This is a genomic window from Micromonospora sp. DT227 (assembly GCF_049841835.1).
In the GTDB taxonomy this organism is placed as follows: domain Bacteria; phylum Actinomycetota; class Actinomycetes; order Mycobacteriales; family Micromonosporaceae; genus Micromonospora.
The window spans coordinates 56,501-110,300 of the sequence record NZ_JBNCLA010000005.1; the positions used below are offsets into that span (position 1 = coordinate 56,501).

Consider the following 53,800-nt stretch of genomic DNA (forward strand, 5'->3'; position numbering starts at 1 on the left):
CCGGGCGCAGACGTTCCGCAAGGTGCTGTTCCCGCTGGTCGCGCCCGGCCTGGTGGCGACCAGCATCTTCTCCTTCATCACCGCCTGGAACGAGCTGATCTTCGCGTTGACGTTCATCAACGACCAGCAGCGGTACACGCTGCCGGTGGCGATGACGTTCTTCTTCGGCCGGGACGACACCGCGTGGGGCTCGGTGATGGCCGCGTCCACGCTGTTCACGCTACCGGTGATCATCTTCTTCCTGCTGGTCCAGCGCCGGATGGTCTCCGGGCTGGTCGCCGGCGCGGTGAAGGGCTGATCCCCGGTCGACCTCGATGACGGGCCGTCGGCGGGAAGCCGGCGGCCCGTCGACGGCTCAGGTGCCGGCTCAGGTGCCGGCTCAGGTGCCGGCTCAGGTCTCGGCGAAGACCTCGGCCAGCACCTGCGTCGCCGGGTCGCCCTTCACCCGGCCCCAGGTGCCCTGCTCGGCGGTCCACTCCAGGCTGCCGAAGCGGACCCGCTTCACGCCGTTGTCGTCGGCGTGCGAGACCAGCCAGTGCGCGTAGCGCCAGCCGTCCCGGTCGTCACCGGCCGGCACGGTCAGCCCGGTCAGCGTCGTCGCCGCGGTCAGGCGGGGCAGGCCCCAGTCCAGCGTCAGCCCCTCCAGCACCGCGCTGGCGGCGGCCGGGCCCCGCAGCGTCGGAGTCGAACCGACCGTGCAGGCCACCGCGCCGGTCGCCTGGCCGAGCAGCGCGCGGGTGAGGACCTCCGACTCGTCCGCCCACTTCTGGTACGCCTCGGGGTAGGCCGACCGCTGCACCCGTTGGGCGGCCTCGGTGACCCGCATCCGCTCCCAGCCCTTGACCTTCTTCAGCGCGGCGTAGAACTTCCGGGCCGCGTAGCGCGGGTCCTGGATCTCCTCCGGCGTGCCCCAGCCCTGGCTCGGGCGCTGCTGGAACAGGCCGAGCGAGTCCCGGTCGCCGTGCGCGATGTTGCGCAGGTGCGACTCCTGGTAGGCGGTCGCCAGCGCCACCACCACCGCGCGCTCGGGCATCCGGCGCTGCACGCCGATGGCGGCGATGGTGGCCGCGTTGGCCATCTGGTCGGCGCCCAGCACCACCTCGCCGTCGGCCTGCACGGTGCAGGTCCGGCTGGCCAGCGGCAGCCGCAGGTGGTGACCGAACTGCTTGGTCACGAACCAGATCGCGAGCAGGGCCAGCACGCACACCACCACACCAGATGCCACGATCGCCGGTCGCGTCCGCACCCGCACCCCCTGTCCTGACAGTCCGCCCAGCGTACGTCGCCCGTCCCACTTTCCGGCTCGGCCGACCGGCCTGCTCGCCGCCGCGTCACCGCCCCGTGACGGGTCGCTGTTAGGCGGGGGCCCCGCCTATACCGGAGGCGTTAACCGGGGGCCCCGCCTTCTATTCGCCGGCGGGCACCCACGCCGCCGGACGCTTCTCGCGGAACGCGAGCACCCCCTCCCGCCCCTCGTCGGAGAGGAAGTACCCGGTGGAGAGCGTCGCCAACGCGGCGATCTCCGCCCGCAGGTCGGCGGCGGCCGGCCGGCGCAGCAGCTCCTTCGCCCCGGCGAGGGCCTTCGGCGCGCCCTTCACCAGCGCCGCGCGGTAGCGCTCCACGGCGGCGTCCAGCCCGTCCGCCGGCACGGCGGCGGTGACCAGGCCGATCTCGGCGGCCCGCCGGCCGTCGAACGTCTCCCCGGTCAGGTACAGCTCGGCGGCGGCCCGCGGGCTCAGCCGGGGCAGCACGGTCGCCGAGATCACCGCCGGGATCACGCCGATCCGCACCTCGGTGAACGCGAACGTCGCCTCCTCGGCGCAGACCACCAGGTCGGCGGCGGCGATCAGGCCCAGCCCGCCGGCCCGGGCCGGCCCGGCCACCTTCGCCAGCACCGGCTTCGGGCACTCCCGCACGGCGACCAGCACGTCGCCGAGCATGCCGGCCGGCACGGTCCCGCTGGCGTACGCGGCGGCGGTCTCCTTCAGGTCGGCGCCGGAGCAGAAGACCGGGCCGGTGTGGTCCAGCACGATCGCCCGGACCGTGTCGTCGGCGACCGCCGCGGCCAGCCCGGCCAGCAGCTCGGTCATCAGCGGCGTGGAGAGCGCGTTGCGGTTGTGCGGGCTGTCCAGGGTGAGGGTGGTCACCCCACGGGCCGTGGCGACCCGTACGAGAGCGTCCGGAGAGGTCATGCCGGGCACACTAGTGGCCATGCCCGGCGTCCTTCCAGAAGGCGAACCCGTCCCTCGCGACGGGTCGCTGCCCGCCACCGCCCGCCGCGCCGTCGGCGCCCGCGGCTTCGGCGTGTACGTGCACGTCCCGTTCTGCGCCAGCCGGTGCGGTTACTGCGACTTCAACACGTACACCGCCGCGGAGCTGGGCGGCGGGGTGAGCCGGGAGACGTACGCCGACAGCGTGCTGGCCGAGCTGGCGCTCGCCGGCCGGGTGCTCGGCGACGCCCCGCCGCCCCGGGTGGACACCGTCTTCGTCGGCGGCGGCACACCCACCCTGCTGCCCGCCGACGACCTGGCCCGGATCCTGGACGCCATCGACCGCACCTGGGGGCTGGCCGCCGACGCCGAGGTGACCACCGAGGCCAACCCCGAGTCGGTCACCCCGGAGTCGCTGAAGACGCTGCGGGCGGCCGGCTACACCCGGATCTCGCTGGGCATGCAGTCCGCCGCGCCGGGCGTGCTCGCCGTGCTCGACCGGCGGCACAGCGCGGGCCGGGCCACCGCCGCCGCCGCCGAGGCCCGCGACGCCGGGTTCGACCACGTCAACCTGGACCTGATCTACGGTACGCCGGGGGAGACCGCGGACGACTTCGCCGCCTCGCTGGCCCAGGTGGTCGACGCCGGCGTGGACCACGTCAGCGCGTACGCCCTGATCGTGGAGGACGGCACCCGGCTGGCCGCGCGGATGCGCCGGGGCGAGCTGCCGTACCCCTCCGACGACGTGGCGGCGGACCGCTACCTGGCCGCGGAGGCGGCCCTGCACGCGGCCGGTTTCTCCTGGTACGAGGTGTCCAACTGGGCCCGCTCCGAGGCGGCCCGGTGCCGGCACAACCTGCTCTACTGGACCGGCGCCGACTGGTGGGGCCTGGGCCCGGGGGCGCACAGCCACGTCGGCGGCGTGCGCTGGTGGAACGTCAAGCACCCGGCCGGGTACGCGGAGCGGCTGGCCGACGGCGCCTCGCCGGCGCTGGCCCGGGAACGGCTCACCGCTGACGAACAGCACATGGAGGACGTGATGCTGCGGTTGCGGCTGGCGTCCGGGCTGCCGCTGGACGTGCTGGACGAAGCCGGCCGGGCCGGTGCCGAGCGGGCCCGGACCGGCGGGCTGCTGGACGCCGACGCGTACGCGGACGGTCGTGCCGTGCTCACGCTACGCGGGCGCCTGCTGGCCGACGGCGTGGTCCGCGACCTGCTGCCCTGACCGGTCCGGCCGGCCCCGCCGCGCGGGACCGGCCGGCGGCTGTCACTTGATCAGGCTGGCCGACATCGGGTAGCGGTAGAGCTGCCCCTCGTTGGCCTTCACGCCGGCCAGGATGCCGAAGATGATGCCGACGATCATGGCGCCGAAGCCGACCACCAGGCCGATCAGGATGCAGGTGAGGATCCAGCCGACCAGCGCGATGATCGACCAGATGAGCTGGAAGTTCAGCGCGGCGACCGCGTGCGCCCGTACGGTCGGGGACTGGTTGCCCCGGGCCAGCAGCGCCACCAGCGGCGCGACCCAGCCCAGCACGCCGCCGCCGATCAGCATCCCGGCCGCGCCGCCGAAGTGCGCGACCAGGGCCCAGGTCTTGTCGTCGTTGTTGGCGTAGCCGGCCGGCGGGCCGTAGGAGCCGCCGGCGGGGTAGCCGCCGCCCGGCGCGCCGTAGCCCGGGGCGCCACCGCCGGGCGCGCCGTAGCCCGGCGTGTCACCACCGGGTGGGGGATAGCCGCCCGGCGGGGGATAGCCACCCGGCGGAGGCTGGCCGCCCGGGGGCGGATAACCGCCGGGCGGGGGATAGCCGCCCCCGCCCGGTGCCCCGGACAGTGGTGCGGTGGGGGGCTCGTCGGCAGGCGAGGAGCCGTACGGCGCCGACGGCGGGAACGGGTCGGGCTGGGGGCCGGGGTCCCCCGCTCCGGGAGGGCGAGGAGGTTCAGTCATGGACGTCACGGTAGGTCCCGGGGGCAAGCGGCACCAGGGCTGTTCGGCCCGACGCGCCGCCCGGACCCGACGGACCGCACCCGGGGTGCGGCGCTGATCATCGCGCCGGCGGGGGTGCCGACGTAGACTGGCACTCGCTACAGTCGAGTGCCAGTCGCCCGGCGGATGCCGCGCGTCGCCCGGCCGAGGTGCGTCAGGAGGTGGGGAGATGGGTCTCGACGACCGCAAGCTCGCCGTGCTGCGCGCCATCGTCGAGGACTACGTGGCCACGCAGGAGCCGGTGGGCAGCAAGGCCCTGGTCGAGCGGCACCAGCTCGGCGTCTCACCGGCGACCGTGCGCAACGACATGGCGGTGCTGGAGGAGGAGGGCTACATCCGGCAGCCGCACACCAGCGCCGGCCGGGTGCCCACCGACCGTGGCTACCGCCTCTTCGTCGACCGGCTCTCCCGGGTCAAGCCGCTCAGCCCGGCCGAGCGTCGGGCGATCGAGCGCTTCCTGGTCGGCGCCGTCGACCTCGACGACGTGGTGCACCGCACGGTCCGGCTGCTGGCCCAGCTCACCCGGCAGGTGGCCGTGGTGCAGTACCCGAGCCTGGCCCGGTCCAAGGTGCGCCACCTGGAGCTGGTGCCGATCTCCACCACCCGGCTGATGGTCGTCATGATCGCCGACACCGGGCGGGTCGAGCAGCGGCTGGTCGAGCTGCCCGCCCCGGTCCCCGCCGAACACGTGACCGACCTGCGCCGGCTGGTCAACGAGAAACTGGTCGGCAGCCAGCTCGCCGAGACGCCCCCGCTGGTGCAGGCGCTGGTCGAGGAGTCCGCGCCGCACCTGCGCCCGGCCATGACCACGCTCTCCACCGTGCTGCTGGAGACGCTCGTCGAGCGGCACGAGGAACGGATCGCGTTGGCCGGCACCGCCAACCTCACCCGGGGCGGCCTGCTCGACTTCCAGGGCTCGCTGCGCCCCATCCTCGAGGCGCTCGAAGAGGAGGTCGTGCTGCTCAAGCTGATCGGCGAGACCGAGCCGAGCAACACCACCCGGGTGCTCATCGGCGACGAGAACGAGATCGACAATCTCCGGGCCGCGTCGGTGGTCAGCACCGGTTACGGCCCGGGTGCCACGATCGTCGGTGGGCTCGGCGTGCTCGGGCCCACCCGGATGGACTACCCCGGCAATATCGCCATGGTGAGGGCCGTGGCACGCTACGTGGGCGAACTGCTGGCCCAGAACTGACCAGTCAGGGCCGACGGCCGGGAACGGCCGGCGACCGGCGACGCGAGACGAACATGAGGACACCGAACGCAGTGGCCAGGGACTACTACGGCATTCTCGGCGTGAGCCGGGACGCCTCCGACGATGACATCAAGCGTGCCTACCGGAAGTTGGCGCGGCAGTACCACCCGGACGTCAATCCGGACCCGGAGGCACAGGAGAAGTTCAAGGACATCAACGCCGCGTACGAGGTCCTCTCGGACGACCGGAAACGGCAGATCGTCGACCTGGGCGGCGACCCGCTCGCCCCGGGCGGCGGGGGCGCGGGCGCGGGTGGCCCGGGCGGCGCCGGCCCGTTCGTCGGCTTCCAGGACATCATGGACGCGTTCTTCGGCGGCGCGGCGGGCGGCAGCCGGGGTCCCCGGCCGCGTACCCGGCCGGGCGCGGACGCGATCCTGCGGCTGGAGCTGGACCTCAACGAGACCGCGTTCGGCGTCGAGGCGCCGATCACTGTCGACACCGCGGTGCTCTGCACCACCTGCTCCGGCGCCGGCACCGCCGCCGGCACCCACCTGGCCACCTGCGAGGCGTGCGGTGGCCGCGGTGAGGTGCAGTCGGTGCAGCGGACGTTCCTCGGCCAGGTGGTCTCCGCCCGGCCGTGCACCGTCTGTCAGGGCTACGGCACCACGATCCCGCACCCCTGCCCGACCTGCGCCGGTGACGGGCGGGTGCGGACCCGCCGCTCGCTGACCGTCAAGATCCCGGCCGGCGTCGAGGACGGCATGCGGATCCGGCTGGCCCAGCAGGGCGAGGTCGGCCCGGGTGGCGGCACCGCCGGCGACCTCTACGTCGAGATCCACGAGCGGACCCACGACGTCTACTCCCGCAAGGGCGACGACCTGCACTGCCGGGTCACGGTGCCGATGACCGCCGCCGCGCTCGGCACCCGGCTGACCATCAAGACGCTGGACAGCGAGGAGACCGTCGACGTGAAGGCCGGCACCCAGCCGGGCAGCACGCTGCGGCTGCGTGCCCGCGGCGTGCCGCACCTGCGCGGCACCGGCCGGGGTGACCTCTACGTCCACCTGGACGTGCGGACCCCGACCAAGCTCGACGCCGACCAGGAGCGGATGCTGCGCGACTTCGCCAAGACCCGCGGCGAGGAGGTCGCCGAGCTGACCAAGCAGGGCGGCTTCTTCTCCCGGATGCGCGACGCCTTCAACGGGCACCCCTGACGTGTCGGCGCCGCTGTTCCTGGTCGAGGCGCTGCCCACCGGCGACACGGTGACGCTGGACGGCCCGGAGGGCCACCACGCGGCCACCGTGCAGCGGCTGCGCGTCGGCGAGGAGCTGCTGCTCGCCGACGGCCGGGGCGGCACCGCCGCCGCCGTCGTCACCGCCGTCGGCCGGGGCACGCTCGACGCGCGGATCACCTCCCGGGGGTACGCCGACGCGTGCGTCCCCCGGCTGGTGGTGGTGCAGGGGATCGCCAAGGGCGAGCGGGGTGAGCTGGCCGTGCAGGCGATGACCGAGGTCGGGGTGGACGAGATCGTGCCCTGGGCGGCGTCCCGCTCGGTCGCCCAGTGGCGCGGCGACCGGGGCGTCCGGGCCCGGGAGAAGTGGGTGGCCACCGCCCGGGAGGCCGCCAAGCAGGCCCGCCGCCCGTGGCTGCCGGTGGTGGCCGGCGCCCCGGACGAGTCCACCGCCACGGTGGCCCGCCGGATCGGCGGCGCCGACGCCGCCTTCGTGCTGCACGAGGAGGCCGACGAGCGGCTGACCACCGTCGCGCTGCCGTCGACCGGCGAGATCGTCCTGGTGGTCGGCCCCGAGGGCGGCATCGCCGAGCCGGAGCTGGCCGCGTTCCGCGAGGCCGGTGCCCGCCCGGTCCGCCTGGGCCCCTCCGTCCTGCGCACCTCCACCGCCGGCGTGGCCGCCCTGGCCGTCCTCTCCACCCGCCTCCCCCGCTGGTAACCCCCCACTCTCCCCCCACCCCACCCCCACCCCACCCCTCTTGCCGCGCAGTTTCACGGAAAGAGGGGCTGTTCGCGGCGGGACAGGCACTCTTTCCGTGAAACTGCGCCCCGGTGAGGGTGGGGGGTGGGGGGTGGGGGGCGTCAGGTGCGGAGGTAGGAGGCGCCGTTCAGGTCGACGATGGTGCCGGACGCCCACTCCGCCTCCGGGCTGGCCAACCAGTGGACGGCGGCGGCGATCTCCTCGGGGCGGGCCACCCGGTGGAACGGGGACTGCGCCCGCACGGCCTCGCCGCGCTCGCTCTTGAGGTGCTCGTTGGTCATGTCGGTCTCGACGAAGCCCGGGGCCACGCAGGCCACCCCGATGCCGTACGGCGCCAGCGCCACCGCGAGCGACTGGGCCATCGCGTTCATCCCCGCCTTGCTGGCCCCGTACGCCGGATTGGCCGGTTCGCCCCGGAACGCGCCCCGGGAGGAGACGTTCACGATCCGACCGCCCCGCTCCCGCATGTGCTGGGCGGCGCACCAGGCGGCGTTGGCGGCGCCGACCAGGTTGGTGTCCAGCACCTCGCGCCAGCGCGCCCGCCACTGCTCGTAGCTGGTGTCGAAGACCGGGTGCGGCGGATCGGCCGGCCCGAACACGCCGGCGTTGTTGACCAGCACGTCGAGACCGCGGAGCAGCCGGGCCGCCTCGTCCACCATGGCCCGTACGGCATCCGGGTCCGCCAGGTCGGCGCGGACCACCACGTGGCCGTCGCCGGGCAGTTCGGCGCGCAACGCCTCGGCCAGCCCGGCCGAGTCCCGGTGGTGGACCGCCACCCGGTCGCCGCCGGCCGCGAACGCCCGCGCCACCGCCCGTCCGATCCCCCGCGAGGCCCCCGTCACCAGCACCGCCCGTCCCGCCATGTCGGCCATCCTGCCGTACGTTCCCTACACTGCTGCGATGGACTGTCTGTTCTGCCGGATCGTCGCCGGGGAGATCCCCGCCACCATCGTCCGCGAGACCGCCACCACCCTCGCCTTCCGGGACATCGACCCGAAGGCCCCCACCCACGTGCTGGTGATCCCCAAGGAGCACTACGCGGACGTGGCCACCCTCGCCCAGGGCGACCCCACGTTGGCCGGTGAGCTGCTCCACACCGCCGCCCTGGTGGCCGAGGAGGAGGGCCTGACCGTGGACGGGTTCCGCCTCATGTTCAACACCGGCCCGTACGGCGGCCAGGAGGTCTTCCACGTGCACGCCCACCTGCTGGGTGGCGCGCCACTCGGCCCGATGCTCTGCCGCTGAGGCATGACCTCGATCTCCGACCGGCTCGACCGGATGGCCCGGCAGGCCCAGGCGAACGGGCGGGTCCCGGCGCTGTCGGCGGCGCTGCACCGGGCCGACCGGCCGCTCTGGGCCTGCGCGGTCGGCGGCACCGGCAACGACACCGCGCTCGATCCGGAGAGCGTCTTCCGGATCGGCTCGGTCACCAAGACGTTCACCGCGGTGCTGGTCATGCAGTGCCGCGACGACGGGCTGCTCGACCTGGACGACCCGATCGGGCGGCACCTGGACCTGCCCGCGTACGGCGAGCTGACCGTCCGTCGGCTGCTGTCGCACACCGCCGGCCTGCAACGCGAGCCGTACGGCGACGTGTGGGACACGCTGCGTGCCCCGGCCGTCGACGAACTGCTGGCCGACCTGGCCCGGGTCGAGCGGGTGCTGCCCACCGGCCGTCGCTTCCACTACTCCAACCTCGGCCTGGCGCTGCTGGGCGAGGCGGTCGCCCGGCGGCGCGGCGGCACCTGGGCCGAGGTGCTCGCCGAGCGGGTGCTCGCCCCGCTGGGGCTGACCGCCACCGGCGTCACGCCGGGGGAGCGGGCCGTCACCGGTTTCCTGGTGGACGCGTACTCCGACGAGGCGCACCCGGAGCCGCCCGTCGACTTCGGCGCGGTGGCGCCGGCCGCCCAGCTCTGGAGCACCGCGCCGGACATGGCCCGCTGGGCGGCGTTCCTGGCCGACCCGGCCGCGCTGGACCCGGCCGGCGCGGTGCTCGCCCCGACCACCGTCGAGGAGATGCGCTGGCCGCTCACCACCACGGACGAGTCGCTCTGGACGGCCGGCTTCGGGCTCGGGGTGATCCTGGTGCCCCGACCGGGCCGGGTGACCCACGTCGGGCACGACGGCGCGATGCCGGGCTTCCTGGCCGCCGTCTACGGTCGTCGTGGTGGCGAGGGCACGGCCGGGGCGATGGGCTGCGCGGTGCTCGGCTCGTCCGGCACCGGCGTCGAGGTGCTCGACCTGACGCACGAGCTGCTCGCCGCCGCCGCCGAGCACGACCCGGCGGAGATCGAGCCGTGGCGTCCCGGCCCACCCGCCCCGGAACACCTGCGCGGCATGCTGGGCCGCTGGTGGGGCGAGGGGTTCGAGTCCGTCTTCTCCTGGCACGACGGCGCGCTGCGGGCCCGGGGCGCGGACGACCCGGCCGGCAAGCCGCCGTCGGTGTTCGCGCCGCAGCCGGACCGGCCGGACGTGTTCCGCACGGTCTCCGGCCGGGAGGCGGGTGAGCTGCTCCGGCTCACCCGGGACGAGCGGGGCGCGGTGGTCCGGATGCACTGGGCGACCTACCGTTTCACCCGGCGGCAGGAGGCGTTCGACGGGTACGACTTCCGCGCCGGCGGCTGACCGCCGGGCACCGGAAATGGGCGCGGTGCGTACGGTGCCGACCCGATACGATGGAGGCCACCGTACGCCGCGCCAGCAGGGCCCGGCGCCGAGATCGGAGAGCAGGTGGCGCAGGGCCCGACGGGCCCGACCTATGACCGGCACCCCACCTCCCGACCCGCCCCGGGTGCAGACCAGGATCACGGTCGGAGACCAGAAGATCATGGTGAACCTGCTCGGCGCGGGCGACGAGATCCTGCGTCTCGTCGAACGCTCGGTCAGCAGCGACGTCCACGTGCGCGGCAACGAGATCACCATCACCGGTGCGCCCGCCGACAACGCCCTCGCCGAGCGTCTCTTCAGTGAGCTCCTCGAACTGATCGAGAAAGGCGAGACCCTGACCACAGACGCCGTCCGGCGTACCGTCGGCATGCTCGAGCAGGGCGGCGCCGAGCGGCCCGCCGAGGTCCTGACGCTCAACATCCTCTCCCGGCGCGGTCGCACCATCCGTCCCAAGACGCTCGGGCAGAAGCGCTACGTCGACGCGATCGACGCGCACACCATCGTCTTCGGCATCGGCCCGGCCGGCACCGGCAAGACCTACCTGGCCATGGCGAAGGCGGTTCAGGCGCTCCAGGCCAAGCAGGTCGACCGGATCATCCTGACCCGGCCGGCGGTCGAGGCCGGCGAGCGGCTGGGCTTCCTGCCGGGCACGCTGAACGAGAAGATCGACCCCTACCTGCGCCCGCTCTACGACGCGCTGCACGACATGCTCGACCCGGAGTCCATCCCGAAGCTGATGGCCGCCGGCACGATCGAGGTCGCGCCGCTGGCATACATGAGGGGCAGGACGCTGAACAGCGCGTTCATCATCCTCGACGAGGCGCAGAACACCACGCCCGAGCAGATGAAGATGTTCCTCACCCGACTCGGCTTCAATTCCAAGATCGTGGTCACCGGCGACATCACCCAGGTGGACCTTCCCGGCGGGACGAGCAGCGGCCTGCGGGTGGTCCGGGAGATCCTGAACAACGTCGAGGACGTGCACTTCGCCCAGCTCTCCAGCTCCGACGTGGTCCGCCACAAGCTGGTCGGTGAGATCGTCGACGCGTACGCCCGCTGGGACGCCGAGCGGGAGAACCAGCAGGCGCAGAGCGTGCACGCCGTGCCGGGGCGGACCGCCCAGGGCGGCCGGGCCGGTCGGCGCCGCTAACCACCAGAGGAAGACAGTTGTCCATCGAGATCGCCAACGAGTCCGGTGTCGTCGTCGACACCGACGCTGTGCTCGCCGTCGCCCGGCACGCCCTCGACGAGATGGGGGTCAACCCGCTCGCCGAGCTGTCCGTGCTGCTTGTCGACATCGAATACATGTCGGAGCTGAACCACCGCTGGATGGGTGGTGACGGCCCGACCGACGTGCTCGCGTTCCCGATGGACGAGGGGAGCGTCGACCACGGCCCGGGCGAGAGCAGCCCGGCCGGCGGCGAGCCGGCCCTGCTCGGCGACATCGTGCTCTGCCCGGAGGTGGCCGCCAAGCAGGCGGCCACCGCCGGGCACTCCGCCGCCGACGAGCTGCACCTGCTCACCGTGCACGGCGTGCTGCACCTGCTCGGCTACGACCACGCCGAGCCCGAGGAGGAGCGGGAGATGTTCGGTCTCCAGGCCCGGCTGCTGGCCAGCTGGCGGTCGACCCGGTCCCGGTGATGGTCACTCTCGCGGCGGCGGCCCCGGCCGGCCTGCCCGATCTTCAGCTCCTGTTCTTCGGGGCCGGGCTGGTGGTGCTCGCCGGCCTGATCGCGATGACCGAGGCGGCGCTGGCGGCGGTCTCCCCGGCGCGCGCCGCCGAGCTGGCCCGCGACGGCGCGCGCGGCGCGCGTGCCCTCCAGGCGGTCGCCGGCGACGTGGTCCGCCACCTCAACCTGCTGCTCCTGCTCCGCCTGCTGGCCGAGTTGACCGCCACCACGCTCGTCGCGCTGGTGGCGGTGGACACGTTCGGCGCCGGCTGGCGGGCGGCCCTGGTCACCGCCGGGGCGATGACGGTGGTCAGCTTCGTGGTGGTCGGTGTCGCGCCGCGCACGCTGGGCCGGCAGCACGCCTACGCGGTCGGCCGGGCGGTCGCGCCGTTGGTGCGCTGGTTGGGGCGGGCGCTCAACCCGCTGGCGTCGCTGCTGATCCTGATCGGCAACGCGGTGACCCCGGGCAAGGGCTTCCGCGAGGGGCCGTTCGCCACCCAGGTGGAGCTGCGTGAGCTGGTCGACCTGGCCGAGCAGCGCGGCGTGGTGGAGCACGGCGAGCGTCAGATGATCCACTCGGTCTTCGCGCTCGGCGACACGATCGCCCGTGAGGTGATGGTGCCGCGTACCGAGATGGTGTGGATAGAGGAGCGTAAGACGCTCGCGCAGGCGTTGGCGCTCTTCCTGCGGTCCGGGTTCTCCCGCATCCCGGTGATCGGCGAGAACGTCGACGACGTGCTCGGCGTGCTCTACCTCAAGGATCTGATCCGGCGGACCCAGGGCGACCGGGGAGCGCGGCAGATGCCGGTGGCCGAGCTGATGCGACCGGCGACGTTCGTGCCGGAGTCCAAGCCGGTGGACGACCTGCTCTCCGAGATGCAGGCGGCCCGGAACCACCTGGTCATCGTGGTCGACGAGTACGGCGGCACCGGCGGGCTGGTCACCATCGAGGACATCCTGGAGGAGATCGTCGGTGAGATCACCGACGAGTACGATGTCGAGCGCCCACCGGTGGAGCATCTGCCGGACGGGGCCGTGCGGGTGACCGCCCGGCTGCCGGTGGAGAATCTGGGCGAGCTGTTCGACACCGACCTGCCCACCGACGAGGTGGAGACGGTCGGTGGGCTGCTCGCCCAGGCGCTCGGCCGGGTGCCCATCCCGGGCGCCGAGGCCGAGGTGGCCGGCCTGCGGCTGATCGCCGAGGGCACCACCGGCCGACGCAACCGGATCGACACCGTGCTGGTGAGCCGGTCCGAGCCGGGTTCCGCGCCGGACGGCGCGGGGCGGCCCGATCCGACCGAGTCCCGTGGCAACCACAACCGTTCCGAGGAGAGGCAACCCGCCGATGCCTGAGTCACCCGCCGTGCCGGCCGCCCGGCCCACCCCCGCCGATCCGGCCGAGCTGAGCGCCGAGGACGGCAAGCTGGTCGTGCTGGCCCGGGGCGCCCGGGGCCGGGTGGGGGCCGTGGAGGGCGCGGCGGTCCGCGACCAGGACGGCCGGACGTACGCGGCGGCCAGCGTGGCGCTGCCGTCGCTGACCCTGACCGCGCTCCAGTTGGCGGTCGCCTCGGCGGTGGCCGCGGGCGCGAGCCGGCTGGAGGCCGCGGTGGTGGTGACCGAGGCGTCGACGCTGGACGGCGCCGGGCACGCCGCGGTGCGTGACCTCTCCGCCGACGCGCCGATCCACGTGGCCGCGCCGGACGGCTCGGTACTCGGCACGGTGGTCGAGTGACGGCCCCCGTGGACCGCCCGTACCGGGCCGGTTTCGCCTGTTTCGTCGGCCGGCCGAACGCCGGCAAGTCGACGCTGACCAACGCGATCGTCGGCACCAAGATCGCCATCACGTCGAGCAAGCCGCAGACCACGCGGCACGTCATCCGGGCGGTGCTGCACCGGCCGGAGTCGCAGCTCGTGCTGGTCGACACGCCCGGCCTGCACCGTCCCCGCACGCTGCTCGGCGAGCGCCTCAACGACCTGGTCCGGGAGACCTGGAGCGAGGTCGACGTGATCGGGCTCTGCGTGCCGGCGAACGAGCCGGTCGGCCGGGGCGACCGGTTCATCACCGGCGAGCTGGCCAGCCTCAAGGCGACCGTGCTGGCCGTGGTCACCAAGACCGACCTGGTGGACAAGAAGCGCCTGGCCGAGCAACTGCTCGCGGTGAGCGAGCTGGGCGAGTTCGCGGCCGTGGTGCCGGTGAGCGCGGTCTCCGGCCACCAGGTCGGCACGCTCGTCGACGTGATGACCGGCTACCTGCCGGAGTCGCCCCAGCTCTACCCGGACGACATGCTCACCGAGGACCCGGAGCAGGTGCTCGTCGCCGAGCTGGTCCGGGAGGCGGCGCTGGAGGGGGTCCGGGACGAGCTGCCGCACTCCATCGCCGTGGTGGTGGAGGAGATGATCCCGGAGGGCAACCTCACGAAGATCTACGCGGATCTCTACGTGGAGCGGTCCAGCCAGAAGGCGATCGTGATCGGTCACCGGGGCAGCCGGCTCAAGCACGTCGGCACCACCGCGCGCCGGCAGATCGAGGAGCTGCTGGGCACCCGGGTCTACCTGGACCTGCACGTGCGGGTGGCGAAGGACTGGCAGCGCGACCCGAAGCAGTTGCGCAAGCTCGGCTTCTGAGGGCCGGATCAGTCAGTCTTATGGGGCATCTCACGTTCTGTGGGCGTTCTTACACGTTTCACAGGCTCCGGGAGCAGGGTAGGGACTTCTGTCCCTGTCCCCGGACCCCGCTGCGAGCTGATGCGAAACCGCTACCTCGACCTGCTCCGCTTCCTGGCCATCCTGCGCGTCGTCACCTACCACGTCACCGGCTACGCCACGCTCACGCTGGTGTTCCCGGCGATGGCGGTGATGTTCGCCCTGGCCGGGTCGTTGATGGCCGCGTCCCTGGGCCGCAGCGGCGTGTCCGCCGTGGGGCGTCGGCTGCGTCGGCTGCTGCCCTCGCTCTGGGTGCTCGCCGCGGTCTTCGTGCCGGCGATGCTGCTCACCGGGCTGACGTTCGAGCCGAAGGTGCTGCTCTGGCTCTTCCCGATCGCTGACCCGCCGGCCAACTACTGGGGTGGGCTGGCGCTCAGCCCGATCTGGTACCTGCGGGACTACCTCTGGTTCGTGCTCGCCTCGCCGGTGGCGCTGTGGCTGTTCCGCCGCGCGCCGCTGCCCACGCTGGTCGCCCCGTACGCGCTGCTCGCCGCCATCGAGTTCGGCATCCTGCTGAACCCGCCGACGGTGCTGCGCGAGTTCGGCCTCTACTTCGGCGCGTGGCTGCTCGGCTTCGCCCACCACGACGGCCTGCTGCGCCGGATGCGCAACCGGGTGCTGCTGCCGGTCGCCGGTGTGCTCGGCGCGGCCGGTCTGGCGTGGATCGTCACCCATCCCGGGCCGCGCGGCTACGACATCAACGACATCCCGCTGGGCAACGCGCTCTGGGCGACCGCGTTCATCCTGGTGGCGATCGGCCGGGCGCCCACCGGCGCGGCGTGGGTCGACAGGTTCCCGGTGTTCGGCCGGGCGGTGACCGTGGTGAACCGGCGGGCGCTCACCGTCTACCTCTGGCACATGCCGTTCGTGGTGGCGCTCACCCCGCTGGTCGGCCTGGTCGGCTGGTCGCCGCGGGACCCGGTCGGCCTGTGGCTGCGGGTGGGGCTGGTCTTCGTGCTCGTCGGCGTGGTGACGTTGCTGGTCGGCTGGGTCGAGGACGTGGCGGCCCGGCGTACCCCGGAACTGGTGCCCGGCCGGCCACGGCGGACCGTGCCGGCGGGGGCGGCGGACGCCCCGGCCAGCCCGGCCCCGGCCGGCGCGGCCGGCCGGCTGGTCGGCGCCGGGGCCCGGGTGCCGGCGCCCCGCCGTGCCCCCGGGCCGACGACCGGCCGATCCGACGGGCCGCCCGCCGACGCCGACGCGCCCCGGGACCGGGCCGCCGGGTCGTCCGCGGGCCGCGCCGCCGGACCGTCCAGCGTCCGCGCCGCCGACTGAGCGGCGGCCGGCTCAGGGGGGCCGGCTCAGCGGCGGCCGGTTCAGCGGCTGCTGACGGTGACGTTGCCGCTGGTGGCTGTCACGTCGAGCAGCAGGGACGCACCGGGGTCGTTCGACACCCGCACGTCGGTGTCGCCGGACTTCGCGTCGGCCCGCACCCGGTACCGGCCGGCCGGCACGGCGAGGTCGATGTCCCCGCTGGTGGTGTGCAGTCGGACCGGGGCCGGCTGGTCCAGCTCGACGGTCAGGTTGCCCGGGGCCGCCTCCGCGTCGACCGCGGAGGCGAGCCGGCGGGCCTCGATGTCGCCGGAGCCGGTCCGAAGCCGGACCGGACCGGCCACCTCGGTCAGCCGGATGTTGCCCGACGCGGTGGAGGCGCGGACCTCGCCGCTGGCGCCGCTGACGGTCAGGTCGCCGGAGCTGAGCGTGAACTCCACCGCCCCGACCTCGTTGAGGTCGACGTTGCCCGAGCCGGTGCCGCCCCGGACCGCCACGCCGGGCGGCGCGGTCACCTCCCAGGAGATGCTGCACCGCTGCCCGCAGTCGGTCGGCAGCACCAGCTCGTCGCCCCTGATCTCGTACCGGCTGTCCGGCTCGCCGCCCTGGTAGCGGACCACGCGCTTGATCTGCACCTGGTCGACCGGGCCGGTGGCGCGCACCACCACGTCCCCGGAGCCGTCGCCGTCGCCGTCCACGGTGATCCGGGTGATCTTCGCGCGTTCGGTCTGGTCGTAGTCGAGCCGGCGGAACGAGAGGGTGTCACACCCGGCGAGCACGATGAGCGCGGCGGCCGCGGTCGCCGCCACCACCGCGCGCGGGCGGGAAGCGGTGCCGCGCGGCCGGGAAGCGGTGCCGCGCGGCCGGAACGCCGTTCGGAGCGAAGCCATGGCCAGCACCCTAGGGTCGGCCGGGTGACCGCCACATCCGGGATCGCCCGCCGGTCCACCCCGAGCCGACCCTGAGATCGCACCCCGAGGGAGAATGGACCGATGGCCGGGTACCGCCGACAGCTCTACCGCGACGACGCGGTGGTGCTGCGCGTGCAGAAACTGGGCGAGTCCGACCGGATCATCACGCTGTTCACCCGCCGACACGGCCGGTTGCGCGCGGTGGCCCGGGGCGTCCGGCGCACCACCAGCAGGTTCGGTGCCCGGCTGGAGCCGTTCGGCCACGTCGACCTCCAACTCGCCGGCGACCCCAAGGGCAACCAGGGCAGCTCGCTGCACACCGTGAGCCAGGTCGAGGCGATCGAGCTGTACGGCAAGCGGTTCCTCGGCGACTACCCCCGCTACACGGCGGCCAGCGCGATCGCCGAGACCGCCGAACGGCTGACCCCGGTCGAGCGGGAGCCGTCGCTGCGGCTGTTCCAGCTCACCCTCGGCGCGATGAAGTCCCTGGCCCGCGGCGATCACGCCACCACGCTGGTGCTCGACGCGTACCTGCTGCGCGGCATGGCGTTCGCCGGCTGGGCGCCGGCGCTGGCCGCCTGCGCGGTCTGCGGCGAGCCGGGTCCGCACCGCGCGTTCTCGGTGCCGGCCGGCGGCGCCGTCTGCCCGGACTGCCGGCCGCCCGGCGCCGCCCATCCCGCGCCGGCCACGTTCGTGCTGATGTCCGCGCTGACCACCGGCGACTGGGCGTACGCCGACGCCGCCGAGAACGGCGTACGCCGGGAGTGCAGTGGGCTGGTCGCGGCGCACCTCCAGTGGCATCTGGAGCGCGCGCTACGCTCGCTGCCGCTGGTCGACCGGGGTGCCCCGGCGCCCGGCGCGGTCCCGCCGCCCGGCGGCGCGGGGCCGGGTGTGGTCCCGCCGCGCACCGGCGCCGGGCCCGCCGTCGCTGGTGTGAACAGGGAGATGACCGAGTGATCCGATCGACGAGGGCGCACCGCCGTGAGCCGGTGCCGCCGACCCCGCACCCGTCCGGTGCCCGGCCGCCGGCGTTGCCGCCCGCCGCGGTACCCCGGCACGTCGCCATCGTGATGGACGGCAACGGCCGCTGGGCCAAGGAGCGGGGGTTGCCCCGCACCAAGGGGCACGAGCAGGGCGAGCACAGCCTGTTCGACACCGTCGAGGGCGCGATCGAGATGGGCATCCCCTACCTGTCCGCGTACGCGTTCTCCACCGAGAACTGGCGTCGCTCGCCGGACGAGGTCCGCTTCCTGATGGGCTTCAACCGCGACGTCATCCGCCGCCGCCGGGACCAGCTCGTCGACCTGGGCGTCCGGGTGGTGTGGTCGGGCCGGGCCGGGCGGCTCTGGAAGAGCGTCATCTCCGAGTTGCAGACCGCCGAGGAGATGTCCCGGGACAACTCGACGCTGACGCTCCAGTTCTGCGTCAACTACGGCGGCCAGGCGGAGATCGCCGACGCCGCCGCCGCGATCGCCCGGGACGTCGCCGCCGGCAAGCTTCATCCGGACAAGGTCACCGAGAAGACGGTGGCGCGTTACCTCTACCACCCCGAGGTGCCCGAGGTGGACATGTTCCTGCGTCCCTCCGGCGAGCAGCGCATCTCGAACTTCCTGCTCTGGCAGACGGCGTACGCGGAGCTGGTCTACCTGGACACGCTCTGGCCCGACTTCGACCGCCGTCATCTCTGGTACGCCTGCGAGCTGTACGCCCAGCGGGACCGCCGCTTCGGCGGCGCGCTGCCCAACCCGGTGGCCCCGGGAGTCTGAGCTCACGCTTACCGACGCGACGCGCTGGGTACCGGTAGGGACAACAGCAAACGCGGAGGTGAACCACATGATTCAGAAGCGGATCGGGCAGTGGGCGGTCATGGCGGTCGCCGTGCCGCTGGCGGCGGCCGGCGCCCGCCGGCTCAGCCACACGCTGGAGGCCCGTCGCGGGCCGACCGGGGTGAGCCGCCTGCTGACCAAGGGCGCGGACCTGCTCCGGCCGCAGAAGGCCAAGCGGCGTCGGTTCTTCTGACCTGTCGGCCGGCGTCGGCCGGCCATCGGCGGAACGCCCCGCATCCGTGGGGCGTTCCGCTTTACCATCGGCGCAGGGCGCGCCGCCGGGACGCGCCGCCACGGGGGTGGAAGATGCGCGATCTCCGGTACGAGATGACGGCCGCCCTGGCCGCCGCCGACCTGGTGGAGCCGAGCCGCCGGGAGGCGGTCGCCGAGCTGTGCGCCGGCGTCGCCGAGCGGTGGTGCGTCGACCTCGGACACACCCCCACCGTCCGTTCCGGCGAGATCGGCGAGCTGGCCGCCGGTGAGCCGGCGGCGGACTGGGCCCGGTGACCCGGCGACGGCCCCGGCCCGACGCGTCCGATGACGCGCCGTGGACCCGGGCCGCCGGCCGGGTGAGCGTGGTGGGGCTCAGCCCTCCACTTCGGAGCGGTCGCCGGCCCAGCGGGTGTGGAACGCGCCGTCCCGGTCCACCCGGTGGTAGGTGTGCGCGCCGAAGTTGTCCCGCAGCCCCTGGATCAGCGCGGCCGGCAGCCGCTGCGCCCGCAGCGCGTCGAAGTAGGCCAGCGACGACGCGAAGGCCGGGGTCGGCACACCCGCCCGGGCCGCGTCGGCCACCACCCGCCGCCAGGCCGGGACACCGGCGCTGACCCGGTCGGCGAACCACGGCGCGACGAGCAGCGTCGCCAGCTCCGGCTCGCCGTCGTACGCCTCCCGGATGCGGTCCAGGAAGCGGGCCCGGATGATGCAGCCGCCCCGCCAGATGGTGGCCGTGCCGCCCAGGTCGATGTTCCAGTCGTACTCCCGGCTGCCGGCCCGGATGTGGTCGAAGCCCTGCGCGTACGCGACGATCTTGCTGGCCAGCAGCGCGCGGCGCACGTCCTCGACGAACGTGTCCCGGTCCTCCACCTGCCACTTCTCGCCGGCGTCGGCGAACACGCGACGGGCCGCCTCGCGCTGGTCCGCGTGGCCGGACAGCGAGCGGGCGAACGTGGCCTCGGCGATGCCGGTGATCGGGATGCCCAGGTCCAGCGCGCTCTGCACGGTCCAGCGGCCGGTGCCCTTCTGCTCGGCCTGGTCGAGCACCACGTCCACGAACGCGTGGCCGGTCGCCGCGTCGGTGTGCCCGAGCACGTCCGCGGTGATCTCGATCAGGAACGACTCCAGCTCGCCGCCGTTCCACTCCCGGAAGATGTCCGCGATCTCCGCCGGGCTCGCCGACAGGCCGGCCCGCAACAGGTCGTACGCCTCGGCGATGAGCTGCATGTCGGCGTACTCGATGCCGTTGTGCACCATCTTCACGAAGTGGCCGGCGCCGTCCGGGCCGACGTGCCGGCAGCAGGGCGCGCCCTCGACCTGCGCGGCGATCTTCTCGAAGATCGGCCCGAGCTTCTGGTAGGACTCCGCCGAGCCGCCCGGCATGATGCTCGGGCCGCGCAGCGCGCCCTCCTCGCCGCCGGAGACGCCGGTGCCGACGAAGTGCAGCCCGTGCGTGCGCAGCGCCTCCTCGCGGCGGCGGGTGTCGGCGAAGTGCGCGTTGCCGCAGTCGACGACGATGTCCCCCTCCTCCAGCAGCGGGATCAGCTCGTCGATCACGGCGTCGGTCGGCGCGCCGGCCTTCACCATCACGATCACCGCGCGTGGCCGCTCCAGCGAGGCGACGAAGTCGGCGAGCGACTCGGACGGCACGAACGTGCCCTCGTCACCGTGCTCGGCGACCAGGCTGCGGGTGCGTTCCGGCGACCGGTTGTGCACCGCCACGGCGAAGCCGTTGCGGGCCAGGTTCCGGGCCAGGTTGCGACCCATCACGGCCAGACCGGTGACCCCGATCTGCGCCGTCGCCTGCTCTGCCATGCGTACCGCCACCTCTCGTCCGCGCCGCTGACCGCGGCCGTCCTCGTTACCGTCCTGCGACCGTATCGCGGTCGTGGCGTGAGGGGATCACACCGCGACGGCGGGTGAGGAGGCGGTGGCGGCACGTCTCATCCCTCGGCGAGACGCGCCTCGATGTGCGCCACCTTCGCGGTCATCGCGTCGGTCACGCCGGGGCGCAGATCGGCCTTGAGCACCAGGCTGACCCGGGGCGCCTGGGCCGCGACGGTGTCGACGGCCCGCTTCACCACCGCCATCACCTCGTCCCACTCACCCTCGACGGTGGTGAACATGGCATCGGTCCGGTTCGGCAGGCCGGACTCGCGGACCACCCGGACGGCGTCGGCGACCGGGTCGCCCACGGACTCACCCACGCCGAGCGGGGTGATGGAGAACGCGACAAGCATGCCGACGATGGTGTCAGTAATTCGGGTGCGGGTGTCGGTGGCGTCGGGTTAGCGTGTCGGCATGCGCAACTGACGCCCTTCCTCCGAGCCGGTCCGCCGCCGCAGATGCCGCGGACCCGTCCTGCTCCGGGCGTCCGCATCCCGTCCCGCCGCCGTCGTGCGCGGTGTCTGTCGCGGTCGGATCGCACCGGATCGCACCCGCTCGGCGCGTCCCCCGTAGGGCGCGCCCCCGGCGCGACCGTGGTCGGCGCGCCCGACAGACAGGAGGCCCGCGGATGCCCGCGAAGCGCAACCCGAAGAAGTCCCGCAAGCCGTCGCCGTCCCCGCTGGGGTTGACGCCGACGGATCTCGACGCGCTCAGCGTGTCCCCGCCGACCCCGGTGACCCTGTCCGTTTCGACGCCCGGTTCGGCGTTGGCCGGTCCGGTGTCGGCTGGTTCAGCGCCGGTCGAGCCGGAGCCGGCTGGTTCGCCGACGGTTGGTTCGACGACGGCTGGTTCGACGTCGGCTCGCTCGGCACCGAAGGCCGGCCCGTCCGCCGCCCGCGACGCCCGGTTGGCCGGCCGTAGCCAGCGAGCCGGCCAGAACCGGTTCTACGCCTTCCGGCGCAGCTGATCCTCACCCGTCCCCGATCTCTGCGTGCCCCGTCACGGGGTGCGCGGAGATCGCAATAGATCTTGGAAGCTCCCGGCCCCGCCAAGGGCCGTTTCCTTCCAAGATCGCCCCGCGGCGCGTCGATCATGAGGTTGGCAGCGACAAAACGGACAGGGAGTGCCGTCAACTTCATGATCGCCGGGCCGGGCCGGGCCGGGCCGAGCCGGGCCGGGCCGGGCCGAGCCGGGCCGAGCCGGGAGGGGGCGGGGGAGGGAGGGGGTCAGCCGATCAGGGGGCGGAAGGTGCCCAGGAGGATGCTCGTGGTCAGGGCGGCACCGGCCAGCAGGGCGGCGGCGAGCACGAGCAGGGCGTCCGCGCGGGTGAAGCGCTGTCGGCGGGCGACCGTACGCGGGGTCCCCGCGTCGAAGCCCCGGGCGTCCATCGCCACGGCCAGCCGGGTGCCGCGCCGGATCGCGCCGACCAGCAGCGTGAACGCGGTGGACGCGAAGAGCCGCAGCTTGGCCACCGGGTTGCGGCCGGCGTCCACGCCCCGGGCCCGGCGGGCCATGCTGATCATCCGCCACTCCTGTTCGAGGAGCGGCACCAGCCGGAACGCGGCCAGCGCGCCGATGGCGAACCGGGCCGGCGCCTTCGCGTTCTGGATCAGCGCGTCGGCCAGTTCGGTCGGGTCCGTGGTGGCGAACACGATGATGCCGGGCAGCGCTACCGCGAGCATGCGCAGCACCAGCCCGAGCGCGGTGACCAGGACGCCCTGGGTGACCAGCACCGGCCCGGCCTCGACCAGCACCGGACCGGACCGGTCGGCGGCGAAGAGCACCAGCGTGACCAGGATGCCGACGGCGGCGGCCAGCAGCGGCCACGCCCGGCGGGCCAGCACCCGGTAGCGGACCCCGAACAGCGGCAGCACGGCCAGCTCGACCGCGATGGCGATGGCCGGCGCGACCGGGTCCAGCGTCGCCACCAGCACGATGGTGAACACCATCGCGGCGGCCAGCTTCGCCACCGGGTTGCGCCGGGCCAGCGGGGCGCCCGGCGTCGCCACCGGCTCCAGGTCGATCACGTCGCACCCGCCCCTCGGTCGGGTGGTGACGGGTGCCGCGCCGAACCGGGATGGCCCGGCGGTGACGGGTGCCGCGCCAAACCGGAACGGCCCGGCGGTGACGGGTGCCGCGCCGAACCGGGAGGGCCCGGCTCGTCAGACCCGGCCGGGCGGTTCAGGGTGAGCGTCCGGTCGGCCAGCGCGGCGACGAAGTCCGCGTCGTGGGTCACCGTGACCACGCCGTGGCCGGCGTCGCGCAGCTCGGCGAGCAGGTCGACCAGTTCCCGCCAGGTGCGCCGGTCCTGGCCGAACGTGGGCTCGTCACAGATCAGCAGGCGGGGCGCGGTGGCCAGGGCGGTCGCCACGCTCAGCCGCCGCGCCTCGCCACCGGAGAGGGTGTACGGGTTGGCGCCGGCCAGCCGGTCCAGCCGCAGCCGGTGCAGCAGCGCGTCCACGGTGGTGGTGACCGCCGCCTCGGACTGCCCGGTCCGGCGCGGGCCGAGCGCCAGCTCGTCGCGGACCGTACCGGTGACGAACTGGTGCTCCGGGTCCTGGAAGACCGACCCGATCCGGCGGGCCAGCGCCGGCGCCCGCCAGCGGTGCGGGGGAGTACGCGCGTCCCGCCCGGCCAGTTCCGTGGCCGCGGTGACCGTGCCGGTGCCGGGGCGCAGCAGGCCGCCGAGGAGCAGCGCCAGCGTGGACTTGCCGGCGCCGTTCGGGCCGAGGACGGCGAGCGCCTCGCCGGCGCGTACCCGGAGGTCGGTGGGGGCCAACCGGGGCGGCAGGCCGAGCCGGTCGGCGGTGAGCAGCACGTCGCCGGCCGGCGCGGTGGCGGGTCGCGGCGGCACGGTGTGCCCGGGCACCCAGACCCCGGCGGCGGCCAGCGCCTCGCCGTGCGCGGCGAAGACCTCGTCGGGCGGCCCGTCGGCGCGCACGCCGCCACCCGGTTCCAGCACCACCACCCGGTCGACGAGCGGCAGCGCCTCGGCGACCCGGTGCTCCACCAGGATGAGCGTGGTGTCCGGGTCGAGCGCGTCCGCGACCGCCCGGCGGATCAGCGTGGCGCCGGCCGGGTCGAGGTTGGCGGTCGGCTCGTCGAGCAGCAGCAGCCCCGGCCGCAGCGCGAGCGCCCCGGCGAGGGCCAGCCGCTGTTGCTCGCCGCCGCTGAGCGCGGCGGTCGGCCGGTCCCGGTGGTAGGGGAAGCCGACCCGGCACAGCGCCTCGTCGACCCGGGGCCAGATCTCCTCGGCCGGCACGCCGCGGTTCTCCAGCCCGAACGCGACGTCGTCGCCGGAGCGGGCCATCACGAGCTGGGTCTCCGGGTCCTGGAACACCACGCCGACGCGTTCGCGCGCCTTGCGCGGGTCCAGCCCGTCGATCTCGACGGTGCCCTCCTGCTCGCCGGAGTCCTCCGGCAGCAGCCCGGCCAGCGCCGCCAGCAGCGTGCTCTTCCCGGCACCGGAGGCCCCGAGCAGCAGCACCCGCTCCCCGCTCTCGACCCGCAGGTCAACCCCGCGCACCGCCCAGCGTCTCCGTCCCCCGTGCCGCCACCCGAACCCCCGCAGAACCACCCCGCTCACCGCGCCACCCCCTCCCCAGCCTCGTTGATCAAGGAGTTCGCGTCAGGGAAAGCGCCCGCCGCCGACGCGAACTCCTTGATCAACGGCGGGACCCCTCAGACCAGGGCTCGGTCGCGGCCGGCGGGGAAGCGGTCCAGGACGCCGGTGTTGGCCAGCGCGCGGGTGAGCACCCACGCGCCGAAGCCGGCGACGATCGTGGCGCTGACGATCGTGATGAGCGCGTACGGGATGCGGTAGGAGGTCAGCTCGTACGCCTTGTTCCAGTAGACGAAGTCGAAGATCGCCGCGCCCAGGCCGGTCAGCGCGCCGGCCAGCACCGCCACCGGCAGCTTGAACGAGCGGTAGCGGAACGCGGCGAACGCCAACTCCGCGCCGATGCCCTGCATCAGGCCCTGGAGGATCACGATGCCCGCCCACTGGCTGCCCAGCAGCGCGGAGACGATCGCGGCCACCGTCTCGCAGTAGAGCGCGGCGCCCGGCTTGCGGATGATCAGGCCGGCGAGCACCGCCGGGATCAGCCACACGCCGTAGAGCACCGCCTGCGCCGGCGGAAAGAACGCGAACGCCGCGTCGGTGGCGCTCCAGAGCAGGCCCCAGGCCCAGAAGACGACGCCGAAGGCGACGGCGATGACCGAGGCGACGACGATGTCGACGGTACGCCAGCGGTTGCTGTCGGTGTGGTTCATGGTGGCTCCCAGTTCGTGGTGAGGAACCAGGAGAAGACGCACGCCGCGCCCGGAATGCCGGACGTCGACGCGGCTGGAGGTCGACCGAACTCCCTGCGCTGGCATTACCCAGATCAGGTTCGAGGGTCTGCGGGCACCGGCCCGCACTCTCAGCGCTGTGCGCTCCCCTGTCGGATGTGAAGTTGTCTCGTCGCAGACGCTAGCACCGACGTCGGGGCCGGGCCCAGCAGGGCGACTGTCGGTAGGCTGGCGATCATGCAGGTCGAGGCGCGAAATCTGACGTTCGAGGTACGCACCGGCGGCCCCGAGGGCGGCGACCCCGTCCTGCTGCTGCACGGCTTTCCGCAGCACTCCGGCGAGTGGGACGCGGTGACGCCCGCGCTGCACGCCGCCGGGCTGCGCACGTACGCGCTCGACCAGCGCGGCTACTCGCCCGGCGCGCGGCCGGCGGCGGTCGAGGCGTACCGGATTCCGGAGCTGGTGGCCGACGCGGCGGCCGTGCTGGACGCGCTCGGGGTGACCACCGCGCACCTGGTCGGCCACGACTGGGGCGCGATCGTGGCCTGGGGCCTGGCGGCGGCGCACCCGGAGCGGGTGCGGACGCTGACCGCGGTGTCGGTGCCGCACCCGGCCGCGATGGGCCACGCGCTCGCCAACGACCCCCGGCAGAAGGCCAAGTCCGCCTACATGGCGCTGTTCCGGATGCCGGGCAAGGCGGAGAAGGTGCTGCTGGCGCTGCACGGCGCCGCGCTGCGCCGGCTGCTGCGCGGCGTCGGCGACGCGGCCACCATCGCCCGGTACGCCGACCCGATGCGGGAGCCGGGGGCGCTCACCGCGGCGTTGAACTGGTACCGCGCGATGAGCGGGTCGGACATGAAGGCGGTCGGCCCGGTGGCGGTGCCGACCACGTACGTCTGGAGCGACAAGGACGTGGCGGTCGGCCGGACCGCCGCCGAGGCGTGCGCGGGACACGTCACCGGCGACTACCGGTTCGTGACCCTGTCCGGCGTCAGCCACTGGATCCCCGACGAGGCCCCGGGCCCGCTGGCCGAGGCGGTCCTGGCCCGGGTCCGAGGGACGGAGGAGGCATGACGGTGAGCGCCGAGGCGTACCTGGCGACGGTGACGTCGACGATGCAGCGGGTGGCCACCGAGCAGCGGGCGAACGTGGCCGAGGCGGCCGATCTGATCGTGGCGGCGCTCCGTGCCGACGGGGTGGTGCACGCGTTCGGCACCGGGCACTCCGAGGCGCTCGCCATGGAGATCGCCGGCCGCGCCGGCGGGCTGGTGCCCACCAACCGGATCGCGCTGCGCGATCTGGTCCTGCACGGCGGTGAGTCGGCCGACGTGCTCGGCCCGAAGCTGGAACGCGAGCCGGCGGTGGCGCACCGGCTCTACGAGATGGCCCCGGTCCGGCCGCCGGACGTGTTCGTGCTCGCCTCCAACTCGGGCGTGAACGGGGCGATGGTCGAGTTCGCGTCGATCGTGAAGCAGCGCGGGCACGGGCTGGTGGCGATCACCTCGGCGCGGCACTCGGCACGGATGACCTCGCGGCACCCGTCCGGGCGGAAGCTGGCCGACTTCGCCGACGTGGTGCTGGACAACGGCGCCCCGTACGGCGACGCCACGCTGCCGTTGCCCGGCGGCGGCGCGGTCGGCGCGGTCTCGTCGATCACCGCCGCGCTGCTGGCCCAGCAGATCACCGTCGAGGTGGTGGCCCGGCTGGTGGCGGCGGGGGAGCGACCGCCGGTCTACCTGTCCGCCAACATCACCGGCGGCGACGAGCACAACGCCGAGCTGGAAGCCCGGTACGCAGGACGGATCCGCCGGGGATCGTGAGCCGGTTTCGCGAGCGCCCGAATCGGGCACAGGCGCTGCTGCCGGCGGGTGTTCACCCGCCGGCCGTGCCGTCTTCACCGGAGGTTCGCGAGTGTCCAAGGAATCCGAGAAGCAGCGCTGGCAGCGCAACTTCGCCGATCTGTTGCAGGAGCTGCGCGTCGCGCAGACCGGCGTGCAGATCCTCTTCGCCTTCTTGCTGACGCTGCCGTTCAGCAACGGGTTCACCCGGACCACCGAGTTCCAGCGCGACGTCTACATCGTGGCCTTGCTGGCCGCCGCCGCGTCCGCCGCGATGATCATCTCGCCGGTGGCGTTCCACCGGGCGCTGTTCCGGCAGGGCCGCAAGCCGGAGCTGGTCCGCTTCGCCCACCGGATGGCCACCGGCGGCCTGTTCTTCATGCTGATCGCGATGGTCAGCTCGGTGCTGCTGGTCAGCGACTTCGTGCTGGACCGGCCGATCGCGTTCCTGCTCAGCGCGCTCACCGGCATCTGGTTCCTGACGTTCTGGGCGATCCTGCCGTTCGCCCGGCGCAACTGGGGTGAGGACGACGTCGACGACGATGACGACGACCCGCAGACGCTGACCGGCGACTGACGGTCCGAAAAATCGGACGTGCACGCGACGCTACCCCTGGGTAACACCCGGGGGTAGCGTCGTTTTCGTCGAGCGCGTCGATCGCAGCCGGACCGACCATCCAGGAGGCAGCCGTGACCACGACACAGAACAACGCCGACGGGGTGGGACCGCTGCCCACCGAGGCCGGCCAGGTCTCCGAGAAGGAGGCCCGCCAGGTCGCCGAGGCGGCCCGCGAGGCGGCCTGGGACCGGCCCAGTTTCGGCAAGGAACTCTTCCTCGGCCGGTTCCGGCTCGACCTGATCAACCCGTGGCCCCGGTCCGACCCGGCCGACATCGCCCGCGCGGCGGAGTTCCTCGACGCGTTCGGGGCGTACCTGGGCGCCGAGGTGGACGGCGCGGCGATCGAGCGCGACGCGCGGATCCCGGACGACGTGTTCCACGGCATGGCCCGGCTCGGCGCGTTCGGCATGAAGATCGACCGGAAGTACGGCGGGCTCGGGCTCAGCAACCTGCACTACTGCCGGGCGTTGATGCTCGCCGGTTCGGTGAGTCCGGCGATCGGCGCGCTGCTCTCCGCGCACCAGTCGATCGGCGTGCCGCAGCCGCTGAAGATGTTCGGCACGCCCGAGCAGAAGGACCGTTTCCTGCCCCGGCTGGCCGCCGGCGAGGTCTCCGCGTTCCTGCTCACCGAGCCGGACGTCGGCTCCGACCCGGCGCGGCTGGCCACCACCGCCGAGCCGACCTCCGACGGCACCGGCTACCGGCTCAACGGGGTGAAGCTCTGGGCCACCAACGGCACGGTCGCCACCCTGCTGGTGGTGATGGCCCGGGTGCCGGCCACCGAGGGGCGGCGCGGCGGGATCACCGCGTTCGTGGTGGAGGGCGACAGCGAGGGCATCACGGTGGAACGGCGCAACTCCTTCGTCGGGCTGCGCGGCCTGGAGAACAGCCTCACCCGGTTCCACGACGTGTTCGTGCCGGCCGAGAACGTGATCGGCGGCGAGGGCAAGGGCCTGAAGATCGCGCTGACCACGCTGAACACCGGCCGGCTGTCGCTGCCGGCGATGTGCGTGGGCGCCGGCAAGTGGGCGCTGAACGTGGCCCGGGAGTGGGCCGCCGACCGGGTCCAGTGGGGCCGGCCGGTCGGCGAGCACGAGGCGGTGGCGAAGAAGCTGTCGTTCATCGCCGCCACCACGTACGGCATGGAGTCCATGCTGGACCTGTCCTGCCTGCTCGCCGACGACGACCGCAACGACATCCGGATCGAGGCGGCGCTGGTCAAGCTGTACGCCAGCGAGATGGCGTGGCGGATCGCCGACGAGCTGATCCAGATCCGGGGCGGGCGCGGCTACGAGACGGCCGACTCGCTCGAAGCCCGGGGCGAACGACCGGCCGCGGTCGAGCAGCTCCTGCGGGACCTGCGGATCAACCGGATCTTCGAGGGGTCCACCGAGATCATGCACCTGCTGATCGCCCGCGAGGCGGTCGACGCGCACCTCTCGGTGGCCGGCGACATCATCGACCCGGACGCCGGGCTGGGCCGCAAGGCCGCCGCCGGCGCGCGGGCCGGCGCCTTCTACGCGAAGTGGCTGCCCACGCTCGCGGTCGGCAAGGGGCAGGCGCCCGGGGCGTACCAGGAGTTCGGGCCGCTGGCCGGGCACCTGCGGCACGTCGAGCGGACCTCCCGCAAGCTGGCCCGGTCGACGTTCTACGCGATGTCCCGGTGGCAGGGGAAGATGGAGCGCAAGCAGGCGTTCCTCGGCCGGGTGGTGGACATCGGCGCGGAGCTGTTCGCGATGTCCGCGGTCTGCGTCCGGGCGTACGCCGAGCGGCTCGAACACCCGGAGAACATCGAGCTGGCCGACCTGTTCTGCCGCCAGGCGCGGCTGCGCGTCGACGAGCTGTTCACCGGCCTCTGGTCGAACACCGACTCGGTCGACGTGGCCGCCGCGAAGCGGATCGTCGCCGGCCGGTACGCCTCCGTCGAAGCCGGCGTGATCACCCCACCGACCGACCTCCCCTGGGTGGCCCCCTGGACCCCAGGCCCCTCCACCGCCGACGACGTCCGCCGCCGCCTGTGATGAAAGGAGGGGCCCCCGCTTAACGCCTCCGGTAGAGGAGGGGGCCCCTTTTAACACCCGCTCAGCGGCGGGCGATGGTCCAGGCGATCACCGCGGCGAGGATCAGGCCGTTGAGCGCGGCCAGCACCAGGTAGGCCGCCGGCGGGATCTTGCGGCCCTTGCGGACGAAACTCACCAGCACGCCCGCGTAGGCCAGCAGCAGCACGGCCACGACGATCAGGAAGTACAGCACCGGGACACCCTACCGGCCGGTGCGCAACCCCAGTCCGCGCAGCTCCAGCGCGGCGAGCGCGTCGACGGTGGCGTCGTCGCCGCGCCGCCACGCCTCGGCCACGTCCGGCGCGATCCGCTGGAGCTTCGACAGCGGCTGACCGGCGAGCGCGCGCAATGCCAGCAGGTCCCGGCCGGCGGGCGCGGCGGACATGGCCTTCGCCGCGCCGGCCCGGCGCATCCAGCGCACCCGCAGCGGCAGCCAGCCGAGCAGCACCAGGCCGAGCGGGAACACCAGCACCGCGACGGTCAACGCGAGCGCCAACTGGCCGACCAGCTCCTGCTGGTCCCGGCCGGCCTCGGCCATCGCGCGCGCGGCGTCGGCGGCCCGGGTGAAGGGCGCGGTCAGCTCGTCGCCGACCAGCGGCACCCGGCCCACCTTGCCGCCGGCGTCGGCCAGGTTGTCGGCGAGGCCGGCACCGGCGCCCTCCAGCTTCTGCCCGGGTACGGCGAGCTTCTCGACCAGGTCGTGCAGCCAGAGCGCGAAGCGGATCGCCGCATACACCCAGACGACCACGAGCAGGTCGGTCAGGAGTTGGCGGAGGGCGGTCGGAAAACGGTCGGCGTAGATCTTCACGCCGGACAGCCTGCCACGGCGCGGCCCCGGCGGCACCGGTCGGATTTACCGGCCGGCGCAGGCCGGGCAGGTCCCGAAGATCTCCAGGGTGTGGCTGACCTCGGTGAAGCCGTGCTCGGCGGAGATGCGGTCCGCCCACTTCTCCACCGCCGGCCCGGCCACCTCGACGGTACGACCGCAGCCCCGGCAGACCAGGTGGTGGTGGTGCCCGTCGTCGCTGCACCGCCGGTAGAGGTGCTCGCCGCCGGGCGGGCGCATCACGTCGATCTCGCCGGCGTCGGCGAGCACCTGCAACGTCCGGTAGACCGTGGTCAGCCCGATCCGGTCGCCCCGTCTGCGCAGCATGGCGTGCAGGTCCTGGGCGCTGTGGAAGCCCTCGACCTCGTCCAGCAGCGCGCTCACCGCGCTGCGTTGCCGGGTGGTACGCGGCGTGCCGGTGGTCATGCCGGTCCCTCCCCGGCGTGGCTGACCGCGTCCGCCACGATGTGCGCGACGTGCTCGTCGACGAGCGCGTACGCGATCTCCCGGCCGCGTCGCGAGCCGCGCACCACCCCGGCGCCGCGCAACACCCGCAGGTGCTGGGAGACCAGCGGCTGCGGGGCGCCGAGCGTCTCGACCAGCTCGTGCACGCAGCGCTCGCCCTCGGCCAGCTCGCTGACGATGGCGAGCCGGATCGGGGCCGAGAGGGCACGGAGCAGCTCGCCCGCGCCCTCGAAGGCGTCGTACCCGTTGGTCCCGGTCACCCCGTAACGATAACCACTGCCGGTTGGGGCGCTCTCATCCGAGCAGCACCTCGTGCTCGGCCGGCTCGACCGGCGCGGGAGTCGGCGTCGCCCGGCCGCGGCGCCGCCGCAGCGCCCGCCCGCCGGCCGCCAGCAGCGCCACCACCAGGAACGAGCCGATCGCCACCAGCACCACCGAGGCGCCCGGCGCGGTGTCGGCCGTGGCGGCCACCCACACCCCGGCCCCGGCCGCGAACAGGCCCAACGCCATGGCCGCCGTCATGGTGGACCGGAAACCGCGGGTCACCTGCTGGGCGGTGGCCACCGGCACCACCATCAACGCGCTGATCAGCAGCACCCCGACCGCCCGCATGGCGATGGTCACGGTCACCGCGGTGCCCACCGCGACGAGCAGGTTCAGCGCCCGCACCGGCAGGCCGGAGACGCGCGCGTACTCCTCGTCGTGGCAGACCGCGAACAGCGCCGGGCGCAGCACCAGCATGGCCACCAGCAGCACCGCGCCGAGCACGCCGATGGTGACCAGGTCGCCCTGCGACGTGGTGGTCAGCGACCCGAAGAGGTACGCGTTGAGCGACCCGCTGCTGGCGTCGGAGAGACCGACGAGCATCACGCCGCCGGCGATGCCGCCGTAGAACAGCAACGCCAGCGCGAGGTCGCCGGAGGTGCGCCCGTACGCGCGGACCAGCTCGATGACGACCGCGCCGAGCGTGGCGGCGAGCACCGCCACCAGCACCGGGGAGCGGTTGAGCAGCAGCCCGGCGCCGACGCCGGTGAGCGCCACGTGCCCGATGCCGTCGCCGATCAGCGCCAGCCGGCGCTGCACCAGGTAGATGCCGAGCGCCGGCGCGGCCAGTCCGATGACCAGCGCGCCGACCAGGGCACGGAGCATGAAGTCGTACTGGAAGAGGTCCATCTCAGATGCTCCTCCAGAGCCCGGCGGGCTCCTCGTCGCAGTGCGGGTGCACGTGCTCGTGGTCCGGGTCGGCGTGGTGGCCGGCCGGCTCGGGCACCGCGCCGTCGTGGGCGATCCCGCCCTGGTGCACCACCACGGCCCGGCTGATCAGCGGGCGCAGCGGCCCCAGCTCGTGGGCGACCAGCAGCACCGTGCCGCCGCCGTCGCGGAAGCCGCGCAGCGCCCCGGCGAACGCCTCCTGGCTGGCCGCGTCCACGCCGGCGGTCGGCTCGTCCAGCACCAGCAGCTCCGGGCCGCCGGCCAGCGCGCGGGCGATCAGGGCGCGCTGCTGCTGCCCGCCGGAGAGCGTGGCGACCGGGTCACCGGCCCGGTCGGCGAGCCCGACCGCGCGCAGCGCCGCCGTCACCGCCTCCCGGTCCGCCCGCCCCGCCGGCCGGAGCACGCCCCGGCGGGCCAGCCGCCCGGACGCCACCACCTCGGCCACCGTGGCGGGCACCCCGCCGCCGGCGCCGAGCCGCTGTGGGACGTACCCGATGCGGTGCCACTGCCGGAAGCGGCGCTGCGGCGTGCCGAACAGGGTGACCGACCCGGCCCCGAGCGGCACCAGGCCGAGCGCGGCGCGGACCAGCGTCGACTTGCCGGAGCCGTTGGCGCCGAGCACGGCGACCACCTCGCCGGCGGTCAGCGTCAGCGAGACGTCCCGCAGCACCGGCCGGCCGTCGTAGCCGACGGTGGCGTGCGCGATGTCGAGCACGGGTGATGAGGTCATGAGCAGTCCAGGGCGGTTCGCAGGGTCTGGAGGTTGGCGCGCATGGCCGACAGGTAGTCGCCCTCGGCGGGCGGGCCCTCGATCGGGTCCAGGACCGCGGTCTTCGCCCCGACCTCCCGGGCGATCGTCTCGGCGACCTTCGGGCTGACCAGCGTCTCGAAGAAGATCGTACCGGCCTGGTGCGCCCGGGCCTCCCGCGCGACCTCGGCGAGCCGCTGCGGGGAGGGTTCGGCCTCCGGGGTGAGGCCGGTGAGCCCGATCTGCTCCAGCTCGTAGTGCTCGGCCAGGTAACCGAAGGCGGTGTGGCTGGTCACGATCTCGCGGCGCTGGCAGGTACGCAGGCCCTCGGCGTACTCGCTGTCGAGCGTCGTCAGCTCGGCGCGCAGCGCGCCGGCCCGGGCGGTGTAGTCGGCGGCGTGGTCCGGGTCGACCGCGCCGAGGCGTTCGGCGAGCTTGTCGCCGACGGTGGCCAGCCGGGTCGGGTCGAGCCAGAGGTGCGGGTCCTTGCCGCCCCCCTCCTCCTCGTGGCCGGCCGCGCCCTCGTGGTCGTGCTCGTGGCCACCGGCGGCGGCGTCGAGCAGCGGGGCGACACCGGCCACGTCGAACGCGCGGTCGCCGCCGTTCTGCTCGACCGCCTCGTCCACCGCCGGCTGGAAGCCGGTCAGGTAGACGATCAGCTCGGCGTCGACCACCTGGCCGACCTGGCGGGGGTTCAGCTCCAGGTCGTGCGGCTCCGCGCCGGGCTTGGTCAGGTTGCCGACCACGACCCGGTCGCCGCCGATGCGCTCGGTCAGGAACTGGAGCGGGTAGAACGCGGCCACCACGTCGACCCGGTCCGGGTCCTTACCGCCGCCGTCGCCGTCCGAGCAGGCGCTGAGCCCGCCCAGGGCGAGCAGGGCGGCGGTGGCGGCGGTCAGGACGCGGGGGGTGGCACGGGCGGTCATGGAGCAACTGTCCGCGATAACGAAAATTATTGTCAAAAACGCATGCTTGCATGTCAGCGCGGGTCGGCCCGGCCCGGAGCGGCTCAGCCGACCGTCAGCTTCGCCAGCGCCACCGCGATCAACAGGGTGAGCATCAGCAGCCGCAGCACCCGGGTCGCCGGCCGCTGCACCGGCCAGGTGACCGACATCAACCCGACCAGCCCGGCCGCCAGCACCAACAGCAGGACGCCGCCGGCCGGGCCGGGCGCGAAGAGGCCGACCAGCACCAGCACCAGCGCGGCGAGGAACACCGTCGTCGGGTTGAGCCGGGCCAACCGGGACAGCACGGGACTCTGCGTACGCTGCATGCCACAAACTCTACGAGGAGGAACGCCGTGCTGGTCACCAACCGGTTCGTGGTGGACGCCGAAACGGCTGACGAGTTCACCCGGGAGGCGCACGCCGCGCTGGCCGCGCTCGCCGCCCGCCCCGGCTACCTGCGCGGCGAACTGCTCCGGGCGCTCGACGACCCGGCCCACTGGTGCCTGCTCACCGAATGGGAGTCGGTCGGGGCGTACCGGCGGGCGCTGGGCGGCTTCGACGTCAAGGTCACCGCCGTGCCGCTGCTCGCCCGATCGGTGGACGAGCCGTCGGCGTACGAGACGCTCGCCAACGCCGCCCCGCAGGGCGAGATCGTCGTCGTCGCCAGTGATCGTGCCGCAGGCCCGTACCGCTGAGTCCCGGGGCACTACCCTGGCGCGTATGACCGCTCCCGGACCGGCCGCGCCGCCCCCGCCACCCGTGCCGCCCGGCACGCCGCCGGCCGCCCCGGCGGAGCCGGGTGTGCCCGCGCCGCCGCCCGGTCCCGGCGTCGCGCCGCCGTTCGCCGCCCCGCCCACCGAGGGCGGGCGCGCCCGCCTCTGGCTCGGCCTCGGCGTCGGCGCGCTGGCCCTGGTGCTCTGCTGCGGTGGGGGCGGCGCGGCCGTGGTCGGGCTGGCGGTGAGCAACGTGCAGGCGGTCGGCGAGCAGGGCCGGGCCGTCACCGACGACTACTACCAGGCGCTTGTCGCCCGGGAGTGGTCCAAGGCGTACGACCGGCTCTGCGACGACGCCCGGCGACGCGAGTCCCGGCCGGAGTTCGAGCAGCGGGCCGCCACCGAGCCGCAGATCTCCGGCTACCGGGTGGGCAAGGTCGACACCGCCACGCTGACCGTGCCGGTGGACGTCACGCTGGCCGGTGGGCGGCGGGAGGCGCAGACCGTCACGCTGGCGCCCGACCGGCAGACCGGCGGCATGGAGGTCTGCGGGGTGAGCTGACCGGCCCCCGGTATTCTGCTGGGCTCGGGGCAGCGGCGGTCGTACCGTGGTCCCGAACAGCCCGGTTCCATCCATCTCGACCGCGCCGACCGCCAGCCGGCGTAGGAGGAAACATGCCAGCCGACCGTATCGATGCCGTCGTCAGCCTCGCCAAGCGCCGGGGCTTCGTCTTCCCCTCCAGTGAGATCTACGGGGGCACCCGGTCGGCGTGGGACTACGGTCCGCTCGGCGTCGAGCTGAAGGAGAACGTCCGCCGGCAGTGGTGGCGGAGCATGGTCCAGCAGCGCGACGACGTGGTCGGCCTCGACTCGGCGGTCATCCTGGCCCGCAAGGTCTGGGAGGCCAGCGGCCACATCGCCGAGTTCGTCGACCCGCTCACCGAGTGCCAGTCCTGCCACAAGCGGTTCCGGGCCGACCACCTGGAAGAGGCGTACGAGGCCAAGCACGGCAAGCCGCTGACCTCACTGACGGAGCTGAACTGCCCCAACTGCGGCAACAAGGGCACCTTCACCGAGCCGAAGATGTTCAACGGCCTGATGAAGACCTACCTGGGCCCGGTGGAGAGCGACGAGGGCATGCACTACCTGCGCCCGGAGACCGCCCAGGGCATCTTCGTCAACTACAAGAACGTGGAGACGGTCGCCCGCAAGAAGCCGCCGTTCGGCATCGCGCAGACCGGCAAGTCGTTCCGCAACGAGATCACCCCGGGCAACTTCATCTTCCGCACCCGCGAGTTCGAGCAGATGGAGATGGAGTTCTTCGTCGAGCCGGGCACCGACGAGCAGTGGCACGAATACTGGCTTCAGGAGCGCTGGAACTGGTACCTCGACCTCGGCCTGTCCGAGGAGAACCTGCGCTTCTACGAGCACCCCAAGGACAAGCTCTCCCACTACTCGAAGCGCACCGTCGACATCGAGTACAAGTTCCGCTTCGGCGGCACCGAGTTCGCCGAGCTGGAGGGCATCGCCAACCGCACCGACTTCGACCTCTCCACGCACAGCAAGCACTCCGGCGTCGACCTGTCGTACTTCGACCAGACGAAGCAGGAACGCTGGATGCCGTACGTGATCGAGCCGGCCGCCGGCCTCACCCGCGCGGTGCTGGCGTTCCTGCTGGAGGCGTACGACGAGGACGAGGCCCCGAACACCAAGGGCGGCGTGGACAAGCGCACCGTGATGCGCTTCGACCCGCGACTGGCCCCGGTGAAGGTGGCGGTGCTGCCGCTGTCCCGCAACGAGGCGCTCTCGCCGAAGGCCAAGCAGCTCGCCGCGGACCTGCGTAAGCGCTGGGTGGTCGAGTTCGACGACTCGCAGGCGATCGGCCGCCGCTACCGCCGCCAGGACGAGATCGGCACGCCGTTCTGCGTCACCGTCGACTTCGACACGCTCGACGACAACGCGGTGACGGTCCGGAACCGGGACACCATGGCCCAGGAGCGGATCTCCCTGGACCAGGTCGAGCGCTACCTGATCGAGCGCCTCCCCGGCTGCTGACGGTGTAAGGCGGGGGCCCCTCTTAACGCTTTCGGTAGAGGAAGGGCCCCCGCTTAACACCCCGCCGCCGGAGCGGCATGGACCGCGATCATCGCGACGAGGCCCTGGCGGGAAGCGTGCGCCTGCTCCACCGTCCGGCGTACCCGCTGGGGCTCGCGCCGGATCTGCGCCGGGGTGAAGTGCAGGATCATCACTCCGAGCCGGCTCAGCTCGTTGTGGCGGTCGAGCGTGCGTGCCCAGCCTTCCGGGCTGAAGTGGTACTCCCGCGAGTCGACCTCCAGCGCCAGCGCCGACTCGGCGAGATAACCGTCGGGTGTCGGGAGCGTGTTCCCATCACCGGTCGTCAACCGTGGGTTCCAGACGATCGCCGGGAGCAGCCGGCTCCCGGCGAGGCAGTCCCGCAGTTCGGCCTCCGGCGCGGAGCGGGTGCCGGCGGTCACCTCGTGGAAGGCCTTCCGGACCAGCGCCGTACGGCTGCGCCTCGCCCGGATGATCTCCTCGTCCAAGGCGGCCAGGTCGGTGAAACTCCGCTGGACGGCCTCGGCCACGATCGCCCGTACCGTCCGCAGGTCGCGCAGGTCACGGGCGGCGTCGACGACGGCCCTCGCGGGCGAGCAGACCGGGTAATGGTCGGTCGGCCGCGCCTTCGGATCGAGCGACAGAGCCCGGGACACCCGCACGTGACCGGTCGACTTACGGCTCGTCTCGTGTGGGACGAGCAGGTGTACGTCGGTGGTCCGCGGACTGTATCGGAAGCCGTACCAGGAGAGCGCGGACAGCCCGGTCAGCTGGGCGCCCCGGCCGGCGTACAGGGCGGCGGAGATCCGTCGCTGTTCGTCGGTCAGCACGCCGGTGACCAGGGCGTACGTCGCCGGCAGCACGCGTTGCCAGCGGCCCCGGCGGGTCTGCCGGTAGATGAACATGTCGTCGTAGCCGGCTTCCAGCAGTTGGACGCGCGTGACCAGGTCCTGCTGGCGGTGCGCGACTTCTGCCAGCCGGGGCGGGTGATCGATCATGCGGCAAGCGTGGGGTACGCGCGGGCCGTCGTCCTGCCCGTCGCCCCGTCCTGTGGACAACCACCCTGCTTGTGGAAGCCTCGCAGCTCCCGCCGGTGCTGTGATATGCGCCGTGTTAAGCGGGGCCCCCGCCTATGCAGAAGGCGTTAAGCGGGGGCCCCTCCTTACACTTGGGCGGTGAGTGAGCTGAAGATCGGGCCGTATCCGGTGTGGCCGCCGGTGGTGCTCGCGCCGATGGCCGGGATCACCAACGTCGGCTTCCGGCGGCTCTGCCGCGAGCAGGGCGGTGGCATCTACGTCTGCGAGATGATCACCACCCGCGCGCTGGTCGAGCGGAATCCGAAGACGCTGCGCATGATCGCCTTCGGCGCGGACGAGCACCCGCGCAGCCTCCAGCTCTACGGCACCGACCCGGAGATCACCGCCGCCGCCGTGCGGATCGTGGTCGAGCGGGACCTCGCCGACCACATCGACCTCAACTTCGGCTGCCCGGTCCCGAAGGTCACCCGCCGGGGCGGCGGCTCGGCCCTGCCCTGGCGGCGCCGGCTCTTCGCCCGGCTGGTCAAGGCCGCGGTGGACGCCGCGTCACCCGCCGGGGTGCCGGTCACGGTCAAGATGCGCAAGGGCATCGACGACGACCACCTGACGTACGTCGAGGCCGGGCTCGCCGCCCAGGACGCGGGCGTCGCGGCGGTCGCCCTGCACGGGCGTACGGCGGCGCAGCGCTACTCGGGCACCGCTGACTGGGACGCGATCGCCACGCTCAAGGCGGCGCTGGACGTGCCGGTGCTCGGCAACGGCGACATCTGGGAGGGCGACGACGCGTTGCGGATGGTCGCCCACACCGGCGTGGACGGCGTGGTGGTGGGGCGTGGCTGTCTGGGCCGGCCGTGGCTCTTCGCCGACCTGGAAGCCGCGTTCGAGGGGCGCACCGACCGGCGGCTGCCCACGCTCGGCGAGGTGGCGGTGACCATGCGGCGGCACGCCGAGCTGCTGGTGGAGCAGTTCGTCGCCGGGGCCCGCAATCCGGCCCGGGGTGAACGGGACGGCTGCACCGACTTCCGCAAGCACGTGGCCTGGTATCTGAAGGGCTTCCCGATCGGCGGCGAGCTGCGCCGCTCGCTCGCCATGATCGAGAGCTTGGCCCAGCTCGACGACCTGCTCGGCAAGCTCGACCCGGAGGTGCCCTTCCCGGTCGAGACGCTCGGCCAGCCACGCGGCCGGACCAACTCCCCGGGCAAGGTCTTCCTGCCCGACGGCTGGCTGGCCAGCCGTGACGACGACACCCCGCCGGAGGGCGCCGAGCTGGACGACTCCGGCGGCTGATCCCGGTACGCCGAAGGGCCCGACCCCCACGGGTCGGGCCCTTCGTCATCGTCGTGCGGTCAGGAGCTGTAGCCGCGGCTGGCGATCCAGTGCGCCAGGGCGTCCACGTCCATCCGGTAGGAGGCCTGGTCCGGGTTCGCCGAGTCGGCGATCGTCACGACCTTCCCGCCGTCGCGGTAGCCCACCACGCTGATGTAGTGGCCACCCTCGAAGGAGTGCACGGTGCCGTCGGTGTCGGTGGCGGTCCCGGCGATGTTGGCCACCACGGCCCGGCCGTCGTCCACCGCGCGCACGACGTCGGCGCGCAGCTTGTCGACCTTGTCACCGGCCTTGTCGGCCGGGATCTCGGTGGACCGGTAGACGTCCTTGCCGGTCTCCTTGTTCAGCACCGGGGTGATGTCGTTGATGGAGTTGGTGCCGGCCTCGGTGGTGCCCATCTCCTTGGCCATGGCGGCCACGTCGATGTTCTTGCCCTGCACGCTGAGCGCGTTGCGGGCCGCGGCCGGGCCGCAGAAGTAGAAGTTGGGCTGGGCCTCGTAGCGCACGCCCAGCTCACGCTCACCGCTCTTGCGGTCGGCGACCACAGCAGCGGTGCGCTCGGCGGGGGTGGCCTGGGCGGCGATGGCGGGTCCGGCGATGCCACCGGCGGTGGCGGCGATACCGGCGACGGTCAGCGCGGTCTTGCGGATCAGATCGGTACGCATGATGCGACTCCTCTGGGGTTCGGGGGGTGTGCGGCGCGGGGTGCCGCGGGGGAGGTCTGTGCCGTACGGCGGTCAGCGGTGGGCGACCTGCTCGGGCGGCTCGGGGGTGTAACCACCGGGCGGGGCCCGGCATTCCGGGGCCGGCGCTCCGCGGCGGGCTCCCGGGGGTGAGCCATGTTCAACGCCCGGGGGCGGGGAGGAATTCCGGTCGGCCACACCGGCCTGGCCCACCGACCCGGACCCCGCGGACATACCTCACACCCGCGCACCGCGCCCCGACCCCAACCCCAACCCCAACCCCGACCCCGGTGATCATGAAGTTGACGGCGATTGCAGTCCGATTTGTCGCCGCCAACTTCATGATCAACGAGGTCGAGGGCGATCTGCTCGTGGCCGCGAACGTCGGCCAGCGGATCGACGTAGGTGGCGTCGGGGTGAAGAGGGTGCCGACGGCCGCCGCGCGGGCGTCGGCATCCGTTTCGTTTCACACGGCGAGGTAGCGGTCGACCAGGTCGGGAGTACGCGTTCATCGGTGTCGTCCCTTCGTTCGGTGACGCCGGGAACTCTGGCACCGGCTGTGCGGGGTGGTCGATTACCCGGCAGGTAGGGCGCGGACGGCGATCCGTGACCGCCGGCGTTACCCGGGGGTAATCGACACGGCGGCGCCGTGCCGGGCAGGGTGGCACCGACGACCTACCACGGACGACCCGGCACGGGAGACGGGGAACCGATGCCCACGTACCGCGCGCCCGGAGGGCCTGGCCCGCACATCGTCAACCTCGCCGAGTGGCGGGGGCACCTGCTGCACCGGCTGGCCCGGCAGGTGGAGCTGACCGACGACGTGGAACGGGCGGAGCTGGAGGAGGAGCTGCGCGGCTATCCGGGCGACGGCCGGCACCGGTCCGCGGAGCCGGCCGGCCCGGACGAGATCGTGGTGCCGCTCCGGCTGCGGCACGACGGCGGGGAGCTGTGCTTCCTCAGCACCGCCGCGGCCTTCGGCACGCCGTTGGACGTCACGGTGGCTGAGCTGTCCATCGAGTCGTTCCGCCCGGCCGACGAGCGGACCGTCGCCGTGCTCCGGGAACGCGCCCCGGGCTGACGGCGCCGGGGCGGCTCAGGCCAGCACGGCGGCGGCGACGGTGTCGACGTACCAGCGTTCGTACCGCTCGACCGGCCAGCCGCGTTGTCGTACCAGCCAGTCGTAGTTGCGGAAGTCCATCGCCAGCCACAGCACGTCGGCGACGCTTTCGACGTCATGGTCGGGGCGTACGGAGCCGGTGGCGACGAGTTCGGCGGCGAACATCGCCATGCCCCGCCGACGTTCCTCGACGTTCTTGCGCCAGATGGCGGCCGCGTCGGGGTCCGCGCTGGCGGCGCCGGTGAGGGCGATCATCATGTCGACCTGCCGGGCCTGGGTCGCGCTGAGGTGCCGGGCGTAGCGGCCCAGCTTCGCCCGGGCGTCGGGCAGCGCCCGGATCTCCGCGACGAACGGGCGGTCGGGCAGCGCGGTCGGTTCCTCGTCACCGGCGATGGTCACGTCGACGAGCGCGGAGAGCAGGTGACGCTTGCTGCCGAAGATCGCGTACACGGTCTGGACGGCCACGCCGGCCTCGGCGGCGACGGCGGTCAGTGGGGTGGCCGCGTAGCCGGGATCGACGAACAGCTTGCCGGCCGCGGCGAGGATCACCCGTCGGGTCTGTCGGGCCTGCTCCTGGCGTCTTGCCGACTCGTACCTCCTCTTGACACCCACGGCAGGAGTGTAGTCCTCTATTGGATAGAGACTTACTCTATCGGAAAGAGTTGATGATCATGCCATTCGGTGTCGTCCAGGAGATGCCCGGCGTCAGTGAGCACGAGTACCGGCTGGTCGAGCGCCACCTCGGCCCGGACCGTCCGCCGGGCCTGCTCGCCCACGTCGCCGGACCGGTCGAGGGTGGCTGGCGCATCATCAACATCTGGCAGGACGAGGCCGCGTTCCGGCGCTTCCAGTCCGAGCGACTCGTCCGCGCGGCCGGCCTGGCGGCCCAGGACGACGGGTTCGACGCGAGCAAGGCCGCCGGCTTCCGGTCCGTGACGGTCGACGGCGCCGAGATGCCGTTCTGATGGCCGACCTGGTCGGCCTGCGGGCCCGCAACGTCACGTTCTGGACGGGGGCGGCACCGGGCTGGGTACGCCACGCCGACCGCCAGGACCAGCTCGGGCGACCGCTCGGCGCGGTGGCGCTGGACTGGCTGCGCCCGCGACCCGGCGAACGGATCCTCGACGTCGGCTGCGGCTGTGGCGGCACCACGGCCGACCTGGCGGCGGCGGTCGGGCCGGCCGGGGAGGCCGTCGGCCTCGACCTGTCCGCCGAGATGCTGACCGCCGCCGGTGCGCGCTTCCCCGGCGACCGCCATCCCCACCTGCGGTTCGTGGTGGCCGACCTGGACACCCTGGACGTCGTCCCGGGCGCGCCGTTCGACGCGGTCCACTCCCGGATGGCCCTGATGCTGCTCGCCGACCCGGTCACCGCGTGCCGCACCCTGCGGCGGGCCCTGCGTCCCGGCGGACGGCTGGCGGCGACCGTCTTCCGGGACGGTCGCACGACGCCGTGGCTGACCGCGGCGGTGCTCGGCGCCGCCCCGCACGTCGGGGCGCTGCCGCCGCTGCCGGTCGGCGACGAGCCGGGGCCGTTCGCGCTCGCCGACCCGGCGCGGGCCCGCCGGGTCCTGGTCGAGGCCGGGTTCGACGACGTCACCGTCGACGCCCACGACGTCACCCTGTCCGCGCCCGACGACCCGGACGCCGTCGCCGACTGGCTGATCGAGGTCGGCCCGGCCGGGGCCGCGTACCGGGCCGCCGGACCGTCACGACAGGCGGCGGCGCGGGCCGGGGTGGCCGCACTGCTCGCCCGGTTCCGCGAGCCCGGGACCGGCTACCGGCTGCCCGCCGGGCTCCTGCTGCTCACCGGACGGGCCCCGGCATGACGCCCGATCCGCCATCCCACCCACCACGTCAGGACGGTCCGCACATGACATCGCTCAGGCACGCCGCGCTCGTCACCTCGGTGGTCGCGCTCGGGTTCGCGTCGTTGGTCGGCTGCTCCGACGCCGACGACCCGTCCGTCCCGCCCGGCGGCGCCGCGCCGAGCCGGACGGCAACCCCGCCGGTGGCCACCGCGCCGAGCCCGACGGCCACCGAGGTCCCGTGCGACGCGGTCGCCGACACGGTCAGCCGGCACCTCCGGTCTGACCAGGTCCGAGCGGTGACGGTGGAGGGGCAGTGCACCACCGTCGTGGTCGCCACCACACTGGCCGACGGGGACGCCGACCCGGCCCGCCGGCTCTGCGACCGGGCGGGCGAGGTGGCCTACTCCGGCGACGTCAACTCGGTCCGGGTGCTCAGTGGTTCGGGCAGCGAGTTGGCCAACGGCATCACCGGGATGAGGTGCCTGACCTGACGCGGGAGGATCACCCCAGCGGCGCGCGGTCGCGGTCGGGTCGGTCGGCCGGGCGACGCTGCGGTGCCACCGTCGCCGGCCAGGGGATCTCGGGGGCGCGGTGGAAGGCGATCCCGGCGGTCGCCCAGCGCACGCCGTGGCCGGCCAGGCGATCCCGGAACGCCGGCCAGTCGTGCGTCGCACGGGGTGACCAGCCCAGTTCGGCCAGGGCGGGAAGCCGGGGCAGCAGCATGAACTCGATCTCCGCCCGGTTGGTGACCGACTCGGTCCACAGCGGGGCCTCCACGCCCAGCACCGCGTCGGCCGGCACCCCGTGGACGTGGGTGCCGGGGTCCCAGTCGTACGCGCGACGCACGTCGACGAGGCCGGCCCAGTCGTGCCCGATCGGGGTGTCCGCGGCGTACTTCATGTCCAGGTAGGCGTGGTTGCCGGGGGAGAGGATCAACCGGGCGCCCCGGCGTACCGCGTCGGCCGTCGCGGGGTCGTCGCCGTTCGTGCCCCACCACTGCAGGACGCGTCCGTCGACGTGCCCGGCCGGGGCGATCTGGTGCCAGCCGACGACGGTCTTCCCGGTGGCCGCGACCAGCGCCTGGGCCCGCTCGACGAAGGCGCGGTAGCGCTCCGCCGGCACCTTGAACGCCTCGTCGCCGCCGAGGTGCAGCCACGGGCCGGGGGTCAGCGCGGCCAGCTCGCCGAACACGTCGGCGACGAAGGCGTACGTCCGCTCGTCGGCGGGGTCGACGTAGCTGAACCCGACGTCGGTGCCGGTGTACGGCGGTGGCGCGGTCTTGCCCGGCGCCAGCTCGGGGTACGCGACAAGCGCCGCGTTGGTGTGCCCCGGCAGGTCGATCTCGGGCACCACTGTCACGTGCCGGCGGGCGGCGTACGCGACGATCCGCCGGTAGTCGTCAGGGGTGTACCAGCCGCCGGGCCCGCCGCCGACGCCGGTGACGCCGCCGACCTCGGCGAGTCGGGGCCAGGAGTCGACGGCGATCCGCCACCCCTGGTCGTCGGTGAGGTGCAGGTGCAGGTGGTTGAGCTTGTACCGGGCCAGGTGGTCGACCACCCGCAGCACGTCGTCCACGCCGAAGAAGTGCCGGGCGACGTCGAGCATCGCGCCCCGGTAGGGGAAGCGCGGCCGGTCGACGATGGTGCCGCCGGGCACCGCCCAGCGCTCCGCGACCGGGGTGGCGCTCTCGATCGCGGGGGGCAGGAGTTGCCGCAGCGTCTGCGCGCCGTGGAACAGCCCGGCCGGCGTGTCGGCCGTGATCCGGACGTCGGTGGCGGTGACGTCGAGCCGGTAGCCCTCGTCCCCGAGCGCCGGGTCGCTGCCCGTGTCGTCGCCGTCCGTCCCGGCGGTGGCGGTGGCCGGCGAGAGCGTGAGCGTCAGCGGGGCGTCCGGGCCCGGACCGGCGTGGTCGGTCACCGGGAGCGGGAAGCCGGTGGCCGGGCGCAGCCAGTCGGCGAGTTGCTCGGCCACGTGCCGGCCGGCGGCGCTGACCCGGATCGCCGCGTCCGGCGGCAGCGTGAAGTCGCCGGCCGGGTCGGGCCGCGCCTGCGCGGGTGCCGGCACCACGTCGTGGAGGCGGACCGGCGCGGGCGGGGCGAGTTGACCGGCGGCCCGGTCGGCGGCGACGCGGGCCAGTTCGGCGGCGGTGGCCGGCGCGGCGGGCAGGTCGACGCCGGGCGCCGGGGCGGGCGCGTCGGCGGGCCGGGGGCGTGGCTGCGGCCCGGTCTCGGGTGCGGTGGGGTTTGTCGACACGGCGACGGCTCCGAGGGGTGTATTCGCGTGGGATATGGCAAAGGTCAGGTTCGGCGATATCCGGTGCCGTCAAGGGTACGAGGGGAATCGGAATTGCGTGATCCTGCGCGTGGAAGCGTTCCCAAAAACCGGTACGGACGTGGGCAGTGGTGACTCTTGTGCCGATCGTCACCGAACGGTCCCAGGTCCTGCGAAGTTCGCTTAACCTTCGCCCACCGATCGCTGACGAGCCGGGATTGCCGGTGGTGGCTCCCGGGGTATGTCCGAACTGAACCTTCGTTAAGTGTCAATGGCGCGCGTGGGAGGCTCTGGTGGCAACGCAGGAAACGGTCGAGCACAAGTACGTCTACGACTTCGCCGAGGGCAACAAGGAACTCAAGGACCTGCTCGGTGGCAAGGGCGCCAATCTGGCCGAGATGACCAACCTCGGCCTGCCCGTCCCACCCGGCTTCACCATCACCACCGAGGCCTGCCAGGCGTACCTGACGACCGGGCGCGAGCCGGACGGGCTGGCCGGCCAGATCGAGGCGCACCTGGAGTCCCTGGAACGCGAGATGGGCCGCCGCCTCGGCGACCCGGGCGACCCGCTGCTGGTCTCGGTACGCTCCGGCGCCAAGTTCTCCATGCCCGGCATGATGGAGACCGTCCTCAACGTCGGCCTCAACGACCGCAGCGTCATCGGCCTGAGCACCCAGGCGGGTGGCAACGACAGGTTCGCCTGGGACTCCTACCGCCGGTTGATCCAGATGTTCGGCAAGACCGTCTGCGAGGTGCCGGGCGAGGAGTTCGAGCACGCGCTGGACGAGGCCAAGCACGCCAAGGGCACGCGGAACGACCTCGACCTGGACGCCGACGACCTGCGTGGACTGGTCGACGCGTACAAGAAGATCTTCGCCAAGCACACCGGGCGGGAGTTCCCGCAGGAGCCGCGCGAGCAGCTCGACCTGGCCATCCGGGCGGTCTTCGACTCGTGGAACGCGGAGCGGGCCATCCTCTACCGCCGCCAGGAGCGCATCCCGGCCGACCTGGGCACCGCGGTCAACGTGGTGAGCATGGTGTTCGGCAACCTCGGCCCCGACTCCGGCACCGGCGTCGCGTTCACCCGCGACCCGGGCAGCGGCGCGCAGGGCATCTACGGCGACTACCTGGCCAACGCCCAGGGCGAGGACGTGGTGGCCGGCATCCGCAACACCGTGCCGTTGCAGGAGCTGGAGCAGCTCGACAAGCGCTCCTACGACGAGCTGCTCGGCATCATGGCCCGGCTGGAGGAGCACTACAAGGACCTCTGCGACATCGAGTTCACCATCGAGCGCGGCAAGCTCTGGATGCTCCAGACCCGGGTCGGCAAGCGCACCGCCGCCGCCGCGTTCGTCATCGCCGGGCAGCTCGTCGACGAGGGCCTGATCGACCTGGACGAGGCGCTGCACCGGGTCAACGGCGCGCAGCTCGCCCAGTTGATGTTCCCGCGCTTCCAGCTCGACCACGACGTCCCGCCGGTCGCCAAGGGCATCGGCGCGTCCCCGGGCGCCGCCTCCGGCAAGGTGGTCTTCACCTCGGCCCGCGCGGTCGAGCTGGCCGCCGAGGGGGAGTCGGTGATCCTGGTCCGCCGGGAGACCAACCCGGACGACCTCAACGGCATGATCGCCGCCAAGGGCATCCTCACCTCGCGCGGCGGCAAGACCAGCCACGCCGCGGTGGTGGCCCGGGGCATGGGCAAGACCTGTGTCTCCGGCGCCGACGAGCTGGAGGTGAACGTCCCGGCGAAGAAGTTCACCGTCGGCGGGCACACCGTCGGCGAGGGCGACGTGGTCTCGATCGACGGCACCACCGGCAAGGTCTACCTCGGCGAGGTGCCGGTCATGCCGTCCGAGGTGGTGCAGTACTTCGAGGGCAGCCTCGACCCGGAGCACATCGACAACCCGCTGGTCCGCGCCGTACACCGGATCATGACGCACGCCGACGCGGCGCGGCGGCTGCGCGTGCGGACGAACGCCGACACCGGCGCGGACGCGGCCCGGGCCCGGCGCTTCGGCGCCGAGGGCATCGGCCTGTGCCGCACCGAGCACATGTTCCTCGGCGACCGCCGGGAGCTGGTCGAGCGGCTCATCCTCGCCGCCGGCGCGCAGGAGCGGGAGGACGCGCTCGCCGCGCTGCTGCCGCTCCAGCGGGCCGACTTCGTGGAGATCTTCCGGGAGATGGACGGCCTGCCGGTCACGGTGCGGCTGATCGACCCGCCGCTGCACGAGTTCCTGCCCCCGCTGGAGCAGCTCGCGGTCAACGTCGCGGTCGCCCAGGAGCGCGGCGAGGACGTGGCCAAGGAGGAGGCGCTGCTCTCCGCCGTCCGGCGGATGCACGAGGAGAACCCGATGCTGGGCCTGCGCGGCGTCCGGCTCGGCCTGGTCATCCCCGGCCTGTTCGCCATGCAGGTCCGCGCGATCGCCGAGGCCGCCGTCGCGGTCACCCGGGACGGCGGCACGGCCTGCCCGGAGATCATGGTGCCGCTGGTCGGCGCCGTCCAGGAGCTGGAGACGGTACGCGCGGAGGCCGAGAAGATCATCGCCGAGGTGGTCGGCGACAGCGGCGTCGAGGTGCTGATCGGCACCATGATCGAGGTGCCCCGGGCGGCGCTGACCGCCGGGCAGATCGCCGAGGCGGCCGAGTTCTTCTCCTTCGGCACCAACGACCTGACGCAGATGGCCTGGGGCTTCTCCCGCGACGACGTGGAGGGCGCGTTCTTCTGGCGCTACCTGGAACTGGGCATCTTCGGCATCTCCCCGTTCGAGTCGATCGACGCCGACGGCGTCGGCCGGCTGGTCCGGATCGCCGCCGAGGAGGGCCGGGCGGCCCGGCCCGGGCTGAAGCTCGGCGTCTGCGGCGAACACGGCGGCGACCCGGACTCGGTGCACTTCTTCCACGAGGTGGGACTGGACTACGTCTCCTGCTCGCCGTTCCGGGTGCCGGTGGCCCGGTTGGAGGCCGGCCGCGCGGCCATCAGCACCACCGGGTCCGACTCCCGCTGAGCACTCCCGGGCGGGCCCGCCGGTGACCACCGGCGGCCCCGCCCGGCGCGCCTTTCCGGCCACCCGGGCGTAACCTGAGCTTCCGCCACGTGTCGATCAGGAGGGGTGGCCGCATGACCGCCGTCTGGGAGAACCTGACCGTCGACGCCCGGGATCCGTCCCGACTCGCCCGCTGGTGGGCCGAGGCGCTCGGCTACCAGGTGATCACCGACAAGCCGGACGAGGTGGAGATCCGCCGCACGCCCGACACGCTCCCCGGCCTCGTCTTCGTCCCGGTCTCCGGGCCGAAGCAGGGCAAGAACCGGCTGCACGTCGACCTGCGCCCGACCGACCTGGAGGCCGAGGTGGAACGGCTCGTCGACATGGGCGCGCGGCACGTCGACGTCGGGCAGGGCGAGGCGGGGTGGACGGTGCTCGCCGATCCGGAGGGCAACGAGTTCTGCGTCCTTCCCCCACGTTGACCGACGACGCGGCGCGGCTGGTCGCCGAGGCGCCGAAGGACACCGGGTACGGTCGGTCGCCGTTCGAGCGGGACCGGGCCCGGGTGCTGCACTGCGCGGCGTTCCGCCGGCTCGCCGCGAAGACCCAGGTGCATGCCGCCGGCACCGACGACTTCCTGCGTACCCGGCTGACCCACTCGCTGGAGGTGGCGCAGATCGCCCGCGAGATGGGCGCCCGGCTCGGCTGCGACCCGGACGTGGTGGACACCGCCGGGCTGGCCCACGACCTGGGTCACCCGCCGTTCGGGCACAACGGCGAGGACGCGCTCGACGCGCTGGCCGCCGCCTGCGGCGGCTTCGAGGGCAACGCGCAGACACTGCGGGTGCTCACCCGGCTGGAGGCGAAGGTGCTCACCCCGGACGGGCGGTCCGCCGGGCTGAACCTGACCCGGGCCGCGCTCGACGCGGTCGGCAAGTACCCGTGGCCGCGCCGCCCCGGCCAGCGCAAGTTCGGCGTGTACGCCGATGACCGTCCGGTCTTCGACTGGCTGCGCGCCGGCGCCCCGCCCGGCGACCGGCGCTGCCTGGAGGCGCAGGTGATGGACTGGGCCGACGACGTGGCGTACTCGGTGCACGACGTCGAGGACGGCATCCACGGCGGCTACGTCGACCTGCGCCCGCTGCTGGCCGAGGAGGACGAGCGGCGGGCGCTCTGCGCCGACGTGGCGGCGGCCTACTCCGGCGAGGCCCCGGAGGACCTGGGCGGGGTGCTGGCCGAGCTGCTCGCCGATCCGGTGCTCGCCCCGCTCGCCGCGTACGACGGCAGCCACCGGGCGCTCGCCGCGCTGAAGGCCACCACGAGCGTGCTCACCGGCCGGTTCGTGTCGAGCGTGGTGGCCGCCACCGAGGCGCGTCACGGCCCCGGCCCGCACCGCCGCTACGCCGCCGACCTGGTGGTGCCGCGCCGGATCCGGGCACAGTGCGCGCTGCTCAAGGGCATCGCGTTGCGGTACGTGATGCGCCGGCCGGGTGCCAGTGGCCGCTACGACCGGCAGCGGGAACTCCTCGCCGAGCTGGTCGCCGCGTTGCTCGACCGGGCGCCGGACGCGCTCGACGAGGTCTTCGCGCCGCTCTGGCGGGACGCCCCGGACGACGCCGCGCGGCTGCGCGTGGTGATCGACCAGGTCGCCTCGCTCACCGATCCGGCCGCGCTGGCCTGGCACGCCCGGCTGGTGTCGGCGAGCTGACCGCCCGACCGGCCCGGCCGGGAAGTGAGGGTAGCCTCAGTTACATGACGGATCGCCCGAAGACGCTCACCGCCGCCACGGTCGTCCGGACCACGCGGCCCACCCCGCACCTGATCCGGCTCGTGCTCGGCGGCGAGGAGCTGACCGGCCTGCCGGTGGGCGCGTACACCGACCACTACGTGAAGTTCGTCTTCCCGCCGGCCGGGGTGACCTACCCGCACCCCGCCGACCTGGCCACCATCAAACGTGATTTTCCGGCGGCGCAGTGGCCGCGGCTGCGGGCCTACACGGTGCGGGCCTGGGACGCGGCGGCCGGCGAGCTGACCGTGGACGTGGTCCACCACGGCGAGGAGGGGCTGGCCGGGCCGTGGGCGGCGGCGCTGCGCCCCGGTGACCGGGTGCTGTTCACCGGGCCGGGCGGCGCGTACGCGCCGGACCCGACCGCCGACTGGCACCTGCTGGCCGGTGACGAGAGCGCGCTGCCGGCGATCGCCGCCGCGCTGGAACGGCTGCCGGCCGGCGCGCCGGCCCGGGTCTTCGTCGAGGTCGAGGGGCCGGCCGACGAGCTGCCGCTGGCCAGCGACGGCGCGGTGGAACTGCGGTGGCTGCACCGGGCCGGGCGTCCGGTCGGCGCGGCACTGGTCGAGGCGGTCCGGGCGTTGGAGTTCCCGCCCGGCCGGGTGCACGTGTTCGTGCACGGCGAGGCCGGCGCGGTGAAGGAGCTGCGCCGGCTGCTGCGGGTCGAGCGCGGCGTGCCCCGGGCCGACCTGTCCATCTCCGGCTACTGGCGGCTGGGCCTGGACGACGAGGGTTGGCGCGCCACCAAGCGCACCTGGAACGCCGAAGCCGAAGCCGAGGAACCCACCCCCACCCCCGCCTAACCCCCGCCCCCGCCCGCCCCGCCCGCCCCCGCCCCGCCCGACGTCGATCTTGGAGTTGTGGCGCCCAGGATGTCGGGTTCGCGCCGGTATCAGAGGTGCCAAAAGTCCAAGATCGACGGCACCGGGTGGGGCGTTTTCGTCCCGCCCCGGCGTCCGCGCTGCCCAGGATGGGGGCATGGCGGAACAGGTGGGGGAGCGGCCCGCGACGCAGCCGGCCGACCCGGTCGTGCTCGGGCTCGGTGTGGCTGGCGTGCTGGCCGTGGTGCTCTGGGGGGTGTTCGCCCGTGGTTCCCTGGCGTCGTTCGGCGCGGCGGGGCTGAACTGGACGATCGACACGTTCGGCTGGTTCTTCGTGGTCGCCGCCGACGCGTTCCTGGTGCTGGCGGTGGTGGTCGAGCCGATCCAGCACTACGCGGCGCCGCCGCCCGCCTCCGGCGTCGAGCCGCAGACCGGCGCCGCCGCCACGGCCATGCAGTACACGCTGTTCCACTGGACGCTGCACCCGTGGGGCATCTACGCGATCGCGGCGTTGGCGTTGGCGTACTCGACGTTCCGCAAGGGGCGGGGCAACCGGATCTCGTCGGCGTTCGTGCCGCTGCTCGGCGACCGGGCGTACGGCCCGGCCGGGCGCGCGATCGACCTGCTGGCCGTGTTCGCCACGGTGGTCCGCTCCACCGCCCGCGCGAGTGAGTGGGTCTCCCTCGGAATGTAGTAGGAGTGCTACATTCCGAGGCATGACTGCGGTCGAACTCCCGGGGGCGGTCGCGGCCCCCCGGCCTCCCGACGAGGATCTGGTCCTCGACGTCCGCGACCTACGCATGCGGTACGGCGCGGTCGACGTGCTGCACGGCGTCGACCTCACCGCCCGGCGCGGCGAGGTGGTCGCGCTGCTCGGGCCCAACGGCGCCGGCAAGACCACCACCATCGAGATCCTGGAGGGCTTCCGGCTGCCCTCCGCCGGCACGGTCCGGGTGCTCGGCGTCGACCCGGCCCGCGGCGACGAGCGCTGGCGCGCCCGGCTCGGCGTGGTGCTCCAGTCGTGGCGCGACCACGGCAAGTGGCGGGTCCGGGAGCTGCTCACCCACCTCGGCGACTTCTACGCGCCGTACGCGACCGGCCGGACGCCGCGCCCCTGGCCGGTCGACGACCTGCTGGCCACCGTCGGGCTGGCCGGGCACGCGGACACCCGGGTGGCCCGGCTCTCCGGCGGGCAGCGCCGCCGCCTCGACGTGGCGGTCGGCATCGTCGGCCGGCCGGAGCTGCTGTTCCTGGACGAGCCGACGGTCGGCTTCGACCCGGCGGCCCGGCGCGAGTTCCACGAGCTGGTGCACCGCCTCACCGACCTCGACGAGACCACCATCGTGCTGACCACGCACGACCTGGCCGAGGCGGAGAAGCTGGCCGACCGCATCCTCATCCTGGCCGGCGGCCGGATCGTCGCCGAGGGGTCGCCGGACCAGTTGGCCCGCCGCGTCGCCTCCGACGCCGAGGTCCGCTGGACCCGCGACGGCGAGCGGTACGTGCACGCCACCGCCGACGCCACCGCGTTCCTGCGCGACCTGCTCCGTGAGCACGGCGATCGGGTGCGGGAGCTGGAGGTGCGCCGGGCCAGCCTGGAGGACGCGTACCTGGCGTTGGTGCACGAGGAGGAGACCGGCATCCGCACCGGCCGGGCCGAGCGGGTGTGGCAGCAGGAGGCGACGCGATGACCCCGACCACCACCGCGCTCCGGGCCGGGCTGCGGCGCGGCGTGATCGAGCTGCGCGCCACGTTCACCAACGGCCAGGACCTGTGGAACTACTTCTTCCCCACGGCGGTGCTGCTGGTCGCCATGTTCTTCATGCGCGGCTCGACCGTGCCCGGCACCGACTTCTCGCTCGGCGCCCGGACGCTGCCCAGCGCGCTCGGCATGGGCCTGCTCTTCGGCGGCCTGCTCGGGCTGGCCCAGCAGCTCATCGTCGACCGGGAGGACGGCACGCTGCTGCGGGCCAAGGCGATCCCCAACGGCATGCTCGGCTACCTGGTCGGCAAGCTGGTGCTGATCTCGGCGATCTCGCTGATCGGCGTGGTCATCCAGCTCGTGCCCGGCCTGTTCTTCCTGGACGGGCTGCGGCTCGGCGACCCCGGCGCCTGGCTCACCCTGGCCTGGGTGGTGCCGCTCGGGCTGGTGGCGACGCTGCCGCTGGGCGCGGTGATCGGCTCGGTGATCGAGAACCCGCGCAACATGGGCCTGGTGGTGCTGCCGATCTTCGGTCTGATCGCGCTCTCCGGCATCTTCTACCCGATCAACGGCCTGCCCGGCTGGCTCCAGGGCGTCGCCCAGGTCTTCCCGCTCTACTGGCTAGGCTTGGGCATGCGCTCGGCGCTGCTCCCGGCCGATCTGGCGGCGGTCGAGCTGGGCGGCTCCTGGCGGCACCTGGAGACGCTGGGCGTGCTCGGCGCCTGGGCGGTGCTCGGGCTGGTGCTGGCCCCGGTGGTGCTGCGCCGGATGGCCCGCCGGGAGTCCGGCTCGCGGGTCGCGGCCCGGCGGGAGCGGGCCATGCAGCGGGTCGGATGAGAGGGCGGCGATGAGCGAGACCGTGCACAACCGGATCGCGGTGCTGCGCGCCGAACGGGGCGTTTCCCGCCGGCAGCTCGCCGACGCGCTCGGGGTGCACTACCAGACCGTCGGCTACCTGGAACGCGGTGAGTTCCGGCCCAGCCTGCACCTGGCACTGCGCATCGCCGCGTACTTCGAGGTGCCGGTCGAGGTGGTCTTCTCCATCGAACCGTTCCCGCGGATCGGCGACGCCGCGGCCGGGGCCGGCCGCTCGGCGTGAGGCCGGCGGGGCGGGCGGCGTCCGCCACACGTCCGTCCCCCCGGCCGCCGGATCGTCGGTCCGGCAGGGCAGGATGTACGCCGAGGAGGTGGCGGTCATGGCGGGGCGGATCCGGGACGAGGACATCGCGCTGGTCCGCGAGCGCACCTCCATCGCGGACGTCATCTCCGAGGTGGTGACGCTCAAGTCGGCCGGGGGTGGCAACCTCAAGGGGCTCTGCCCGTTCCACGACGAGAAGAGCCCCTCGTTCAACGTGTCGCCCGCCCGCAACGTGTTCTACTGCTTCGGCTGCGGGGTCGGCGGTGACGCGATCAAGTTTTTGATGGACGCCGAGCATCTCGGCTTCATCGAGTCGGTCGAGAGCCTCGCCGCCCGCGCCGGCATCCAGCTTCGCTACGTCGAGGACGACCGGTCCACCCCGCGCGCCCGGCCGCAGCAGGGGCAGCGGCAGCGCCTGGCGGCCGCGCACGCCGCCGCCGTCGAGTTCTACCGGGCCCAGCTCACCACCGCCGGCGCCCGCCCGGCCCGCGAGTTCCTGGCCCGGCGGGGCTTCGACCGGGCCGCCGCCGAGCGCTACGGCTGCGGCTTCGCCCCCGACGGGTGGGACCTGCTCACCAGGCACCTGCGCCAGCAGGGCTTCAGCCACGACGAGCTGGTCACCGGCGGCCTGTCCCGCCCGGCCCGGTCGGGTTCGCTGATCGACCGGTTCCGCCGCCGCCTGATGTGGCCGATCCGGGACATCACCGGCGACGTGATCGGCTTCGGCGCCCGCAAGCTGTTCGACGACGACGACGGCCCGAAATACCTCAACACCCCCGAGACGCCGATCTACAAGAAGTCGCA

60 protein-coding genes, 2 pseudogenes and 1 riboswitch (2 of these 63 cut by a window edge) are annotated in these 53,800 nt (G+C 73.6%); of the genes and pseudogenes, 40 read left to right on the forward strand and 22 right to left on the reverse strand.

Annotated features, from left to right (window positions below; translation table 11 throughout):
- On the forward strand, positions 1-298 hold the 3' end of the coding sequence (locus ACLQ2W_RS18295) for a carbohydrate ABC transporter permease (RefSeq protein ID WP_357300924.1). Its footprint begins 533 nt before the window's first position; 298 of the gene's 831 nt are visible here — the last part of the coding sequence; its start codon lies beyond the left edge, outside the window; its stop codon occupies positions 296-298.
- Positions 299-391: 93 nt separating this feature from the next.
- Here ACLQ2W_RS18295 and ACLQ2W_RS18300 read toward each other — a convergent pair whose 3' ends face one another.
- A complete protein-coding gene (locus ACLQ2W_RS18300) occupies positions 392-1,252 on the reverse strand; it encodes a hypothetical protein (RefSeq protein ID WP_425787483.1) in 861 nt (286 codons plus the stop codon).
- A 154-nt stretch (positions 1,253-1,406) separates the two neighbouring features.
- Complete coding sequence (locus tag ACLQ2W_RS18305) at positions 1,407-2,192, reverse strand: enoyl-CoA hydratase-related protein (RefSeq protein WP_405090820.1); 786 nt, start codon at positions 2,190-2,192, stop codon at positions 1,407-1,409.
- Between the two features lie 19 nt (positions 2,193-2,211).
- On the opposite strand from ACLQ2W_RS18305, the gene hemW reads away from it, so the two are divergent.
- On the forward strand, positions 2,212-3,435 hold the full coding sequence (gene hemW, locus ACLQ2W_RS18310) for a radical SAM family heme chaperone HemW (RefSeq protein WP_425787484.1): 1,224 nt from the start codon (positions 2,212-2,214) through the stop codon (positions 3,433-3,435).
- A gap of 42 nt (positions 3,436-3,477) precedes the next feature.
- Here hemW and ACLQ2W_RS18315 read toward each other — a convergent pair whose 3' ends face one another.
- Positions 3,478-4,155, reverse strand: a complete 678-nt coding sequence (locus tag ACLQ2W_RS18315; RefSeq protein ID WP_425787485.1) for a DUF4870 domain-containing protein — start codon at positions 4,153-4,155, stop codon at positions 3,478-3,480.
- A 208-nt stretch (positions 4,156-4,363) separates the two neighbouring features.
- Between ACLQ2W_RS18315 and hrcA the strand changes: the two genes are divergently transcribed.
- The 3 genes from hrcA to ACLQ2W_RS18330 all read left to right on the forward strand — a co-directional run bounded on the left by hrcA (position 4,364) and on the right by ACLQ2W_RS18330 (position 7,339).
- On the forward strand, positions 4,364-5,389 hold the full coding sequence (gene hrcA / locus ACLQ2W_RS18320) for a heat-inducible transcriptional repressor HrcA (protein ID WP_107155704.1): 1,026 nt from the start codon (positions 4,364-4,366) through the stop codon (positions 5,387-5,389).
- 71 nt (positions 5,390-5,460) lie between these two features.
- The gene (gene dnaJ, locus ACLQ2W_RS18325; RefSeq protein WP_405094307.1) at positions 5,461-6,603 is read left to right on the forward strand and encodes a molecular chaperone DnaJ; all 1,143 of its coding nucleotides are present in this window, start codon (positions 5,461-5,463) and stop codon (positions 6,601-6,603) included.
- 1 nt (position 6,604) lies between these two features.
- Positions 6,605-7,339, forward strand: a complete 735-nt coding sequence (locus ACLQ2W_RS18330) for a 16S rRNA (uracil(1498)-N(3))-methyltransferase (RefSeq protein ID WP_425787486.1) — start codon at positions 6,605-6,607, stop codon at positions 7,337-7,339.
- A 143-nt stretch (positions 7,340-7,482) separates the two neighbouring features.
- Here ACLQ2W_RS18330 and ACLQ2W_RS18335 read toward each other — a convergent pair whose 3' ends face one another.
- Positions 7,483-8,244: an SDR family NAD(P)-dependent oxidoreductase gene (locus tag ACLQ2W_RS18335; protein WP_425787487.1), complete on the reverse strand. Its 762-nt coding sequence runs from the start codon at positions 8,242-8,244 to the stop codon at positions 7,483-7,485.
- A 37-nt stretch (positions 8,245-8,281) separates the two neighbouring features.
- Here ACLQ2W_RS18335 and ACLQ2W_RS18340 point away from each other — a divergent pair, with 37 nt between their 5' ends.
- From ACLQ2W_RS18340 to ACLQ2W_RS18375, 8 genes are all read left to right on the forward strand, one after another.
- Positions 8,282-8,626, forward strand: coding sequence for a histidine triad nucleotide-binding protein (locus ACLQ2W_RS18340; RefSeq protein ID WP_405090815.1), 345 nt, complete (start codon positions 8,282-8,284; stop codon positions 8,624-8,626).
- A gap of 3 nt (positions 8,627-8,629) precedes the next feature.
- Positions 8,630-10,006, forward strand: coding sequence for a serine hydrolase domain-containing protein (locus tag ACLQ2W_RS18345; protein WP_425787488.1), 1,377 nt, complete (start codon positions 8,630-8,632; stop codon positions 10,004-10,006).
- Between the two features lie 133 nt (positions 10,007-10,139).
- A complete protein-coding gene (locus tag ACLQ2W_RS18350; protein ID WP_425787489.1) occupies positions 10,140-11,198 on the forward strand; it encodes a PhoH family protein in 1,059 nt (352 codons plus the stop codon).
- A 17-nt stretch (positions 11,199-11,215) separates the two neighbouring features.
- A complete protein-coding gene (gene ybeY, locus ACLQ2W_RS18355) occupies positions 11,216-11,689 on the forward strand; it encodes an rRNA maturation RNase YbeY (protein WP_405090813.1) in 474 nt (157 codons plus the stop codon).
- Positions 11,665-13,071: a hemolysin family protein gene (locus ACLQ2W_RS18360; protein WP_199199575.1), complete on the forward strand. Its 1,407-nt coding sequence runs from the start codon at positions 11,665-11,667 to the stop codon at positions 13,069-13,071. Before ybeY ends, ACLQ2W_RS18360 begins: the two co-directional genes overlap by 25 nt.
- Positions 13,064-13,450 carry a cytidine deaminase gene (locus tag ACLQ2W_RS18365; RefSeq protein ID WP_281937199.1) on the forward strand — a complete coding sequence of 129 codons (387 nt, stop codon included), beginning with the start codon at positions 13,064-13,066 and terminating at the stop codon, positions 13,448-13,450. The genes ACLQ2W_RS18360 and ACLQ2W_RS18365 overlap by 8 nt, the downstream gene beginning before the upstream one ends.
- Entirely contained in the window at positions 13,447-14,343 is an 897-nt protein-coding gene (gene era / locus ACLQ2W_RS18370) for a GTPase Era (protein WP_425787490.1), read from the forward strand. The genes ACLQ2W_RS18365 and era overlap by 4 nt, the downstream gene beginning before the upstream one ends.
- 120 nt (positions 14,344-14,463) lie before the next feature.
- Positions 14,464-15,696: an acyltransferase family protein gene (locus ACLQ2W_RS18375; RefSeq protein ID WP_425787491.1), complete on the forward strand. Its 1,233-nt coding sequence runs from the start codon at positions 14,464-14,466 to the stop codon at positions 15,694-15,696.
- Positions 15,697-15,737: 41 nt separating this feature from the next.
- Here the strand turns inward: ACLQ2W_RS18375 and ACLQ2W_RS18380 are convergent, their stop codons facing one another.
- Complete coding sequence (locus tag ACLQ2W_RS18380) at positions 15,738-16,583, reverse strand: DUF4097 family beta strand repeat-containing protein (RefSeq protein ID WP_425787492.1); 846 nt, start codon at positions 16,581-16,583, stop codon at positions 15,738-15,740.
- A 102-nt stretch (positions 16,584-16,685) separates the two neighbouring features.
- Between ACLQ2W_RS18380 and recO the strand changes: the two genes are divergently transcribed.
- The 4 genes from recO to ACLQ2W_RS18400 all read left to right on the forward strand — a co-directional run bounded on the left by recO (position 16,686) and on the right by ACLQ2W_RS18400 (position 18,937).
- Positions 16,686-17,561, forward strand: coding sequence for a DNA repair protein RecO (gene recO / locus ACLQ2W_RS18385; RefSeq protein WP_107155715.1), 876 nt, complete (start codon positions 16,686-16,688; stop codon positions 17,559-17,561).
- 32 nt (positions 17,562-17,593) lie between these two features.
- A complete protein-coding gene (locus tag ACLQ2W_RS18390) occupies positions 17,594-18,370 on the forward strand; it encodes an isoprenyl transferase (protein ID WP_281938541.1) in 777 nt (258 codons plus the stop codon).
- Positions 18,371-18,437: 67 nt separating this feature from the next.
- Positions 18,438-18,623: a hypothetical protein gene (locus ACLQ2W_RS18395; RefSeq protein ID WP_107155717.1), complete on the forward strand. Its 186-nt coding sequence runs from the start codon at positions 18,438-18,440 to the stop codon at positions 18,621-18,623.
- Between the two features lie 113 nt (positions 18,624-18,736).
- Positions 18,737-18,937 (forward strand): thioredoxin reductase, encoded by a 201-nt coding sequence (locus ACLQ2W_RS18400; protein ID WP_425787493.1) that lies wholly within the window; start codon positions 18,737-18,739, stop codon positions 18,935-18,937.
- A gap of 78 nt (positions 18,938-19,015) precedes the next feature.
- On the opposite strand, the gene gndA is transcribed toward ACLQ2W_RS18400, so the two are convergent.
- Entirely contained in the window at positions 19,016-20,458 is a 1,443-nt protein-coding gene (gndA, locus tag ACLQ2W_RS18405; protein ID WP_405090808.1) for an NADP-dependent phosphogluconate dehydrogenase, read from the reverse strand.
- A gap of 128 nt (positions 20,459-20,586) precedes the next feature.
- Positions 20,587-20,883 (reverse strand): MTH1187 family thiamine-binding protein, encoded by a 297-nt coding sequence (locus ACLQ2W_RS18410; protein ID WP_425787494.1) that lies wholly within the window; start codon positions 20,881-20,883, stop codon positions 20,587-20,589.
- A gap of 275 nt (positions 20,884-21,158) precedes the next feature.
- On the opposite strand from ACLQ2W_RS18410, the gene ACLQ2W_RS18415 reads away from it, so the two are divergent.
- Complete coding sequence (locus tag ACLQ2W_RS18415) at positions 21,159-21,497, forward strand: hypothetical protein (protein WP_425787495.1); 339 nt, start codon at positions 21,159-21,161, stop codon at positions 21,495-21,497.
- Positions 21,498-21,756: 259 nt separating this feature from the next.
- Here ACLQ2W_RS18415 and ACLQ2W_RS18420 read toward each other — a convergent pair whose 3' ends face one another.
- The 3 genes from ACLQ2W_RS18420 to ACLQ2W_RS18430 all read right to left on the reverse strand — a co-directional run bounded on the left by ACLQ2W_RS18420 (position 21,757) and on the right by ACLQ2W_RS18430 (position 24,802).
- Positions 21,757-22,557 (reverse strand): energy-coupling factor transporter transmembrane component T family protein, encoded by an 801-nt coding sequence (locus tag ACLQ2W_RS18420; RefSeq protein ID WP_107155722.1) that lies wholly within the window; start codon positions 22,555-22,557, stop codon positions 21,757-21,759.
- Positions 22,554-24,116, reverse strand: coding sequence for an ABC transporter ATP-binding protein (locus ACLQ2W_RS18425; protein WP_425787496.1), 1,563 nt, complete (start codon positions 24,114-24,116; stop codon positions 22,554-22,556). The genes ACLQ2W_RS18420 and ACLQ2W_RS18425 overlap by 4 nt, the downstream gene beginning before the upstream one ends.
- A 95-nt stretch (positions 24,117-24,211) precedes the next feature.
- Positions 24,212-24,802, reverse strand: coding sequence for an ECF transporter S component (locus tag ACLQ2W_RS18430; RefSeq protein WP_405090806.1), 591 nt, complete (start codon positions 24,800-24,802; stop codon positions 24,212-24,214).
- A gap of 72 nt (positions 24,803-24,874) precedes the next feature.
- A riboswitch (TPP riboswitch) is annotated at positions 24,875-24,981 on the reverse strand.
- Positions 24,982-25,057: 76 nt separating this feature from the next.
- Between ACLQ2W_RS18430 and ACLQ2W_RS18435 the strand changes: the two genes are divergently transcribed.
- The 4 genes from ACLQ2W_RS18435 (at position 25,058) to ACLQ2W_RS18450 (ending at position 29,298) form a co-directional block, all read left to right on the forward strand.
- Entirely contained in the window at positions 25,058-25,894 is an 837-nt protein-coding gene (locus tag ACLQ2W_RS18435) for an alpha/beta fold hydrolase (protein WP_425787497.1), read from the forward strand.
- Positions 25,891-26,640 (forward strand): sugar isomerase domain-containing protein, encoded by a 750-nt coding sequence (locus ACLQ2W_RS18440; protein WP_425787498.1) that lies wholly within the window; start codon positions 25,891-25,893, stop codon positions 26,638-26,640. The genes ACLQ2W_RS18435 and ACLQ2W_RS18440 overlap by 4 nt, the downstream gene beginning before the upstream one ends.
- Before the next feature lie 91 nt (positions 26,641-26,731).
- Positions 26,732-27,235, forward strand: a complete 504-nt coding sequence (locus ACLQ2W_RS18445) for a DUF6328 family protein (protein ID WP_425787499.1) — start codon at positions 26,732-26,734, stop codon at positions 27,233-27,235.
- 113 nt (positions 27,236-27,348) lie between these two features.
- Positions 27,349-29,298: an acyl-CoA dehydrogenase family protein gene (locus ACLQ2W_RS18450; protein WP_425787500.1), complete on the forward strand. Its 1,950-nt coding sequence runs from the start codon at positions 27,349-27,351 to the stop codon at positions 29,296-29,298.
- A gap of 61 nt (positions 29,299-29,359) precedes the next feature.
- Here the strand turns inward: ACLQ2W_RS18450 and ACLQ2W_RS18455 are convergent, their stop codons facing one another.
- The 8 genes from ACLQ2W_RS18455 to ACLQ2W_RS18490 all read right to left on the reverse strand — a co-directional run bounded on the left by ACLQ2W_RS18455 (position 29,360) and on the right by ACLQ2W_RS18490 (position 33,861).
- Positions 29,360-29,530: a hypothetical protein gene (locus ACLQ2W_RS18455; protein WP_425787501.1), complete on the reverse strand. Its 171-nt coding sequence runs from the start codon at positions 29,528-29,530 to the stop codon at positions 29,360-29,362.
- 9 nt (positions 29,531-29,539) lie between these two features.
- Positions 29,540-30,145 carry a hypothetical protein gene (locus ACLQ2W_RS18460; protein ID WP_425787502.1) on the reverse strand — a complete coding sequence of 202 codons (606 nt, stop codon included), beginning with the start codon at positions 30,143-30,145 and terminating at the stop codon, positions 29,540-29,542.
- A gap of 45 nt (positions 30,146-30,190) precedes the next feature.
- Positions 30,191-30,589 carry a Fur family transcriptional regulator gene (locus ACLQ2W_RS18465; RefSeq protein WP_281937165.1) on the reverse strand — a complete coding sequence of 133 codons (399 nt, stop codon included), beginning with the start codon at positions 30,587-30,589 and terminating at the stop codon, positions 30,191-30,193.
- Positions 30,586-30,888: an ArsR/SmtB family transcription factor gene (locus ACLQ2W_RS18470; protein ID WP_107155730.1), complete on the reverse strand. Its 303-nt coding sequence runs from the start codon at positions 30,886-30,888 to the stop codon at positions 30,586-30,588. Before ACLQ2W_RS18470 ends, ACLQ2W_RS18465 begins: the two co-directional genes overlap by 4 nt.
- Positions 30,889-30,922: 34 nt before the next feature.
- The gene (locus ACLQ2W_RS18475) at positions 30,923-31,801 is read right to left on the reverse strand and encodes a metal ABC transporter permease (RefSeq protein ID WP_425787503.1); all 879 of its coding nucleotides are present in this window, start codon (positions 31,799-31,801) and stop codon (positions 30,923-30,925) included.
- Between the two features lies 1 nt (position 31,802).
- Positions 31,803-32,570, reverse strand: coding sequence for a metal ABC transporter ATP-binding protein (locus ACLQ2W_RS18480; RefSeq protein WP_425787504.1), 768 nt, complete (start codon positions 32,568-32,570; stop codon positions 31,803-31,805).
- Entirely contained in the window at positions 32,567-33,514 is a 948-nt protein-coding gene (locus tag ACLQ2W_RS18485; RefSeq protein ID WP_425787505.1) for a metal ABC transporter substrate-binding protein, read from the reverse strand. The genes ACLQ2W_RS18480 and ACLQ2W_RS18485 overlap by 4 nt, the downstream gene beginning before the upstream one ends.
- Positions 33,515-33,597: 83 nt before the next feature.
- The gene (locus ACLQ2W_RS18490; RefSeq protein WP_396775750.1) at positions 33,598-33,861 is read right to left on the reverse strand and encodes a DUF6703 family protein; all 264 of its coding nucleotides are present in this window, start codon (positions 33,859-33,861) and stop codon (positions 33,598-33,600) included.
- Between the two features lie 27 nt (positions 33,862-33,888).
- On the opposite strand from ACLQ2W_RS18490, the gene ACLQ2W_RS18495 reads away from it, so the two are divergent.
- The 3 genes from ACLQ2W_RS18495 to ACLQ2W_RS18505 all read left to right on the forward strand — a co-directional run bounded on the left by ACLQ2W_RS18495 (position 33,889) and on the right by ACLQ2W_RS18505 (position 36,303).
- Positions 33,889-34,230: an antibiotic biosynthesis monooxygenase family protein gene (locus tag ACLQ2W_RS18495; protein WP_107155735.1), complete on the forward strand. Its 342-nt coding sequence runs from the start codon at positions 33,889-33,891 to the stop codon at positions 34,228-34,230.
- 106 nt (positions 34,231-34,336) lie between these two features.
- Positions 34,337-34,810 carry a hypothetical protein gene (locus tag ACLQ2W_RS18500; protein ID WP_405094306.1) on the forward strand — a complete coding sequence of 158 codons (474 nt, stop codon included), beginning with the start codon at positions 34,337-34,339 and terminating at the stop codon, positions 34,808-34,810.
- Positions 34,811-34,923: 113 nt separating this feature from the next.
- A complete protein-coding gene (locus ACLQ2W_RS18505; protein WP_425787506.1) occupies positions 34,924-36,303 on the forward strand; it encodes a glycine--tRNA ligase in 1,380 nt (459 codons plus the stop codon).
- Positions 36,304-36,356: 53 nt separating this feature from the next.
- Here the strand turns inward: ACLQ2W_RS18505 and ACLQ2W_RS18510 are convergent, their stop codons facing one another.
- Positions 36,357-37,319: a type IV toxin-antitoxin system AbiEi family antitoxin domain-containing protein gene (locus ACLQ2W_RS18510; protein WP_425787507.1), complete on the reverse strand. Its 963-nt coding sequence runs from the start codon at positions 37,317-37,319 to the stop codon at positions 36,357-36,359.
- 177 nt (positions 37,320-37,496) lie between these two features.
- Here ACLQ2W_RS18510 and dusB point away from each other — a divergent pair, with 177 nt between their 5' ends.
- Complete coding sequence (gene dusB, locus ACLQ2W_RS18515; RefSeq protein ID WP_425787508.1) at positions 37,497-38,645, forward strand: tRNA dihydrouridine synthase DusB; 1,149 nt, start codon at positions 37,497-37,499, stop codon at positions 38,643-38,645.
- Positions 38,646-38,704: 59 nt separating this feature from the next.
- On the opposite strand, the gene ACLQ2W_RS18520 is transcribed toward dusB, so the two are convergent.
- Positions 38,705-39,349: a C39 family peptidase gene (locus ACLQ2W_RS18520; RefSeq protein ID WP_425787509.1), complete on the reverse strand. Its 645-nt coding sequence runs from the start codon at positions 39,347-39,349 to the stop codon at positions 38,705-38,707.
- A 308-nt stretch (positions 39,350-39,657) separates the two neighbouring features.
- Here ACLQ2W_RS18520 and ACLQ2W_RS18525 point away from each other — a divergent pair, with 308 nt between their 5' ends.
- Both ACLQ2W_RS18525 and ACLQ2W_RS18530 read left to right on the forward strand, forming a co-directional pair.
- Positions 39,658-39,849, forward strand: coding sequence for a hypothetical protein (locus ACLQ2W_RS18525; protein ID WP_425787510.1), 192 nt, complete (start codon positions 39,658-39,660; stop codon positions 39,847-39,849).
- 248 nt (positions 39,850-40,097) lie between these two features.
- Positions 40,098-40,448 (forward strand): annotated as a pseudogene (locus tag ACLQ2W_RS18530) (transcriptional regulator); the annotation flags it as partial.
- A gap of 15 nt (positions 40,449-40,463) precedes the next feature.
- Here the strand turns inward: ACLQ2W_RS18530 and ACLQ2W_RS18535 are convergent.
- On the reverse strand, positions 40,464-41,099 hold the full coding sequence (locus tag ACLQ2W_RS18535; protein ID WP_425787511.1) for a TetR/AcrR family transcriptional regulator: 636 nt from the start codon (positions 41,097-41,099) through the stop codon (positions 40,464-40,466).
- Positions 41,100-41,152: 53 nt separating this feature from the next.
- Between ACLQ2W_RS18535 and ACLQ2W_RS18540 the strand changes: the two genes are divergently transcribed.
- From ACLQ2W_RS18540 to ACLQ2W_RS18550, 3 genes are read left to right on the forward strand one after another with little or no spacing between them, the layout of a single operon-like run.
- Complete coding sequence (locus tag ACLQ2W_RS18540; RefSeq protein ID WP_425787512.1) at positions 41,153-41,452, forward strand: hypothetical protein; 300 nt, start codon at positions 41,153-41,155, stop codon at positions 41,450-41,452.
- Positions 41,452-42,315, forward strand: coding sequence for a class I SAM-dependent methyltransferase (locus tag ACLQ2W_RS18545; RefSeq protein ID WP_425787513.1), 864 nt, complete (start codon positions 41,452-41,454; stop codon positions 42,313-42,315). The genes ACLQ2W_RS18540 and ACLQ2W_RS18545 overlap by 1 nt, the downstream gene beginning before the upstream one ends.
- Positions 42,316-42,359: 44 nt before the next feature.
- On the forward strand, positions 42,360-42,788 hold the full coding sequence (locus ACLQ2W_RS18550) for a hypothetical protein (protein WP_425787514.1): 429 nt from the start codon (positions 42,360-42,362) through the stop codon (positions 42,786-42,788).
- A gap of 10 nt (positions 42,789-42,798) precedes the next feature.
- Here the strand turns inward: ACLQ2W_RS18550 and ACLQ2W_RS18555 are convergent, their stop codons facing one another.
- Complete coding sequence (locus ACLQ2W_RS18555; protein ID WP_425787868.1) at positions 42,799-44,598, reverse strand: beta-N-acetylhexosaminidase; 1,800 nt, start codon at positions 44,596-44,598, stop codon at positions 42,799-42,801.
- Positions 44,599-44,861: 263 nt separating this feature from the next.
- Between ACLQ2W_RS18555 and ppdK the strand changes: the two genes are divergently transcribed.
- From ppdK to dnaG, 9 genes and pseudogenes are all read left to right on the forward strand, one after another.
- Positions 44,862-47,570 carry a pyruvate, phosphate dikinase gene (gene ppdK / locus ACLQ2W_RS18560; RefSeq protein ID WP_425787515.1) on the forward strand — a complete coding sequence of 903 codons (2,709 nt, stop codon included), beginning with the start codon at positions 44,862-44,864 and terminating at the stop codon, positions 47,568-47,570.
- Between the two features lie 113 nt (positions 47,571-47,683).
- The gene (locus ACLQ2W_RS18565) at positions 47,684-48,031 is read left to right on the forward strand and encodes a VOC family protein (protein ID WP_107155743.1); all 348 of its coding nucleotides are present in this window, start codon (positions 47,684-47,686) and stop codon (positions 48,029-48,031) included.
- Complete coding sequence (locus ACLQ2W_RS18570) at positions 48,028-49,257, forward strand: deoxyguanosinetriphosphate triphosphohydrolase (protein ID WP_425787516.1); 1,230 nt, start codon at positions 48,028-48,030, stop codon at positions 49,255-49,257. Before ACLQ2W_RS18565 ends, ACLQ2W_RS18570 begins: the two co-directional genes overlap by 4 nt.
- Positions 49,258-49,301: 44 nt before the next feature.
- The gene (locus tag ACLQ2W_RS18575; protein ID WP_425787517.1) at positions 49,302-50,138 is read left to right on the forward strand and encodes a siderophore-interacting protein; all 837 of its coding nucleotides are present in this window, start codon (positions 49,302-49,304) and stop codon (positions 50,136-50,138) included.
- Positions 50,139-50,313: 175 nt separating this feature from the next.
- Positions 50,314-50,802 (forward strand): annotated as a pseudogene (locus ACLQ2W_RS18580) (BCCT family transporter); the annotation flags it as partial.
- A gap of 70 nt (positions 50,803-50,872) precedes the next feature.
- Complete coding sequence (locus tag ACLQ2W_RS18585) at positions 50,873-51,847, forward strand: ABC transporter ATP-binding protein (RefSeq protein ID WP_425787518.1); 975 nt, start codon at positions 50,873-50,875, stop codon at positions 51,845-51,847.
- Entirely contained in the window at positions 51,844-52,695 is an 852-nt protein-coding gene (locus tag ACLQ2W_RS18590) for an ABC transporter permease (protein WP_425787519.1), read from the forward strand. Before ACLQ2W_RS18585 ends, ACLQ2W_RS18590 begins: the two co-directional genes overlap by 4 nt.
- A gap of 10 nt (positions 52,696-52,705) precedes the next feature.
- Positions 52,706-52,957, forward strand: a complete 252-nt coding sequence (locus ACLQ2W_RS18595; RefSeq protein WP_091071236.1) for a helix-turn-helix transcriptional regulator — start codon at positions 52,706-52,708, stop codon at positions 52,955-52,957.
- A gap of 73 nt (positions 52,958-53,030) precedes the next feature.
- Positions 53,031-53,800, forward strand: the start of a protein-coding gene (gene dnaG, locus ACLQ2W_RS18600) for a DNA primase (RefSeq protein WP_425787520.1). Its footprint extends 1,123 nt past the window's final position; 770 of the gene's 1,893 nt are visible here — the first part of the coding sequence; the start codon lies at positions 53,031-53,033; the stop codon falls past the right edge of the window.

Excerpts from the sequence above, each read along its gene's own strand:
- ACLQ2W_RS18350 (WP_425787489.1), top strand. The coding sequence starts at position 10,140 with ATGACCGGCACCCCACCTCCCGACCCGCCCCGGGTGCAGACCAGGATC.
- ACLQ2W_RS18485 (WP_425787505.1), bottom strand. The coding sequence starts at position 33,514 with ATGACCGCCCGTGCCACCCCCCGCGTCCTGACCGCCGCCACCGCCGCC.
- ACLQ2W_RS18400 (WP_425787493.1), top strand. The coding sequence starts at position 18,737 with ATGCGCGATCTCCGGTACGAGATGACGGCCGCCCTGGCCGCCGCCGAC.
- ACLQ2W_RS18430 (WP_405090806.1), bottom strand. The coding sequence starts at position 24,802 with ATGAACCACACCGACAGCAACCGCTGGCGTACCGTCGACATCGTCGTC.
- ACLQ2W_RS18550 (WP_425787514.1), top strand. The coding sequence starts at position 42,360 with ATGACATCGCTCAGGCACGCCGCGCTCGTCACCTCGGTGGTCGCGCTC.
- ACLQ2W_RS18465 (WP_281937165.1), bottom strand. The coding sequence starts at position 30,589 with ATGACCACCGGCACGCCGCGTACCACCCGGCAACGCAGCGCGGTGAGC.
- ACLQ2W_RS18435 (WP_425787497.1), top strand. The coding sequence starts at position 25,058 with ATGCAGGTCGAGGCGCGAAATCTGACGTTCGAGGTACGCACCGGCGGC.
- ACLQ2W_RS18365 (WP_281937199.1), top strand. The coding sequence starts at position 13,064 with ATGCCTGAGTCACCCGCCGTGCCGGCCGCCCGGCCCACCCCCGCCGAT.
- ACLQ2W_RS18590 (WP_425787519.1), top strand. The coding sequence starts at position 51,844 with ATGACCCCGACCACCACCGCGCTCCGGGCCGGGCTGCGGCGCGGCGTG.
- hrcA (WP_107155704.1), top strand. The coding sequence starts at position 4,364 with ATGGGTCTCGACGACCGCAAGCTCGCCGTGCTGCGCGCCATCGTCGAG.
- ACLQ2W_RS18380 (WP_425787492.1), bottom strand. The coding sequence starts at position 16,583 with ATGGCTTCGCTCCGAACGGCGTTCCGGCCGCGCGGCACCGCTTCCCGG.
- ACLQ2W_RS18315 (WP_425787485.1), bottom strand. The coding sequence starts at position 4,155 with ATGACTGAACCTCCTCGCCCTCCCGGAGCGGGGGACCCCGGCCCCCAG.
- ACLQ2W_RS18340 (WP_405090815.1), top strand. The coding sequence starts at position 8,282 with ATGGACTGTCTGTTCTGCCGGATCGTCGCCGGGGAGATCCCCGCCACC.
- ACLQ2W_RS18475 (WP_425787503.1), bottom strand. The coding sequence starts at position 31,801 with ATGGACCTCTTCCAGTACGACTTCATGCTCCGTGCCCTGGTCGGCGCG.
- ACLQ2W_RS18520 (WP_425787509.1), bottom strand. The coding sequence starts at position 39,349 with ATGCGTACCGATCTGATCCGCAAGACCGCGCTGACCGTCGCCGGTATC.
- ACLQ2W_RS18595 (WP_091071236.1), top strand. The coding sequence starts at position 52,706 with ATGAGCGAGACCGTGCACAACCGGATCGCGGTGCTGCGCGCCGAACGG.
- ACLQ2W_RS18565 (WP_107155743.1), top strand. The coding sequence starts at position 47,684 with ATGACCGCCGTCTGGGAGAACCTGACCGTCGACGCCCGGGATCCGTCC.
- ACLQ2W_RS18545 (WP_425787513.1), top strand. The coding sequence starts at position 41,452 with ATGGCCGACCTGGTCGGCCTGCGGGCCCGCAACGTCACGTTCTGGACG.
- ACLQ2W_RS18410 (WP_425787494.1), bottom strand. The coding sequence starts at position 20,883 with ATGCTTGTCGCGTTCTCCATCACCCCGCTCGGCGTGGGTGAGTCCGTG.
- ACLQ2W_RS18585 (WP_425787518.1), top strand. The coding sequence starts at position 50,873 with ATGACTGCGGTCGAACTCCCGGGGGCGGTCGCGGCCCCCCGGCCTCCC.
- ACLQ2W_RS18575 (WP_425787517.1), top strand. The coding sequence starts at position 49,302 with ATGACGGATCGCCCGAAGACGCTCACCGCCGCCACGGTCGTCCGGACC.
- ACLQ2W_RS18415 (WP_425787495.1), top strand. The coding sequence starts at position 21,159 with ATGCCCGCGAAGCGCAACCCGAAGAAGTCCCGCAAGCCGTCGCCGTCC.
- ACLQ2W_RS18305 (WP_405090820.1), bottom strand. The coding sequence starts at position 2,192 with ATGACCTCTCCGGACGCTCTCGTACGGGTCGCCACGGCCCGTGGGGTG.
- recO (WP_107155715.1), top strand. The coding sequence starts at position 16,686 with ATGGCCGGGTACCGCCGACAGCTCTACCGCGACGACGCGGTGGTGCTG.
- ACLQ2W_RS18490 (WP_396775750.1), bottom strand. The coding sequence starts at position 33,861 with ATGCAGCGTACGCAGAGTCCCGTGCTGTCCCGGTTGGCCCGGCTCAAC.
- hemW (WP_425787484.1), top strand. The coding sequence starts at position 2,212 with ATGCCCGGCGTCCTTCCAGAAGGCGAACCCGTCCCTCGCGACGGGTCG.
- ACLQ2W_RS18345 (WP_425787488.1), top strand. The coding sequence starts at position 8,630 with ATGACCTCGATCTCCGACCGGCTCGACCGGATGGCCCGGCAGGCCCAG.
- ACLQ2W_RS18440 (WP_425787498.1), top strand. The coding sequence starts at position 25,891 with ATGACGGTGAGCGCCGAGGCGTACCTGGCGACGGTGACGTCGACGATG.
- gndA (WP_405090808.1), bottom strand. The coding sequence starts at position 20,458 with ATGGCAGAGCAGGCGACGGCGCAGATCGGGGTCACCGGTCTGGCCGTG.
- ACLQ2W_RS18510 (WP_425787507.1), bottom strand. The coding sequence starts at position 37,319 with ATGATCGATCACCCGCCCCGGCTGGCAGAAGTCGCGCACCGCCAGCAG.
- ACLQ2W_RS18480 (WP_425787504.1), bottom strand. The coding sequence starts at position 32,570 with ATGACCTCATCACCCGTGCTCGACATCGCGCACGCCACCGTCGGCTAC.
- ACLQ2W_RS18375 (WP_425787491.1), top strand. The coding sequence starts at position 14,464 with ATGCGAAACCGCTACCTCGACCTGCTCCGCTTCCTGGCCATCCTGCGC.
- ACLQ2W_RS18505 (WP_425787506.1), top strand. The coding sequence starts at position 34,924 with ATGCCAGCCGACCGTATCGATGCCGTCGTCAGCCTCGCCAAGCGCCGG.
- ACLQ2W_RS18335 (WP_425787487.1), bottom strand. The coding sequence starts at position 8,244 with ATGGCGGGACGGGCGGTGCTGGTGACGGGGGCCTCGCGGGGGATCGGA.
- ACLQ2W_RS18395 (WP_107155717.1), top strand. The coding sequence starts at position 18,438 with ATGATTCAGAAGCGGATCGGGCAGTGGGCGGTCATGGCGGTCGCCGTG.
- ACLQ2W_RS18540 (WP_425787512.1), top strand. The coding sequence starts at position 41,153 with ATGATCATGCCATTCGGTGTCGTCCAGGAGATGCCCGGCGTCAGTGAG.